The sequence below is a fragment of the Streptomyces sp. NRRL S-31 genome (assembly GCF_000718775.1).
GTDB lineage: Bacteria > Actinomycetota > Actinomycetes > Streptomycetales > Streptomycetaceae > Streptomyces.
Map to the genome: position 1 here is coordinate 1 of NZ_JOCB01000029.1, position 57,671 is coordinate 57,671.

Below are 57,671 nucleotides of genomic sequence, written 5' to 3' on the forward strand. Positions count from 1 at the left end.
CCAGGGCGGCGCGCATCCAGGTCACGGACACCCTGCACACCGCCCTGCACCTCGCCTGAGGGCACGGCCGGCCGCACCCTGCACCGCCGGACCGGGTGGGCTGTCGAGCGAGGTCCCCGCCGTCACCCTAAGGTTGATCAAGTAGCCGATTTCACAAGGGCCTTCACACCCGGGACCGGGACCCCGACGAGGTCGCGACCGGCCGGGACGGGAGAACGGAGCACGGTATGAACGACACCGACGACGAGCTGTGGGGGCGTTTCGCCACAGAGGTGGCACGAAGTGTTCCCGCGTACGGGCGCTTCCTCGCCGATCGGGGTATCGACGCGTCGTCGTTGGACCCTTCCGCCCTTCCGTCGCTGCCGGCCATGGACAAGCCCGGATACATTTCCGCGTATCCGCTGCCCGAACGGTGCCGGGACGGTGATCCGCACACCATACAGATGATCTCCACGTCGTCCGGCTCCTCCGGCGTTCCCACCGTCTGGCCCCGGCGTGTCGACGACGGCGAACGTGCGGCCGCCCCCTTCCGTCGTGTCTTCACCGACGCCTTCGGTGCCGACCGCAAGCACACTCTGGCGGTCGTCTGCTTCCCCCTGGGATCGTGGGTCGGTGGCCTCTACACGCTCGACTGCCTCCAGCACTTGGCCCGCACCGGTCTGAAGCTGACGCTGGCGGCGCCCGGGAACAACATCGCCGCCATCCTCCAGACCGTGCGAGCCCTCGCCCCACTCGCCGACCAGACGGTCCTGCTGGGATACCCGCCGTTCCTCAAGGACGTCATCGACGCCGGACGGACCGACGGCGTGCCGTGGGAGCGATACGGGATGCACCTCGTGTTCGCCGGAGAGGTCTTCAGCGAGACCTGGCGCGACGAGGTGTGCCGACGCGCGGGAATCACCAGTCCGGAAACGGCCACCGCGGGCCTGTACGGCACGGCCGACGCCGGGGTCCTCGCGCACGAGACCCCGGCGAGTATCCGGCTGCGCCGCTCCGTGGCCTCCACACCCGGGGCCGCCGAGGCCGTGTTCGGCTCCCGGCGACTTCCGTCCCTCATGCGGTACGACTCGGGTATCCGGCGCTTCGACACCGCCGACGGCGAGCTCTTCCTCACGACGGACGGGGTCGTGCCCCTGGTGCGCTACACGCTCGGCGACACCGGAGGGGCCGCCGCGTACTCCGCGTTGCTGCGCCGGTGCGCGGAGGCGGGCGTGCCCGCGACCGCACCGGAGCCGGACATGTCCGAGCGCTACGTCTGGCTGTTCGGCCGACCGCTGTTCGCCCTGTCCATGTACGGGGCCAACATCTACCCGGAGACCATCGCCGCGGGACTGGAGCGCGACGACGCCTACGCCGACCTCACCGGAAAGTTCGTGATGGAGATCGTGGAGGGGGAACAGCCGCGGCTGCGCGTCATCGCGGAGGTCCTCCCCGGCCGCCCGGTCAGCGACGTCCGTACGGACACCACGTCACTGTCGCTCCTCACCGCCCTGCGCGAGCAGAACGGCGAGTACGCCAACTATGTGCCCGAACACCTGCAACCACCGCTGTTCGAACTGCGGCCCCACGCGGACACCGCGTACTTCCCCACCGGGGTGAAGCACCGTTACACACGGGTGTGAGCCGGCGGCACACCCGAGGCCAGAACACGTGGTCGGCGCCGCCGAGTGTCCGCGATCGATCGCGGCGGTGGCGGCCGCCGGGTGTGCGGTGGGACCGGAGTCCGTCCCACCGCACACCCGCGCCTGCGGCGACGACGGCTACGGCGTCGTGCTCTTGTTGAAGCCCTTGTCCAGGTAGGGGTACTGGTCCACGACGAAACCGTCGTGGACCAGGCGAGCGATGCCGCCCTGGTCCCGCCAGACCTCCTTGGCGGAGCCGAAGGAGAAGCTGCCGGACTCCGGGTGGTTCTCGTTGGTGTAGACGCGGTAGCGCTGGCCGGGCTGGATGACCGTCCCCGGCGGGAAGGTGTAGGCGTGCCCGGTGGGCTTGGCCTCGACCTTCCAGTCCGTCAGGTCCTGCGGCCCACCGCCCTTGTTGAAGATCTCGACGTACTCGTCGGGCTGACCCGTGCCGTTGCCCACGTAGCGCAGGTCGGAGATGATCACGTCCGGTTCCTCGAGCGTGAACATGCAGACGACCTCGGCGAAGTTGATCCCGCCCTCGGGGCTGCGGAACTGCCGGACGATCTGGCCGCCGCGCTTGAACCCGCTCAGCACCGCCTTGTACTGCTTGCCGTCGATCGTGACCGACTGGGGGTGGATGAACTCCTGGAGGTCGACCAGGTCGTCGTCCGCGGGACTGCTGCCGGTGGTGTTGGGCGTCTCGTTGTGGTGGAAGGAGAAGTCCAGGCCCGTCCTGCTGCCGTCCTCGAACATGACGTCGATGGTGAGCTTGACGTCGAACTGGCTCGGCTGGACGTTGGTGGGGAGATTGCGGTGGACGAAGGTACCGACGACGAACTCGGTGCCGTCGAGCTGGACGTCCGCGGCCGCGCCACGGAACTGGTACCCGCTCTGCGAACCGCTGCTGCCCCACCGGACATCCGCGGTGCCGAGCCCGTCGACCGGTGAGATGGCCGGGGTGGTGGAGGGGAAGACGCCGGAGGTGACGACGGTGGTCATGGTGTCTGGCTCCTGCTCTCTCTAGGGTCTTTCGTTTGGATCAGGCCGGATCAGGGAGCGGGGTCCGGTGCCGTGCATCGCAAGGCGGAGGAGGGCGCCATGGCGGAGCCATGGCAACCGACGACAACGCGGCGAGGCGCGGTGCCGGGCCCCGCGAGCCCGGCCTGATCCAAACGAGAGGCCCTAGTCCTCGTCCTCGATGACCTCGGCCTTGAGCTTGGCCGGGGGCGCGGTGCCGATCTGGGCGAGACCGTCGGTACGGCGGCCGGGCGAGGCACCGTCGACGGCTTCGAGACCGCAGGTGTAGACGATGCAGTCCTTGTCCTGGTCGGTGGTGTTCAGGTGCACGTGGAAGCGGAACGTCAGCGTGCGCCCGTCGTCGCTGACCTTGGCCTGGACGGGGGGCAGACCGCCGCCCGTGGTCTGGTCCATGCGCTTGTACTGGGCGCCGACCACACCGTTCCAGCGGAACCCGGTGGGGGCGGTGAACACGTGGTCCCGCTCGCCGGCGTCCACGGTCTCGTTCCAGTTCGGCGTGCGCACACAGACGTTGATGGTGGTGCCGAGCCCGCCGGGGGCGTCCTCGACACCGCCCTCCTGCCACACCACGAGGGCGAGTTTCTCGGCTTCGGCCCGGGCCTGTTCGTAGCCCCAGTCGTAGCCGTTCGCGTAGTGGTCCTTCTCGCCCCGTGCGCCGTCGCGCGGGGGGTCGGCGTACGGACGGCCGGCGAGCGCGTCGGCACGCCCCTGCTCCTCTCCCCGTTTGTAGGCTTCCTTCTTGGGCGTCACTTCAGTGGCCATCTCCGCGTCCTCCTGGAGCTGTGGTCGAAGGGTTGCGTGTCGCGTGGAACAGGGGCGCCCTCGAAATGCGCCGGGCCGTCGTCCGCGTCCATGGTTAGCCCGGGATCACGAGCACTATGCCGCCTTTCCCCCTTTTGCGATGCCGGATCGATTCTGCGTCGCTTGTTCGAGTGGAGCTGAGGCGCACGGGGGGCGCGTGGGAGTGCGGCGCATCGGGCTCACACCCGCTCAACTCACCGGCGCTCGTGGGGGTCCGTCTCCGGCGGCTCCTCCCTCGTGCGGGTGGCGCGTCCGGTGTGCTGCACCCGTGGGCCGTGACCGGACCGGTATGCAGGGGGCGACGGTTCGGAAAGGAGACTGGCATGCGGGTGACGACGCCGTGGAAGGTGCGTGACGCCGTGCGGGCGCCACTGCGACACCCCCGGGCGGTGACGGCATGACGGCGCACACCACGGCCCCGGCGGGGCAGCCGGTCGCCTTGGACGGACCCGAGCCGCTGGTCACCATGGCGGGGGACGGCACCGCCGGCTTCCGCGGGGACGGGCTGCCGGCGGCGACGGCGCGGCTCGCCTTCCCGGCGGACGTGGCCGTGGGACCGGCCGGTGTCCTCATCGCCGACCACGCCAACCACCGGGTCCGCCGCATCGACCCCACGGGCGTCATCACCACCGTCGCGGGGGACGGACTGCGCGGCTTCGGCGGCGACGGAGCGGAGGCGGTACGGGCCCGGCTGGGCTTCCCGTCGGCCCTCGCGGTCGGCGCGGACGGCGGTGTGTTCGTCGCCGACGAGCTGAACCACCGGGTCCGCCGCATCGACCCCACGGGCGTCATCACCACCGTCGCGGGGGACGGCACGCGCGGCGACGACGGTGATACCGGTGACGGCGGACCGGCCGCCCGCGCACGGCTGGACGCTCCCTGCGCGCTGGCCATGGACGGCTCCGGACGCCTGTACGTCGGCGAGGCGGGCACCCGCCGGGTGCGCGGGATCGGCACGGACGGTGTCATCAGCACGGTCGTCGCCGCGTCCGGACGGCCTGCGGGCGCGGGCGCGGCCGACGCCGGTGACGCGTTCCTGCCCGCCGGCTTGGCGGTCGACGGGGCGGGCCGGCTCCACATCGCCGACCCGGTGGGCCGTCGGGTGCTGCTGCTGGACGAGGACGGCACGCTCCGGGTGCTGGCCGGTCCGCCGGGCGGCGGCGACGGCGCCGTGGCGGTCGACTGGAGCGCACCGTGCGCGGTGGCGGTCGACGCCCAGGGAGCGGTCTATGTCGCCGACATGAACGGACACCGCGTGTGGCGGCTGACCGGGCGAACGGCGGACGTCGTGGCCGGGGCGGAACCCACGGCCGACGAGGCGGTGCGGCCCACCGCCGGCTCCGCCCTCGCGTACCCGCGCGGTCTGGCCGTGGACCCGGCCGGCCGGCTGCTCGTGGCGGACAACTTCCACCACCGCGTCGCGGCCCTCCCCCTCACCGTCGCGCCCCCCGTCGAAGCCGACGAGGAGGACACGGGCGGAACCCCTCGACCCGACACCGGAGCCGACAGCGCGCCGGACACAGGCGAAACCCCGCAGCCCGACACCGGAGCCGACAGCGCGCCGGACACGGGCGGAACCCCTCGACCCGACACCGGCACTGACGGCACGCAGGGTGCGCCGGAGGCCGTCGTGGCGCGGCTGCTGGTGCGGCAGGAGGTCGGGGTGGAGATTCCGCGCGGCGGCGGCGAGTTGCTCCACGTACGGGTCTCGTCCACCGACGCCTGGGCGCCCGGACGCGTGGAGCACCGCTTCACCGCGCCGACCGGTCTCGTCTTCGACGGCCGGGCGACGTGCGCGTACTACCGCGTGGACGGTTCCGTGGTCGCCGCACCGGAGCCGGCGGCGGCGGTGCGGGAGGGCGGCAGGCTGCTGTCCGTCACCGATGAACCCCGGTTGAACACGCCCGGGAACCCGGCGGCGGCCCTCGTCTACACCCTCGGCGTCCGGGCCCGGGCGGACGCCGAGCCGGGCCGGTACTCCGACGGCCGGGCGGTGATCGCGGGCCAGCCGGAGGTCCGGCTGAAGGCGAGCGTCCTGGGGGACGACGAGGACTGAGCCCGCGCTGCCCGCCCCTCCGCGCCGCCCTGCCGCGCCGCCCGGCCGCGCCGCCCGGCCGCCTTGTCCGCCATAAGGGGCTGTTCGCGATTCCAAACCTCGAATGCGGAGGTGAACGTTTCTTTGCTCCCAGCTCACCCGGGCGGTGTGTGCGGATTGCTACGTCGTGCGAACAATGAGTTAGCTTTCGAAACGTGACTACGGCCACCCTGCCCAGACTCGGGCCGCCGGGGCCCTTCCCGCACGCCCCGCTCACCCACCCGCTCGACCGCAAGTGGCTGCACTACGCGTTCCTGTCGCGGTGCGGCCGGCAAGCGCTGATCGCCAACCTGTCCGTGCTGGGTTCCTCCGCGGGAGAGGTCTTCGCGGACCCGGGCGCTCCGGTCACCGGGCGGCGCAGCGGCACCGGCACGGCGGCCGAGGGGCAGCACATGGCGATCCTCCTCGTCTACGACGAGGAACTGGGTTGGAGCGCGACGCAGTTCAACGCCGACCAGCCGGAAGTGCCGTGGTCGGCGTTCCGGTTGCCGCATCCGCACGGCGCGGCCGGCGCGTTCCGGGTGGCCGCCCGTTCGGCGGCGCCGGCGGTCGACGTGCGGCTCACCCGCACCAGCAGGCCGTGCACCTCGCAGTGCGCCCCCTTCGGCGACGACGAGCACCTGCGATGGCAGTCGGAACCGGGCGTCCTGGGCACGGGCACCCTGCGGCACGCCGACGGCACGGTCACGACGACGGACCTGCTGGGCTACCACGAACGGGTGCGCGGCCGGTGGTCCTGGCCCACGCTCGGCGGCTGGGTGTTCGGTTTCGTCAACGACCCTTCCGGCCCGGCCGACGCCGCCCCGCCCTCGGCGGTCGTCTTCACCCTCCTCCAGCCCACTCGTCCGGCGGACGCGGCCAACGGTTCGGTCATGCTGTGGCGCGACGGACGCATGGTGCGGCACTTCCCGCGCCGCAACCTGCGGGTCGCGGTCAGCGGCAGCCTGGACCGTGACCGGGTGGTGATGGTCCCGCCGCTGGCGGACGTGCTGGGCACCCCGCCGACGGCCGCGGTGCCCGGCCGGCTGCTGATCACGGCCCGCCTCGGCGACGACCGTCTCGTCCTCGACTTCCGCTCCCGCACGTCGGGCCGGATCGCCAACCCCTCCGAGACGAGCCTGCATCCGTTCAGCGTGCACGAGACCCTCGGCCCGTGTACGGTCCACGGCCGGGTCGGCGGGCGTGACATCGGCTTCCGCACCCAGGGCATCGTGGAGTTCGCGGGTGGCGCCCATGACTGAGACCGCGCCCGCGCTCACGGGTGCCCGGCTGCTGGACGAGACCGTCACCGCGCTGTCCGACCGGGCGCCGGCCATCCTCGCCGCCGCCGCCGACCAACTGCGCGACATCCGGCTCGGCCTGCACTTCAACGACGGCAGCCACGCCACCCTCACCGCGCTGCACAGCCGTATCGTCGTGGAGCGGGACCGCTGCCCGGAGCCGGACGTCGAGGTCGTCTTCGACGACCGGGCCATGAACCTGCTGTTCGACCTCCAGCGCCCGCCCGTCGGCCAGGTCCTGCCCGAGAGCCTCGACGTCCGCGGCTCCCGGGACGACGCCCTCGCCGTGTGGCGCGCCTTCACCCTGCTGTCCCAGCGCGCGGCCGGCCTGCGCAGCATGCAGGAACTCTGGGGCAGCTACCGCGAGCAGGTGCCGCAGCTGTGGGGGAGCGCGGCGCCCGCCGCCCGGGAACCGGCCGGCGAACCGGTCGACTGGACGGCGCTGGACTTCCTGGCCCGGCTCTCGCCCGAGGACGCGCCCGCGCCGCCCGCGCTGATCGGCGACACCACCGTCCGGCCCGCACGCATGCTGTGGGACGGCCGTGTCTCCACCAGCTGGTCGCTGGAGGACCCCGTCCGCGACGCGGACCTGATGGAGACCATGCGCCGGTGCCGGGCCCGCACCAACGAGGAGATCGAACGGCTGCTGCCGGACCGCGAGCCGCGCGCCGAGCTGTACGACCTGATGCGCTCCTACCCGGCCCGGCAGGGCAAGGGGCTGCGGCCCACCCTGACCATCGCGGCCTGCGCCGCCTTCGGCGGGCGCCCCGACGACGCCGTACGCGCCGCCGCCGCGCTGGAGCTGTTCCACAACGGCTTCCTCGTCCACGACGACATCGCCGACGAGTCCACCCACCGGCGCGGGCTGCCCACCATGCACGAGGAGCACGGGCTGGGCCTGGCCGTCAACGTCGGCGACGGACTGAACCTGCTCGCAGTGGACGCCGTCCTGTCCAACCTGGAGACGCTCGGCCTGGTCCGCACCCTCGGCCTCATCCACGAGGCGGTGCACATGTGCCGGGAGTCGATCGAGGGCCAGGCCATGGAGCTGGGCTGGATCCGCCACGAGACCGTGCCCGAGACCGACGACGCCTACTTCACGATGAGCACCAAGAAGACCGGCTGGTACACGTGCATGAGCCCGTGCCGCATCGGAGCCGTCTGCGCCGGCGTCACCGACCCCGCCGTACTGCGCCGGTTCGACGAGGCGTTCCGCCTGATCGGCATCGCCTTCCAGATCCAGGACGACATCCTGAACCTGGTCGGCGAGGAGGCCCTCTACGGCAAGGAGCCCCTCGGGGACCTGCTCGAGGGCAAGCGCACGGTGATGCTGATCCACCTCTTCCGCACCGCCCGCCCCTACGAGAGGCCGCGCCTCTTCGACGTCCTGCGGCAGCGCCGCACCGACAAGACCCAGCAGCACGCCGAGGAGCTCCTCGCCGCGATGCGGCGGCACGGCTCCATCGAGTACGCCACCGAACTCGCCGACCGGCTCGCCGCCGAAGGCATCGCCCGCTTCGAGGAAGACCTGCGGATCATCCCCGAGAACGAGGGCAAAGCCGTCCTGCGGCAGATCGCCCACTACGTCACCTCAAGGCCACTGTGACCACCACGACCATGCCCCCGCCCGCCGGGCCCGCCGCCGACGGCCCGTTGACCCCCACCGACCACCGGTCGTTCGCCTTCCTCGGCCAGGTCAACGGCCATCTGCGCCAGTACCTGTGCACCCTGGCCCGGCACGGCGTGGCCGTGCGCCGCGGGGAGCCCGAACGCGCCCGGGCCCTGCTCGACGCGGTCCGCCCCTGGCCCCTTTACAAGGGCGGTCAGTTCCTCTTCGACCTGATGGAGTGGGAGGACCTGATGACCGACGGCGCTCCCCCGCCCCCGCTGCCCACCGAGCGGATCGTCTCCGCGAGCCTGCTGCCCGTACGGTGGCTCGCCGACGCCACCGCCCCCGCGCCCGGCGCGGCCAAGCTGATCCCCGGCCAGCACACCGCCGCCGCGTTCGACCTCCCGCTGCGGCTGCTGGCCGGCACGGCCCGCGCCGCCTTCCAGGGCGCCGCCCAGGACCTGACGGACCTGCTCGGCAAGCCGGCCGACCACGACGGCACCGACAGCACCGGTGACGCCGACGACGCCGGCTACGACGCCACCGATCACGCCGGTGCCGGACACGACAGCACCGGATACGACGGCGCCGCGCACGCCCCCGACGACGAACCCGCCGACACCGAACCGCCGCCCCTGGAAGCCGGGTTCTACCTCTACGAGGACATCGCCCTCGGCGCCCTTGTCGTCCTCGGCCCCCTCCTGGCCGACCACGCGCCCCCCGACCCCACACCCCCCGCCTAGGGACGCCGGCCCCGGCCGCTCCCGAGCAAGGCCCCCGAGCCCGCCGCACGGCGGATCCGCCCATGCGGACACCCCCCACCCTGAAGGGACATCATGGCCACGCAGACCGAGGCTCCCGTCGAATCGGGAGCGGAGAACAAGCTGTACATCCTCCAGCAGGGCATCGTCGAGGACGCGCCCGGCGGTGTACCGGCCCACCTCAGCTTCGGCATCCTCAGCACCGTCCCGGACCCGGTCAACCCCGGTGACCTCACCTTCACCCTCAAGGCGCCCACGGGCTTCGCGTTCACCGGGTGGCTCTCCTGGGCCTACCACGACGTCAACACCCTCCAGGCCAAGGGCAATCTGAAGACCACCCAGGGCAAGCTGTCCGACCAGGGCCGCAAGCTGACCTTCACCCACAACCCGTACCTGTCCACCAACCAGGAGGCCCTGGGCTACGCGGCCCAGGTCACCGCCGTCGACGGCGCGACACCGGGCCGTTACACCGACGGTGAGCTGCGTGTGGGCGCCGCCAACCCCGTCAAGCTCAAGGGCCGCGTCCTCGACCCCAACGAGGACTGACCCCTCATCACCGCACCCGCCCGCCGGTGGCTTCCACCGCTTCGGCCCGAAGCCACCGGCGGGACACGCAGAGAGAGGCGAGAGCATGTACGAAGAGGGAAATCGTCCGGCGGGCCGCGGCACAGGCACGGACACGGACACACCAGCGCCGCGCAGGCGTCGCGGGGCGCGCGGGGTGTGCGGGCTGGGGGTGCTCGTCGCGGCGATGCTGCTGGGCACCTCGCTGCCGGGGAACGCCGCCGCGACGCCGGGACAGCCCGGTACGGCGGCACGGGCCACGGCGGCACTCGAGCCGGAGTGCATCCAGCCGGGGAACGCGCGGCTCGACCCGCGGTTCTACTGGCGCAACGTGTTCGGCGCCCGGCTGGGCGAGGGCGTGATCCACGAGTCGTCGACGCCGAACCCGTTCGGCGGACGGATCGCGCCGGGATCGACGTTCACCTTCCGCTGGCGCCCGGACACCACCCGCAACCCCCTGGGGGCGCAGTACCACGTCCACCGGGTCAATCTGGCGTCGATCATGGCGGTGGCCGACGTCGAATGGGTCACCGGTCCGGGCAGTCTCTCCGGGACGACCCTGAGCGCCCAGGAGACACCGCCGGCGAAGCTCGGGGAGACCCAGGTGAGGTTCCGGATCAGGCCGGGCACGGAAGGCCGGACGGCCACCCTGTCGTCGGCGGACCACAGCCTCACTACGAGGTGGCTGTTCACCAACATCAACAACATCTGGGAGAACACCGGGAGCATCTCCTTCACCGTCGCCAGCCGCGCCAGTCTCGGCTGCGACTCGATCCTCGGCTAGCTCCTCGGCCGGCGGGACGATCACGGGAGGATGACGGGATGGTGAGGTGACGTACCGGATGCCGGCCGGCGCGCGGTCGGCCGGCGTCCCGGCCCGTCCCGCCGCCCTGTGCGCCCGGGCCGTCTCCGGTCAGCCGGCGCGCCGCCCCTTCTCCAGCGCGTCGGCCAGATGGGACATGACCGTCCAGACGACGGCGTGCCGCAAGGGGGTGAGGTTCCCCGGTTCGATGCTCAGCGTGTCCTCCCCCAGCCGGAAGGACGGGCCGAGGATCTGCGTCTTCAGCTTCGCACCGCGCAGCCGGCGGCCCAGTCCGGGGGCCGAGACGCTGATCAGGTCGTCGAGGACGCGGATGCGGGTCACGTCCTCCCAGGGGACGTCCTCGGCCGCGTCGTCGACGTGCAGCCCGACGCCGTCGAGCAGCAGGGAGCCGTATCTGACCTCCGCTTCGGGGAGGGCGAGCCGGAGCAGGTCGTGGCGGGCACGGGCGTCGGCGATCCGGACCATGATCCCCGCCAGGGCCTCGGTCAGCGTCGGGCCCCCGCGGCGCAGCAGGGTCAGGTATCCGGCACCGGCGCCCCCTCCGCCGGGGGTGTCGGAGAGGAACGAGGAGCCGGTGAGCCGACGGGCGCCGTCCCTGCCGTCGGGCCACAGCACGGCACGGAGCCGGCTGGGCAGCGCCGCGCCGTCGACGGCTGTCCCCTCCCGCGTGAGCGTGCCCTCGCGGAAGTCCGCCCAGGCGTGCGCCCACCGCACCCGCCGCCGGCCTCGGTGGACGAGCCCGCCCTCGCGCAGCTCCAGCCAGGTCGTACAGGATCTGAACAGGCCCCACACCCCCGGTACGAAGACCAGCAGGCACACCGTGAGGAAGGCACCCCGCCAGAACGACGGGACGGCCGTCGGCGGTCCGCCGGTCAGCCACACCACGACCGGCGGTACGACGACCACTGCCGCCTTGCCCACGGTGGGGCGCTCCCGGTACGTCACCCGCACCGGGCCCAGCGAGGCCGGATCGGCCCGGACGCCTCCGGCGCTGCGCCCTCGGGGGAGACCCGCGCCGCCCGGCATCCCGGTTCGCCTCTCGTCAGCCATGCCCGTTCCCCCCGAGTCGGTCAAGTCAGTTGTGGCGTGGGGCAGTTCGCAAGTCGGCCAGAAGCGATCATAAGTCCGGCCGACGGCACGGCAGGAGGGGTTTTCCGCCAGCCCGCCGATCCCTTCGGGCGGGGCGGGGACCGCGGTCACGCCCCGGTTCCGGCGCCCGGTCAGAGTGCCGCGCCGGACGCCGGGATGCCCACGGTCCGCGTACGCCGTGCCGCCGCGTCCCGCCGCTCGCCGTCGTCGCGGGCCGGGTCTCCCTCCTGGCACCGCGGGCCCAGCAGGCCGGACAGCTCCGACCGGCGGCGGACCGACAGTTTGCGGTACACGCGGGTCAGATGCTGCTCCACCGTGCTCACCGTGATGTACAGCTGGGTGGCGATCTGCCGGTTCGACCGGCCCGCCGCGGCCAGCGAGGCCACCCGCCACTCGGCCTCCGTCAGACCGCCGTCGGCGGCCGTCGGCGGCGGCGGACCGGTCCTCGCCGGACGGCCGTCCTCCGCCCGGAACGGCTCGGCCGGGGCCGGGGGCTCGTCGAGCGGGGTCGCGAGCTGGCGCAGGCGGTGGGGCGCGCCGCACTCGGCGGCCAGGCTCAGCGCCTCGTTCCAGCGGACCCGTGCGGTACGCGTGTGGCCGTCCGCCAGGTCCACCTGGCTCAGCTGGGCGAGCACCCCGGCGAGCGAGAGCCGGCTGCCCGCCGTGCGCAGGGTCCGCTCCGCCTCCTGGAGGTGGGTCCGGCGCCGCTCGGGCTCGTCGACGACGGCGAGGACCTGGAGGGCGCGACCGTGGGCGTCGGTCTCCCGGTCGCCCTGCGTGAGTTCCGCGACGGCCATCCGCCGGGCCCGGTCCGGCTCGCCGAGGGCCAGGTGCGCCTCAGCGGCGTAGGCACGCCAGCCGAGCGGCCCGAGCGCGTTCGCGTGCTGGGTCCCGCCCCGGGGGGCACAGGCGGTGAAGTCGTTGAGCGCCGCGTGCGGACGGCCCGTGTCCAGCAGGTGGCAGCCGCGGGCGACCCGGTACAGCGGGCCGAAGGACGAGTCCCACAGTTCGTCGGGGACCGGGCGTTCCAGGTAGCGGGCCGCCTGGTCCGGATCGCCCATGAGGCTGTGCGCGGCGATCAGGACCGACAGCGGCAGGCCGACGGCGACGCCCCAGCTGTGGTCGGGCAGCAGCGTCAGGGCGTCCGCGGCGTGGGCCGCGGCGGTGCGCAGGTCCCCCAGCTGCCACCGGATGTGGGCGCTCAGACCGGTCAGGAACGCCCGTCGGGCCGGGAGTTCGTGCGCGGGCAAGAGGTCCCGCTGCTCCTCGCACAGCCGGTCGGCGAGCGTCATCTCTCCCTCCCGCATCAGTTCCAGTACGGCCGTGAGGTCCGGCTCCCGGAACCGGCGGGCCTCCGGCACCGCCGGGGCGGGCCGGCGCTCCACGGCATCGTTGTCATCGGCGTCGGGCGCGGTCACGGGCGGCGGGATCCGTCGGGGGCCGCCGGGACGGGCGGACCCGGCGCGGGGCGGGGGCGTCACCGGCGTGCCGTACCGGGCGATGGCGGTGACGTCCCGGGTGCCGCGGAAGTAGCCGCGCACCGCGGGATCGTCGAGCGACTCCGGCCACAGGCAGCCGATCAGGGCGTGGAAGCCCCGGGGTTCGTCGTGCGCGTGCGAGGGCTCACAGGACTCGACCAGCCGGGTCATCACTTCCCGTGCCTGATCGCGGAAACCGAACCAGAGGAACCAGAGGACGAGGACGCGCAGCGCCCCGCAGTCGGCCTGCCCGGCGCGCGCCGCCGCCAGCAACCGGCCCGCCTCCGGCTCCGCCGCCAGCGGGTTGACGCAGCTCAGCGTGGCGATCAGGGCGGCGAGCACCTTGCTGCGCTGCGCCGCGCCGAGGTCGGCCCGGTCGGCCAGGCGCAGACAGGCGAGCGCCCGGTCGGTCTCTCCGTCCTTGAGCAGCTGCTGCCAGGCGTGTCTCAGCACCCGCGCCTGGGACGGGTCGGGCGGCTCGTCCGCGGCGACCAGGTGCCGGGCCACGGCGAGTGCCGGCGCACCGTCCGCGAACAGCAGCGCGGCGGCCCGCCGGTGCAGGCCCGGCCCCTCGGCGCCGAGCATGCCCAGGACGGCGGCGGGTATCGCCGGGTGCCGGAAGCCGCCGTCCTCCAGCAGGCCGGCGCACTCCAGTTCGGATATGTGCTGCTCGGTCTCCTCGGTGCTGCGTTCCAGCAGTTGGGCGGCGCGTACGGGGCTGGCGTCCTCCCCCAGCACGGCGAGGGCCTGGACGGTCCTGGCGAGGCAGGGGTGGCGGACGAGAGCGGCGAGGTAGGCGGTGCGGAAGGCGTCCCCGACCGGGACGGACGTCGGGGGCGGGACGGGCGCCGGAGTCGGGGCGGACGTCGGGGCAGGGGCCGGCGTCGGGGTCGGGGTCGGGGTGCGTGTCGTGGACGAGGCGGACTTCTCGCACGAGGGGGGTGTCGTGGACGGGACGGCGCCGGCCAGGAGGAGGTCGCGGACGAGCGCGGTGGCCAGGGCGGGATTGCCGCCGCTGATCCGGTGGACCGGTGCGGCCAGCCCGGTGGCCGCCTCGGCACCGACCCCGCGCTCCAGCAGACTCTCGACCTCCTCCTGGCACAGGCCGGTGGCCTCGATCAGACGGGCGCCGGGGAGTCCGATGAACTCCAGATGGTCACGGGAGCCGTCGCAGAAGGTGCGCGGATAGACCACCGCCAGGGTGATGTCGTGGGACTGGGCGCGGCGGGCGAGGTAGAGCAGACAGGACTGCGATGCCGGGTCCAGATACTGGGCGTCGTCGACGAGGATGACGACGCCGGTGCGCCCGCCCGCCGCGACCAGCGCGGAGACGAGGTCCCGCAGGAGGGCGGCGGGAACGGGGTCGGACGGGGTGCCGGACGTCGCGCGCTCGACGAGCCGGCCCACGGCCGAGCGCAGTCGATCGGGAATCCCGGGAACGTGGATGAACTGTTCGAGGACGGAAAAGGAAATCTCGCGTTCATCGCGGAATCCGGTGGCGTGCAGGCATAAAGATCCGGAAGTGATGGCACGTCTCTTCATCTCTTCCAAAAGAAACGTTTTTCCAGTCCCCGGCCCTCCTTGCAGGACGAGGACGCCACTGCGCCGTTCGGCCTGTCGGAGGGTGCCGCCGAACGGCGCGGAACATAAATCGCAGGCTGCCATCGGCATCGCATCGTCCTGTTCCCCTGCACGGAGCCGCCCGGTTCACGCTTTCCGGGACGACGACTGACCCCCCGTCCGTTGGTGATCAAGTGTAGGTCAGGTGAGGTGAGTTACCGGATCGCGATCCGAGTTTTGTCATTTCTTGACTTGTGCGGAGTAAAGGGGAATCCGGACCGCACGGCCCCGTGCGGCAGAGAACGTACGAGGTCGGCGCGCGGGCCGCTCACGGCAAGCGCTCCTCCTGCCGGCCGTCGGCCGGGGCGCCGGTGTCCACCCGTTGCGGCCGGCCGGTCTCGGCGGACGCGTAGACCGCCGCCACCACGGCCACCGCCTGCCGTCCGGCCGCCCCGTCCACCAGCGGCGGCCGCCCCTCGCGCACCGCGTCGCAGAAGTCCAGGAGCTGGTCGCGGTGCGGCTGGTACAGCAGGCCCGCGGCGTCCCGGGTGCGGTCCCGCGCCAGCTCCGCCGCGTGCTCGGCGGACTGGTCGGCGGCGCCGTACGCCCCGTACGCGGGCGCGTCCTCACCGTCCTGGGCGAGGTGCAGATAGGCGAGTTCGTCGTCGTCGATGACGACCGAGCCGCGGTCGCCGTTCACCGCCGTCCGGGCGGTGCGGCCCGGATAGGCGGCGGTGGTGGCCAGCAGGGTGCCCAGCGCGCCGTTCGCGAAGTGCAGACTGGCCGTCGCCACGTCCTCCACCTCGATGCCGGGGTGGGCCAGCCGCGCGGTGTGGGCGGCCACCTCCACCACCGGTCCGGCCAGCCACTGCACCAGGTCCACCGCGTGGATCGCCTGGTTCATCAGCGCCCCGCCGCCATCCAGGGCCGGTGTGCCGCGCCAGCCGCCGGAGGCGTAGTACGACGGACCGCGCCACCAGGCCAGCTCGGTCATGACGGAGGTGACCCGGCCCAGCCGCCCCGACTCGATCGCCGTACGGGCCAGCCGGGCGGCGGGGTCGAAGCGGTGCTGGGACATCACGCCGAGTGTCCGCCCGGTCTCCCTGGCCACGGCGATCAGACGGTCGGCGGCCCGCGGCGACACGTCGACGGGCTTCTCCACCAGCACGTGCTTGCCGGCGCGCAGCGCCGCCTCGGCCAGTCCGGCGTGGGTGCCGCTCGGGGTGCACACCAGCACGGCGTCCACGTCCCGCCGGGCCAGCAGCCCCGCCACGTCGGTCGCCGGGCGGCCCACCGCGGCCGCCAGCGTCCCGGCCCGCACCGGGTCCCGGCCGGCCACCGCGGCCAATCGCGCCCGGCCGGCCAGTTCGTCGTCCTCGCGGGTCAGCAGCCGGGCCAGGAAGCCGCCGATCGACCCGCAGCCGATCAGTCCGAACGTCAGCAACGCAACCTCTTCCGGTCAGGGGTTCCCGTCAGGGTTCCAGTCGGGGCTCAGTCAGGGGCCGTGGAGGCCGGGTGGCCGGGTGGCCGGGTGGCCGGGGCGGGAGCGCGGTGGGACCGCGCTCCCGCTCGCCGGAGGGCTCAGGTGCGGACGGAGGGCGGCCGGGGAGCCGGGTGGGCGGCCTCGGCCAGCAGGCCGATGCGCGCCACACCGCGCAGGTCGAGGCCGGGCGGCCCGGCCGGTGACAGCAGCGCGGCGACCGACCAGCGCAGGGCGTTGTCCAGGGGTGAGTCGTGGATCAGCCACTCGCGCCGCAGCCCCGGCCCCTCCACGGCGAGCCGGTGGGTGTTGCGCGGCAGCCGGGTGCCCCGGGGCAGGGTCACCGGGTCCAGGTCCAGTCCGAAGCGCACCGGCCCGGCGAGCACTTCCACCCGGCGCTGTCTGCTCTCCCCGGCCGTGTCGGGCAGGTCGAACCAGGCGGGCTCGGCCACCTGCCCGGACGGGTCGGGGCCGACGATGGTGGAGTACAGCTCGACGTCCACGGCGTCGGCCACGGCCTGCTCGTGGGCGGCGGTGCTGGTCAGCTCGGGGTCGGTCGCCACCCGCAGGGCGCACGCCTCGGGGCTGGTGCCCATGTAGGTGTCGTACGTCGCCGCGGGCAGAGCGCCGCGCACCAGGGCCAGCATGTGCAGCCACTCGTAGCCGAAGACGCCGTAGTCGTGGTCGACGAAGCGACCCGCCGCGATGTCGGCCCGCCGGTCCTTGCCGAACCCGACGCGGACCGCCCGCAGCGCGTGCCGGGGCGCCAGTTCCCGCCGCAGCGTGCGCAGCATGGCCATCGCCTGGGAGTGCCGGTACTGGTCCATGACCACCAGCCGGGCATCGGGGTGGCGGTCCAGCAGGGAGGTCAGCTCGGGGATCTCCCATGTGCGGCACAGCGGCTTCTCCACCAGCAGCCGGGCCGCGGGATCGACGGCGAGCACGTCCGCCACCGCCGCCACGTGGGTGGCGGTCGGCGAGCACACCGACCAGACGTCGACGGGCCGGTGGGCGGCCGCCTGCTCGACCCGGTCGAAGACCGGTACCGCGCCGGTCGGGGCGCCCGGGGCGGGGTCGACCACGCTGACGTCGAACCCGAGGTCGCTCAGCAGCCGTTGGTGCAGCCGGCCGGCGGCCCCGTATCCGATGACGCAGACGTGCGTCCCGGACGTACGGGGCCTCATCGGGCCACCGGAGCGGCGGCGCCGACCGGGGCGGCGGGGCGGCGGGCGCCGGAGGCGAGGTACTCCTCGTAGTAGGCGGAGAACAGCTCCGCCTCGTCGATTGCCCGGTCCACGGGTTCCAGGTGGAGGCCGGGGCCGAGCCGGCCGGCCTCGCGGCAGAGCGTCTTGGCGGCGATCAGCGTGCCGGCCCGGTAGGCGTCGTAGCCGCGGTTGGCGATCCCCTCGTACTCGAAGAGGTTGAGCGAGCGGCCGTCGCCCAGCAGGGTGGCCGTGGTGCCCGAGGGCAGGGTGTGACGGACGCCGACCTGGGGGATCACCGTGGACCGCAGCCCGTCGAAGCCCTCGCTGAGCAGGCTGAAGTCCTTGGTGGCGAAGCCCGCGAGGTACACGCCGTCGGGCAGCAGCGGCAGCACGTCGGGGGTGAGGGCGAGTTCACCGGTGTTGCCGATGATCAGGAAGGGGGCGTGGGCGCCGAGCGCCTCGCCCGCGCTGGTGTACGTCTCGTACCCGTGCTCGGCGGCGGTGATCAGCGCCAGGATGTCCGTGTCCACCACGGCGACCCGGCAGCCCAGGGCGCGCAGCGCGTGCGCCACCCGGCCGCCCAGCGTGCCGTAGCCCAGCAGCAGCACGTGGCGGCCGATGAACTTCTCGCCGGGCAGTACGGCACGCAGCCGGCGTACGCAGGAGTCGGCTATCTCGTTGTAGCCGAGCATGCTCTTCAGCCGGGAGCGCGCCATGTTCAGCACCGGGACGGTCAGTCCGCCGGGGGCGTTCGCGATGCGCTTCAGCCCGCTGACGGTCAGCTCGAGGGCGCCGTCGATGTGTTCGTCGAGGACGCCGTCGGCCCCGTACCCCTGCGCGAGGAGGCCGCCGTCGTCGATGACCAGCACCTTGCGGCCCGCCGCGTGGGCCTGGCGGACGAAGTCGTCCACCCGCTCGTTGACGGCGAGGGCGTACGCGCGCGCCGCGGTGTCGGCCGAGCCGTTGATCACCGAGTTGTCCAGGGTGTCGCTCCGGTAGCCGCGGTGCAGGAACCAGGCGTGGACCCGGTCGCGGTGCAGGGTCCGGTCGCCCTTGTTGAGTGCGAAGATCCACTCGGGGTCCATCCCGGCCCGTTCCATGCCGAGCAGGAAACCGACGCTGTTCTCCACGTAGTGGTCGCGGAAGACCAGCGCCCAGTCCCGGAAGGCCGGCTCCTCGGTGGCGTAGCGCGCGACCAGGGGCATGCCGCCGACGATGGAGTCGATCTCCGCCTCGGTGTAGCACCGGCCGCGCAGGGTCAGCGCCTCGACGAGGCGGTCGAAGACGGCCTCGGCCCTGCCGGTGAGCGGTCCCGCGGCGGTGAGCAGCACCTGCGTACGGCCGGCCGGCGGGTCGACGGGGTCGAGGGTGTCCGGGCCCGCGTCCGCGACCGGCCGGCTGCGCAGCTGCACCGGGGTGCCGTCCAGCTCGAACACCCGGTTGCCGGGTCCCTGTTCCGTGAGTTCCGGAAGTGGCACGCCCTCTCCGCGCAGCACCGAGCGAACGGTGGCGTCCACGTCCTGGAGTGTCATACGGCCGTCGAGGATCTCGTACCGGCCTGCGCCGGGGTATGCCGCGGTGCTCTCGTCGACGACACCCAGGGATTCGCTGTCCGCAAAAGCCATCGTCTCAACCTCTTCTCGTCGTGGATCGGGTCATCGGCCAGTGGTGACCGGGACGCCGGGGAGGGGCAGCCGGTGCCTCCTCGCGCGCGGCGGGGAACTGTGCGAGAACGGGATGCATGGATGTACGGGGGTGGTGGTGCGAGGGCCCGCGGGGACGAGGACGGAGGTGGGGGAAGGCGGCTCGCCCGTGGCTGGGCCGCACCAGGGCCCTCTCGCAACACCGCGAGCCTATGAAGATCGTCCTCCGCAGCCCCAGCCCCTACAGCCCCTATGACCCCCTGTGCGTACGGCGGTTGGGGGCGTGGCTGGTGGGTATGTGCGGGGGCCGGAAGGTACGGGCGGTGGTTCGGTGGGCGTGGGCGGGGGCCCAGGGGGTACCGACGGCGTACGACGGCCCGGCATGAGGCAGTCCGGCGCGCGGGGGCGGCGGCCCAGCGGGTACCCGTGTACGAGCGGAAGTTCGGCGGGCGGCGGCCCGACGCGGAGGCGACGAGCGACGGCACGGACAGCGGACCGCGGCCCGGCGCGGGAACGACGAGGCGGGGGGCAGCCCGGCAAGCGGGGGCAGCGGGCAACGGCCGAGCGGGCACGGACGGCGGGCGGCAAGCACAAGTGGCGTAGGGCAGCCCGGCGGGCACGGGCGGCATGTGGCGGGCGGACGGCGGGCGGCGCCCGGCGGGTGCGGGCGAAGTCGGACGGCCCAGCAGGCGCAGGCGGCGGGCGCGAACGGCGGGTGCAGGCAGCCGGCGTGAGGAGACGCCCGGCGCGTGGAGGCGCCGGGCGGACGGCGGCACGATCTCCGCCCGGTTCGCCCCTTTGTCTTCCGGTCCGTTCCACCGCTCGAGGGCGCAACAGGGGTTCGTAGGGGCCGTAGGGGCTGGGGCTGCGGAGGACGATCTTCATAGGCTCGCGGTGTCGGGGACGGCCCGGGCGTGGTCCGGCCTCCCGCATCGCGGTCCCGCCCCCACTGTGACGGGGTGTCACCGCGGATCGACGGCCCGGTCCACGACGAGAAGAGGTTGAGACGATGGCGTGGAGCCCGACCCGACCCGCGCGGCCCCCTCGGCGGCGCTGAACACCCCGGCCGACGGGCGTGCCGAACACCGGTGCCGGTGCCGGGACGACCACGCCGGCCGGCTCACGGGGCCGCACCCGGCAACGGCCGGATCCGCACCGACCACCCACCGCTCCGTCCCCGCCGCCACACCGTGACCGCCGGTCACCCGGCGCCCGCGGACCGCGCCCGGGACCGGCCGGCCGTACCTCCGCGTGCCTCGGAGCGCGGCGGGCCTCCCCCGCACCCCTACGCGCACGCCCTCTTTCCCCACCCCCCTGGCGCGACCGCGGCGGGGCCGGGGGCGACCGGGTCCCCGCACCCGCGCCCCCGGGTCCCGCCCTTCGCGCGCCCCTGACCCCGCCCGGGAGTCCTCATATGACCCAGGTCTGCTTCGCCGTTCCCGACGACGAGTTCGAGCGTGACTTCCTCCAGCTGCCCCTCGACGTGGCCAACGCCTGCGCCGCCCTGCGCGCCGAGGGCATCGGCGTGTCCGTCTGGGACAACCGCCTCACCGACACCCCGCCCGAGACCGGCCCGGACCCCGACATCGTGGTCGTGGTCACCGCCATCGCCGACCGCGCCCAGTGCTACCCCCTGGTGCTGGACCCGGTCAGGGCGCTGGTGGACCGGGTCCGCCGGCAGTGGCCGCAGGCGACCGTGCTGGCCTGCGGGCCGCACGCCACCCACCTGCCCGAAGCCACCCGGAGTGAGCTGGGGGTCGACTTCGTGGCGCGCGGCGAGGTCGACTCCGCGGCCATCCAGGCGGTGCGCGACCTGGTCGCCGGCCGGCCCGGACTGCCGGTGCTGCCGCTGGTGGACAGCTATCCGCAGCTCAGCACCGAGCAGTGGCCGCTGCCCGCGTACGACCTGTTCGACCTCGGCTCCTACACCGCCGAGGTGTTCATGGACGGGCAGGTGCGCCGCGGCTCGTGCGGCATGGTGCTCGGGGTGCGCGGCTGCACCTACGGCTGCACCTTCTGCCATCTGCCGTTCGGCACCCGGATGCGCCCGCAGCCCGTCGAGCGCACCCTCGCGGAGATCGCGGCCATGCGGGAGCGCGACGTCGACTTCGTCTTCTTCCTGGACTACGTCTTCGGACTGCACCCCACCTTCTACCAGGACCTGTGCCGGGGTCTGATGGGACAGGGCGTCGGCTGGACGGGCCAGAGCCGCGCCGAGGTGGTGCTGCGCACGGACGTGGAGCAGTGGGCGGCGGCCGGCTGCAAGGGCATGTGGCTCGGCGCCGAGTCCCCGGGGATCGCCGACACACCGGTCGGCAAGCGGGTCAAGCCCGGGGTGACCGACGCGGCGGTGCGCAGGCTCCAGGACGCGGGGATCACGCCGTTCGCCTTCCTCCTCATCGGCCTGCCCGACGACCCCGCCTGCCAGAGCGGGGAGCTGCTGGAGTGGGCGGCGACCCTGCCCGGCTACTTCGGGCTCAACCAGCTCTTCCTGCGTCCCGGCACCAAGCTGTACGACCAGTTGGCGCCCCGCTACAACGACGGCAGGATGCCGCGCACCTGGGCCGAGGTGGAGGCCGTGACCCGGCGCTACCGGGAGAGCTACCCGGTGGACCTGGACGAACTCTGGGGCCGGCTGACGCGGCTGCCCAACTACCTCGGCAACGCCATGGCGGCGCTGTGACGGGTGGAACACACCGTGGTCCGCGCCGGTGTCCGTGCCGGCTTCCGCGCGGCAGCAGCGGTCATGCCGTCCTGCGCGTGATCCGCCGGACCGGCGGGTCCGGGCACCGCCCGGAGGCCGCACAGCGATGAGCACGGCACCATCGGCACCATCGGCACCGCCCCGGCCGGGCCGGCTGAGCACGGCGCTCGGACTGCCCCGGCTGAGCGGGCAGCGGCTCCTGCTGGCCGCCGTGGTGATCGACAGCGCGGGCAGCGGCCTCGCCGTGCCCTTCCTGCTGCTCTACCTGACCCGGCAGGACCACCTGACGGCGGCCACCGCCGGTACGGTGCTGACGGTGGCCGGGGCCGCCGCCCTGGCCGCGGGACCGCTGTCCGGGCCGCTGATCGACCGGTGGGGCCCGGGCCGGCTGGTCCAGGCGGCCCACGTACTGCGCGCGACGGCGTTCCTCGGCTACCTGACGGCCGGCTCGCCGCCGGCCGTACTGGCCCTGGCCACGCTCGCCGCGCTGGGGGACAACCTGTTCTGGCCCGCCAACCGGGCGTTCCTCGCCCGCCGTTGCCCGCCCGGTGAGCTGCTCCGCTGGTACGGCCTCGAACGCACCCTGCGCAACGTCGGGCTGGCGGCCGGCGGGCTCGCGGCGGGCTTCCTGGCGGGGTCCGGCCTGACCGGGCTGCGGCTGCTGATGGCGGGGAACGCGGTCAGCTACGCCCTCGCCACGGTCCTGATCGCCCTGCTGCCGACCGCCGCCGGGCGCCCCTCCCCCGACCCGGCGCCGGTGGCGCCCGGGGCCCGTCCGGCCGCGCCCCGGCCCGACGGCGCGTACGTCACCATGGTGGCGGCCAACACGCTGCTGGTGCTGGTCTGCGTGGCGCTCCCGGTGCTCGTGCCGCTCTACGTCGTCCAGCAGCTCCACCAGCCCTCCTGGGTGGTCGGCGCGGTGTTCGCGCTGAACACCATGCTGGTGACGGCGGGTCAGACGCTGGTGGTGCGGCACGTGGAACGGCGCGAGTACCTGCGCACCCTCCAGTGGGCGGCCGTGCTGTGGTCCGCGGCGGCCGTGCTGTTCGGCGCGGTGAGCGGGCTGCCGGGTACGGCGGTGCTGCCGCTGCTCGCGGCAGCGGTGCTGGTGTTCACGGCGGCGGAGCTGATGCACGCCCCGACCAGCGACGCGGTGGCCGTCCGCATGGCCCCCGCCGACCGGCCCGGCAGACACCTGGGCCTGCACCAGCTGTCCTGGGGGGTCGGCTCCGCGCTCGCCCCGTGGCTGCTGACCGGGGCGCTGACGCTGGGCCCCTGGTGGCCGTGGGCCCTGCTGGCCGTCGGCGGGCTGTCGGCCGCCGTCGCGCTGGCCGCCGTCCGCCGCGCCGTCGGCCGGGTGCTCCCGGACGGGGACGGCTCCGGCACCGGCCCCGGGAAGTGAGGGCACGTAAGGGAGGACGTACGGGATGACGAGCCGGAGAGACGAGAGGAAGACCGAGAAGATGGCCGATGCGACGGCCGGTGCGACGGCCGATGAGGTGACGTTCTGGGACTACTCCAGGTCCCAGGCGCTCAGCCGCTACAACGGTATGAGGCTCGGCGTGCGGGAGCTGGCGGAGCTGTGCGGCGTCCGCAGGGCCGCTGAGGCGGTCGACGTACAGCTCCCTTCGCCGGACGAGATGGCGGGCATCCATCCGCTGGCGCTCAAGCGGCCCCGCCGGTGGGAGGCGGCGATCGGCGCGGCGATCTACGCCGGCAGCGGTCAGGTCGCCGCGCGGCAGGAGATCATCAAGGCGAGGGAACTGCTGGACCGGCTGTCGAAGGCCGACCGGAGTGCCTTGACCGTGCCGCGCCTGCTGGCGCTGGTCCCCACCATGGTCGCCGGGTTCCGCTTCAGCCGGCGGAGCGAGACGTTCAACCCGGAGTCGAACCGCTACCTGGAGGGTGCGCGCTTCCTCTCGGTGCTGCTGACGGACCGGCCGGCCCTCGACGTGGAGATCGGTCTGTGCGCGCACCGGGCGGGGGTGAGCGACCCGGTCCTGCCCGAGCACGTCAGCCCGTCGGGGTCGAGCCGCATGGTGGCGTTCGTCGCGGCGCTGCTGGACAACTCGCTCGCGCGCAAGCGGACGGTCAACGTGTCCCAGCAGACGGCGACCGACCGGGCCGCCGCCACGGTGAACTCCATCGTCTTCACCCGGTACGCGGCCGAGGGCCGGGTGGAGCACCTGCTGCGCGTCGTCGACCAGCACGCGGACGACATACGTTCGCTGCTGGCGCGGCACGACGCCGTCTCTGCCACGGACTTCCGGTTCACCCCGCTCGACCCCTTCAGCGAGGCGGTCGAGCGGGACATGGACGAGGTGTTCGGCGCCGACTGGTCCGGTCCGCCGGCCGAGCCGCTGTGGCGCGGCGGGGGCACGCTGGACCGGGCCGTCGAGGCGGCCAAGGGGAAGATGGCACGGTTCATGCGGGACGAGCCGCTCGACATCGACCGTCTGCTCAGACTGCACAAGGACTCCGAACATCCCAGCGAGCGCGGTGTGTCGGCGCTGCGCTGGTTCGACCGGCACCAGCGGCAACCGCTTGAGGTCCGGGCCCGCTACGACGTCGCCTTCCACCACCGGCTGGCGCTGACCACCCTGCGCAAGGACGGCGTCGGCATCGGGATGGAGCGGGGGTGGGACGAGTACCAGTGGCTGGCGTGGAGCGCGGCGTACGGCTCGCCCCGGACGGCGATGCCCCTGCTCTACGCCCGGAGTTCGACCGAGCCCGCGAGCCACGTCTCCCTGCGCAGCTTCAACCTCCGGCAGTTCTGGTGAGACGGTGGGCGCACGGACCGTCCGTTCGGGCCGACTCGGCACGAACGGGTGCGGGCGGGCGACGAAAGCGGCCTGGAACAGGCGAGCGACAGAGTAGTGTCGCGCCGGATCACTTCACATGTATCCGTACTCGGACTTGGATTTCATGAACGATATCGCAGCGGAAACGCGCACCGGTTCCTTCGTCCCGGCCGGACAGCCCCGGAACCGAAGGGTGGGGCGGAGCCGCGCGGGTCTCCGGCGCAGCGTCGTACTGGCGTTGGCGGTTCCCGTCGTCTCGGCCGCGCTGGCCGCACCCTCGGCCTTCGCCGCCGGCACCGGCACCGGCACCGGCACCACGGCAGCGGCCGGCGTCGGCGCGTCCGGCCACACGTATCCGGCCGGCCCGGGCGACCAGCAGCTGGTCGCGAACCTGGACGCCCGGGTGCTCGACCAGCGGCTCGGTTCCGACGTGGGCGGCGTGGTCCTCGACGCCGACTCCGGCAGCACCGTCTGGGACCACAACGGCTCCACCGCGCTGATGCCGGCCTCCAACGTCAAGCTGGCCACGGCGACCGCCGCCCTGACCGTGCTGGGCCCCGAGCACCGGTTCACCACCGGGGTCGTCTACGGCGACGGCACCCTGACCCTCGTCGGAGGCGGCGACCGCACCCTCGGCAGCGACGGCCTGGCCGAGCTGGCGAAGACGGCGGTCGCCGGGCTGAAGGAGGCGGGCCTGAGCACGGTGAAGGTCGCCGTGGACGACAGCCTCTTCCCCGAACCGACCCTGGCCGACGGCTGGAACGAGGGCTACTACCCGGACAGCGTCGCCCCGGTCCGGGCCCTCGTCGTCGACGGCCGTGGTGTCCAGGACACCTCCATCGACGCCGGGCAGACCTTCGCCGGGCTGCTCGCCGAGAACGGCATCACCGTCGACGGCGACGTCACGCGCGGCGCGGCACGGCGCACCGATACGCCGCTCGCGCACCACAGCTCGGCACCGCTGGCGGACATCGTCAGGAAGATGCTCAAGACCAGCGACAACAACATCGCCGAGACCCTGCTGCGGACCACGGCCCTGGGAGCGGGACGGCCCGCCACCTTCGAGGGCGGCACCGAGGTCGTACGCCAGGTGCTCAGCCGGCGCTACGGCGTCTCCCTCCAGAACTTCGTGATCCACGACGGCAGCGGGCTGTCCCGCACCGACCGCATCCCGGCGGCCACCCTCGCGCAGATCCTCGAACTGCTCACCGAGCCCCGCCACGCGCGGCTCCTGGGCTCCATCCTGGACGGCCTGCCGGTCGCCGGTGAGGCGGGCAGCACCCTGGGCCCGGAGTGGGGCCGGTTCGACGACCCGAACTCCCGGTGCGCGGTGGGCAAGGTGCGGGCGAAGACCGGCACCCTCACCGGTGCCATCGCCCTGAGCGGTCTGACCCGGAGCGAGGACGGCGAGTGGCGGGTGTTCTCCTTCATCGAGAACGGCTCGACGGCCGCCCCCGGCGACATCAAGGACGCGATGGACGGCCTGGCCGCGACCGTGAACGGCTGCTGGGCATAGGGGCGTAGGGCGACCGCCCGGGGCGCCGTCCGCTCGTGAGGCCGGACGGCGCCCTCCACCCCGGGACCGGTTGAACCGCGCTCAACAGGTGTGACCGGCGTGGCAAGCTGCGTGTCACAACGGGTCCGTCCGCGGCCTTCACCGCGGTGCCGGGAGCAGCGCGCCGCGGACCGCCCGGTCCGCCTGCCCCGGCCCGCCCGGGAGGAGAACCCCCATGTCCACACCCACCCGTACGACCCACGGCCCGATGCCGAGCCACCGGGCCGTCGAGAACCTGATCGCCCGGTACGCCGAGCTGGTGGACGACGGTGATTTCGCGGGACTCGGCGCCCTGCTCGCCGACGCCACGTTCACGGGCAGCGGCGGGCCGGTGCACGGGCGGGAGGCGATCGAGCGGATGTACCGGGACACCGTGATCCTCCACGACGACGGCACACCGCGCACCCAGCACGTCACCACCAACGTCGCCATCGAGGTCGACGAGGAGGCGGGCACGGCGGTCGCGCGTTCGTACGTCACCGTGTTGCAGGCACTGCCCGGTCTGCCGCTGCGGCCCATCGCCGCCGGCCGCTACCACGACCGCTTCGATCGCCGGGACGGGGAGTGGCGGTTCACGGCGCGGCGGGTCCGCATCAACCTGGTCGGCGATGTGAGCCGGCACCTGCGCCTGGCTCCCGAGCGGCGGTAGCGCTCCGCCCGCGCCGTACCGCCCCGCCCCATTGTGCTGCGCGTGTCGCCGCGCGGGTGATCCGCCGGGGTGGCGGCCGGAGGCGGCTCGCCGGCCCGCGCACCGCCGAACTCCCCTGCACATGCCGGGAGATGACGTGCGGACGACGGGCCCACCCGCACCCCCGGGAGACGCGGATCGTCCGATGGTCGGCTTAACTAACGTGTCGGCGACCCAAAGGATCACAAGCGTTAGTAAGGTACCTCCATGAGTTCTCCAGCCTCTTCCGGCGACCGCGACAAGGTCGTCTCCAAGCTGCCGGGCCGGCTCCGGCAGGACCTGAAAGTCAGAGCCGCCCAGCACGGCATCGAGATCCAGGCCGCCGTCGAACAGGGCATCAGGGACTGGTGTGCGCTCGCCTCGGCCACCGAACCCGTCGACACCGCGGGCGCCGACTCCTTCTCCACCTTCCTGCCGCCCGGGCAGTGGGAGACCTTCCGGAAGGTGGCGGCGGACCGCAGCGTCTCCCTCATCCAGGGGCTCGCCCAGTCCGTCACGCTGTGGCTCGACTCCAACCCGGCGCCGGACGTCGCGCGGCCCAGCGTCACCCGCCGCATCATCGTCTGCAACCAGAAGGGCGGCGTGGGCAAGACCGCCATCACGGCCGGTGTCGGCGAGGCGCTCGCCGAATCCTCCAACGCGCTGCACTCCGTACGCGTGTCGAAGGCGCTCGCCAAGGCCCTGCGGGCCAGCGAATCCGAGGACGCCGTGGACGAGCCCCTGGAGGTCGAGAGCCTGCCCGGCCTGGGCATGCGTGTCCTGCTCGTGGACTTCGACCCCCAGTGCCACCTCACCAACCAGCTCGGCGCCGCTCCCCTGCCGATGAACGGTGACAGCCTCACCAACCACATGGCGGGCGATCCCAAGGGCGACCTGCGCGACCTGGTCGTGCCCATCGCCGAGGAGACCTTCGGCGACCGACTGCACCTGCTGCCCGCCTGCAACGACGCCTTCCTCCTCGACGTGCGGCTGTCTGCCGTACGGGCCCGTGAGGCCGCGCTGGAACGGGCCCTGACCCCGCTCGAGCAGGACTACGACGTCATCATCGTCGACTGCCCGCCCAGCCTCGGCCTCAGCATGGACGCCGCCGCCTACTACGGCAGGCGCCGCGACGGCGAGAAGCCCGGTCAGTCCGGCGCGCTCATCGTCGTACAGGCCGAGGACAGTTCGGCCGACGCCTACGAACTGCTCACCACGCAGATCTACGACCTGCGCGACGACCTCCAGATCGACATCGACTACCTCGGTATCGTCGTCAACCTCTACGACTCGCGCCGCGGTTACATCGCCACCTCCTCGCTCCAGGGCTGGGTCGACATAAAGGATCCGCGGGTGGTGGGGCTCATCGGCGACCTGAAGGAACAGAAGGAAGCGGTCCGCATGAAACAGCCCCTGCTGGCCTATGCCCCCAAGTCGCAGCAGGCCATCGGGATGCGCGCACTGGCCCGGGAGATCTCATGAGCAAGGCCGACCAGCTGGGCGCCGGACGCTTCGGCGGCGCCCGGCCCGTCAGCGCGCGCCGGCAGGCCGTGGCCGCCGCGACCGGTGTGCCGACCGACGGCGTGGCTCCGCCCGGCGAACTGCCCGTGGGCCGGATCAGCCCCAACCCCGACAACCCCCGCTCGCAGCTGGGCGACCTGACCGACCTCACCGGCAGCCTGAGCACCCACGGCCAGAAGCAGGCCATCACGGTCATGAACCGCGACGCCTATCTCGCGGCCAACCCGGACCGCGCGGGCGACCTGGAGCCGAACACCACCCACGTCGTGATCGACGGCAGCAGCCGACTGGCCGCCGCCCGCGAAGCCGGCCTGGCCACCATCAAGGTCATGGTGAGCGACGACCAGGGCAGCACCTCGGAGGAGCTCCTGGAGTCCGCGCTGGTCGCCAACATCCACCGGCAGGACCTGGAGGAACTCGACGAGGCCCGGGCCCTCCAGCGGCTGCTCGCCATCCACGGCAGCCAGACCGCCCTGGCCAAGCGGCTGCACCGCTCCCAGGGCTGGGTGTCGCAACGGCTGGCGCTGCTCACGCTCACGCCCGAACTCCAGGCGCTGATCGGCCGGGAGCCCATCGACCTGCTGCGCGCCGTCGGCAACAAGCCGGCCGACCAGCAGATGGCGGCGCTCGAGGCGCTCAAGGCCGAACGCGCCCGCCGGGACGCGGAGAAGGCGGCCCGCAAGGCCGCTCGCCAGCCGGAACCGACGGCGGCCGACCTCGGCACGGACCTCGGAACCGGCACCGGTCCGGTGGAGGACGACGACGCGGGCGGCACCGGTGCCGTACCGGCCACCGCGGCCGGGCCGGCACCGGTGCGTGACGAACCGCCGGCCGTACCGGCCCAGGCGCCGCCCGTCCAGGCGGACACCGACATCCCGGTCCAGGCACCACCACCGGCCCGGACGGACACCGCCGACCCGGAGCCGGACCTGATGCCGGTGCCGGAGCCGGAGCCTGAGGTGGAGGTGGAGGTGGAGGTGGAGGCGGTCAGCGGGGCCGCGTCCACGGCGTCACCCGCCGTACCACCGGCCGCGTCACCCGCCGTGCCGTCCCCGGCGCCGTCGGAACCGGTCCAGCCGATCGCCCCGCCGCGGACGGCCGCCGTGCCCTCCGACCCCGCCCCGGCGACGGCCGCGAACGGAAAACCCGCCCGGACCCTGCCCTACGACGAGCCCGGATCCCTCGCGATCCTGCTGGACCGGAAGATCGAGAGCGACGACACGTTCTTCGACCTCGTCGACTTCCTGAGCGTCAGGGCACTCCAGCGCGACCCCGCCCGGCTGGGCGCGCTCGCGCGGCGCCTCGTCGACCAGACCACCGCTCAGGTCGACTGACCCGTGCGCCACGGTCCGCCCCGCTCCCCCACCCTCCGGAGCGGGGCCCTGCCGTACGCACGTATGACGTGTGGCGAGGGGTGCTCCTGAAGCAGCAGGGTGCGGGTGACACCCGCGGTCGGATCGGGGTCCGCCGCGGCGCCGCCGGTCCGCAGCGGCGGGCGTCGGTCGATCACCGTGCTTCCCGTGAGGAGTCACACCCGTCGACACGCGTACGAGGACGAACGTCGGCCACCGTGCATATGTCATCGCACACACGTGCGGCTGTCCGGAAAGGCGGCTGCCGGAAAGGCGGCTGCCGCCGGGACGCCGGACCCAAGGGGGGAAGGTTCTTTCCCCGGCAGGAACCTGTCTCTCCCGCCCCGGCGTCATCCGGGGGACGGTGGATGTGTTCCCGGCAGGACGCGGCCCACGGGGGCCCGCCGCCCCGGGTGCGCCACCACCGCTTCGACCGTCTCCGCAGGAGTGCCCTCATGGGCCGGACCAACGTCACCTTCCACAGCGCCGGTATCGAGATCGCCGCCCACCTCCACACCCCCGACACCCCGGCGTCCGGCCCGCGTCCGGCGCTGGTCGTCGGTCACCCTGGGACGGGGGTGAAGGAGCAGACGTCCGGCACGTACGCGCGGCGGATGGCCGAGCGCGGCTTCGTCGCCCTCGCCTTCGACGCCGCCCACCAGGGCGCCTCGGGCGGTCTGCCGCGCGGTCTGGAGGACCCCGCGCAGCGCGTGGAGGACTTCAAGGCCGCCGTGTCCTACCTGACCACCCGCCCGGAGGTCGACGCGGAGCGGATCGGTCTGCTCGGCATCTGCGCCTCGGGCGGCTACTCGCTGGCCGCCGCCGGCGGCGACCACCGGGTCAGGGCCGTGGCCACCGTGAGCACCGCCGACCCCTCCCGCCAGTTCCGCCTGGGCGCCGACGGCACCCAGGACCCCGCCGTCTTCCAGTCCCTGCTGGACTCCGCCGCCCGGGCCCGGACCGCCGCCGCCCGCGGCGAGGACCCCGGCGCGATGGAGGTCTTCCCGCCCACCGCCGAGCAGGCGGCCGCGCTCGGCGGCGAACACGGCGCCGAGGGCTTCGAGTACTACCGCACCCCGCGCGGCGGGCACGAGCGGTCCGCGCGGTTCCTGGCCTGGGAGAGCGTCGACAGGCTCGCGGGCTACGACGCCTTCTTCGCCGTCCCGCTGATCGGCCCCCGCCCGCTGCTCCAGATCATCGGCGAGCGCGCCGTTACCGCCTGGATGGCCGTGGAGGCGCACCAGCGCGCCACCGGCCCCAGTGAAGTACACCGGATCGCGGGCGCCAGCCACGTCGACCTCTACGACAAGGAGGAGTACGTCGGCCCCGCCATCGACCGGCTCGCCGACTTCTTCACCACCCACCTCACCACCCGCCTCACTGCCCCGGGCCGGCCGGCGACGGCCGGGTGACCCGCCTTCCGAACAGGGCCGTCTCATCGGACGGCCTGCCGCCCCGGGCCCTCCCCGCCCCTTGCTTTAATGACCGTTCCCGAACTGGGGGTGGGAATGGACAAGGCGGAGTTCGGCCGGCTGCTGCGCGCGGCACGGCAGCGTTCGCTGCTGACGCTGGAGAGCCTGGCCGAGGCGTCCGGGGTGAGTGTGCGGGCCATCAGCAACATGGAACGCGGACAGAGCCTGCCGCGGCAGGCGACGCTGAGCGAGCTGATGGACGCCCTGGAGCTGGACGAGCAGGAGCGGCGCCGGTTCGTCGAGGCGTCGATGCGCCGTACGGAGCGCGCCCCCCGGCAACTGCCGCCGGACCTCGCCACGTTCCGCGGCCGGACGGAGGCGCTCGCGGCCGTCCACCGGATCACCTCACACGTCGCCGGGCACGGCGCACACGTCGTCATCTCCGCGATCGGCGGCATGGCGGGGGTCGGCAAGACGGCGCTCGCCGTGCACTGGGCCCACCAGGAGGCGGACCGGTTCCCCGACGGCCAGCTGTACGTGAACCTGCGCGGCTTCGAGGACTCGGGGCGTCCCCTGAGTCCCGGGGACGCCCTCGCCGGGTTCCTCGAGGCGCTCGGGGTGCCCAGTTCCTCGGTGCCGCGCGGGCTGGAGGAGCGGTCGGCGCTGTTCCGGGAGCGGACGGCGTCCCGGCGGCTGATCGTCGTACTCGACAACGCGCGCGACGAGGAGCAGGTCAGGCCGCTGCTGCCGGCGTCGACGGGGTGTCTGACCATCATCACCTCGCGCAGTCAGCTGTCCGGTCTGGCCGTGACCGAGGGCGCCACCCTGGTCGGCCTGGACGTGTGGACGCGCGAGGAGGCGCTGGCGGCGCTCGCGGCCCGGATCGGCGAGGAGCGGTGCCGGGCGGAGCCCCGGGCGGCGGCGGAACTGGTGGAGCTGTGCGGGTTCCTGCCGCTGGCGGTGGCGATCGTGGGCGCCCAGGTGAGCGCCTCACCGCAGCTTCCGCTGGGGCCGGTGGTGCGCGAACTGCGCGACTCCCGGCCGCGACTGGACGCCCTGTCCAGCGGTGACCGGCGGGTCGACGTCCGTGCCGTGTTCTCGTGGTCGTACCGGGCCCTGACCCCCGGGACCGCACGGTTCTTCCGGTTCCTGGCCCTGCACCCGGGGCCGTCGGTGTCGGCGGAGGCCGCCGCCTCGCTCGCGGGCATCGGCATGGCGGAGGCCCGGCGGCACTTGCGCGAGCTGATCTCGGCGAACCTGCTGTCGCGGGACGCGGAGGGGCGGTACGTCCTGCACGACCTGGTGCGTGCCTACGGCGCCGAACTGGTCGAGGAGGAGCGGGACGACCGGCTCGGCGCCCAGACCCGGCTGCTGGACTACCTGCGCCACAACGCCCGCCTGGCCAACCGGCTCCTGGGCCGTGCCGAGTCCGAGCCACCCGAGCCGCCCGCCGACGGGGTGGTGCGCATCACCTTCGACACCCGCGAGGGGGCGCTGGACTGGTTCCGCCAGGAGGAGTCGACCGTCGCGGCGGCGCTGCGCTCCCTGGACGACCCGCGGCTGCTGTGGTTCCGCGTGAACACCCAGGACTGGGTCAGCTACTACTCGGTCACGGGCCGCTGGACGGAGGAGATCGAGACCAAGCGCATCGGCCTGGAGGCGGCCCTGCTGCTGGACGAACCGACCGCCGTCGCGCGCAACTCCGCTTCCCTCGCCCGGGCGCTGGCGGAGACGGGCCGGACCGAGGAGGCCGACCAACAGGTCGAGTTGCTGCTCGGACTGCTGCACCGGCTGGGTCCGGTCGAGCGCGCGGCCACCGAGCGGAGCATCGGCTGGGTACGCGGCCGTCAGAAGCGGCACGCCGAGGCCCTGCACCATGCCCGCAGGGCGCTGGAGATCTACCGCGCCGAAGGGGACGACGGGGCCGCGGCCCGTGAGATGAACGCGGTCGGCTGGTACCTCGCGCTGCTCGGCCGGTACGAGGAGACGATCGCCCTGTGCGAGGAGGCGGTTCCCCTGCTGCGGCGGCACCGCAACGTCCGAATCGAGGCCGCCGCCCGGGACACCATGGGCTACGCCCGGCAGCGCCTCGGCGACCTCGACGCCGCGATGGCGGACTACCGGGAGTCGCTGCGGCTGTACGGGGAGGGCTTCGACGGCTACAACCAGGCCGAGGTGCTCGACCACCTCGCGACGGCGCAGCAGGAGCGGGGTGACCGTGCGGGCGCCCGGGAGAGCTGGCTGCGGGCGGCCGACCTGCTGAGCGCGATCAACAGTCCGCGAGCGGCACGCATGCGGGCCAACGCCCAGGCCCTGGACACTCCCCCGAACCCGGCGTAGCGGCCCCGCCGGACCCCCGCCCGCTCCCGCCCACCTCCGCCCGTGGCCCGCACACGTGCCGGGAAGCGCGCTCAGCCGCTTACGCGGGTGTCCGCCCGTCCGGCGGTCCGCCGCCCGTGTCGGCCGCCGCGTAGGGGTCGCGGATGCTGACGTCCGCACCGAACTCCAGACGGCCGAAGACCCAGTCGATCGGGTGGCACTCCCGTGCGTCGGGCAGTCGCACGACGAGGGGGACGGTCTCGGGGTGGGCGGCCGGGGCGTAGCCCCAGGCTCCGCCGATGTGCCGCGTGAGGATCTCGCCGACGTAGCAGCCGAAGGCGACGAGGGATTCCGCCATGTCCTCGCCGGTCACACCTTCGGCGCGGAAGCCGTCGACGATGTCCTCCACCAGCTCGATGCTCTCGGGACTGTAGTCCAGCTCCGCATCACTGATGTCGGCCGCGGTCGCGACGATGGCGGCGGCATGCCGAGGAGCGCTACCGGGCTCCAGCGGGGGGTTCAGGTGCACCTGCATGTCGGTCCTCGGGCTGTGGCCGTCAATGGCGTCGGGGCTTACCGCACATCACCCGGCCGGACATGTCCCCGCCCGGATCGAACCGAGCCCCGCGGACACGCGGTGCGCTGGCGGTCAACCGGCCGTGCGCTGACTGGACACCTGACCGGCAGAGTCCGGCATAGCGTGACGCGGTGCAGCCGCGGCGGAGCCACCGCCTGCCGGTCTCCGCCCCCGCCTGGAACAGGACCCCCCACATGAAGCTCGCGGCCGACTCGGCATGGGCTCCTCTCGCGGCGCGTGTCTTCCGCGCGCTGTGGATCGCGCAGCTGGTGTCCAACACCGGTAGCTGGATGCAGACGGTCGGCGCCCAGTGGCTCCTCGTCGGGCACGGAGACGCCCTGGTGACGCTCGTGCAGACGGCCTCCAGCCTCCCGGTCGTCCTGCTCGCCCTGCCTTCCGGTGTGCTGGCCGACCGCTACGACCGCCGCGGGGTGCTCCTGACCGCCCAGTTCGCCATGCTCGGCGTCTCCGCCGTGCTGACGGTGCTCGCGTTCCAGGGCTCGCTCGGCCCGGGGGTCCTCCTCGGCCTCACCTTCCTGCTGGGCTGCGGCACCGCGCTGATGGGCCCGGCCTGGCAGGCGATCCAGCCGGAACTGGTGGAGCGCGCGCAGTTGGGGCAGGCGGCGGCGCTGGGGGCCGTGAACGTGAACCTGGCCCGCGCCGTGGGGCCGGCCCTCGGCGGCGCGGTGGTCGCCGCGGCGGGCGCGGGCTGGGTCTTCGCCTTCAACGCCCTGTCCTACCTGGGCATCGCGGCGGTGCTGCTGCTGTGGCACCGGCCGGCGACGCCCCAGCCCACTGTGCAGAGCGAAGGACTCCTGGCAGCCGTGCAGGCAGGCCGCCGTTACGTCTGGCACGCCCCCGGTGTCCGCCGGGTAATGCTGCGCACGATCCTGTTCATCCCCGGCGGAGCCGCCCTGTGGTCGCTGCTCCCCCTCGTCGCGAGCCGTTCCCTGGGCCTCGGGTCGGGCGGGTACGGGCTGCTGCTCGGCGTGGTCGGCGTCGGCGCGGTGGGCGGCGCCTTCGCCCTGCCCGTGATCCGGCGCCGGCTGGGTGCCAACGGCACCCTCGCCGCCGGGGCGGCGGTCTTCGCCGCGACGCTGGTGGTGCTGGCCACGGCCCGGCTGCCCTGGATCGCGGCGGTCTCGTTGCTGCCCGCGGGTCTGGCCTGGATCGGCGTGCTGTCCGCCCTCAACGCCGCTGTCCAGCAGCGGATGCCCGGCTGGGTCCGGGGCCGCGGACTCGCCATCTACCTGGTGGTGTTCCAGGGCGGCCAGGCGCTGACCGCACCGCTGTGGGGGCTGCTGGCCGGGAAGCTGGGGCTGACCACCGCCCTTCTGATCGGCGCCGCGCTGCTGGTGGGCGGCGCGCTGAGTGTGCGCCGCTGGCCGATGTACGAGCCCGACTGGCTCGACCCGAGCCCCTCCGACCACTGGCCCGTCCCGCCCCTGGTGTTCGAACCCGGGCCGGCCGACGGCCCGGTGCTGGTCTCCGTGACGTACCGGATCGCCCCGGAGAACCGGGCCGCCTTCACCGACTGCATGCGGCAAATGGCCCGTTCCCGGCGCCGCACCGGAGCCCTGACCTGGGGTCTCTACCAGGACGGCGGTGATCCGGAGCGGTTCGTCGAGAACTACCTGGTCGCTTCCTGGGCGGAGCACATGGCCCAGCACCACAGCCGGCTCACGGCCAACGACCGCCGCTTCGAGGAGCAGACGCGCCGGCTCGTCATGGAGGGCACCGCACCGGAGGTGACCCATGCCTTCGACGCGACCGCCGGACCCGTGGTCGCCGTCGGGCAGCAGGAAGCGCACCGGACTCAGACGTAGGGGACAGGGGCGGCGGAACCGCACCCCTCAAGTTCCCCGGACGACCTCGACGGCAGTATGTCGATACGGCCCTCGATACACACTCACGAAGGAAAGAAACAATGTTCCAGCGCATTCTCGTCGCTGTCGATTCCAGCCCCGCCCGCCACTCCGTCGTACGCCTGGCCGGTGACATGGCCCGGCTGGCCGGTGCCAAGGTCAACGTCCTGCACATGGCCACTGCCACGGCGTCGCTCGCCGCGGTGGTCTCCCTGGAGGACGACACGGAGGCCAAGGCCGTCCTCGACGAGGCCGTCACCTCGCTGCGTGAGGCGGGCGTCGAGGCCGAGGGCACCGTCGCCAACGGCCTGACGACCCAGATCGCCACCACCATCTCCGCCGCCGCCGAGGGGTGGCAGGCCGACCTGCTGATCCTCAGCCCGCACCACCGCGGCTCGCTCGAGGCCCTCTTCAACCCCCGGGTCAGCGACGCCGTCGTGCACAGCAGCCGTATCGCCGTCCTCCTGGCGCCCGCGGACGACTCCGACGACCAGAGCTGAGCGTCGGTCGCGAAACAGGGGTGCGGCCCGCGTCTGCGGGCCGCACCCCTGTTCCTTCCCTCCCCCGAAGGGCGATCAGCGCACGCCGGCCCACGTGTCCCGGGCCCAGTCCTCGAACCGGGTCCAGCGAACCTCCGGGTGACCACCGTGGAGCGCGGGGATGTCGACGCGGTAGCCGGGTCCGTTGAGGAACGCCCACATCGCGTGCATGTCGGGATTGCCCACCGCCGCCAAGGGGTACGGCACGTGGCGGACCTCAAGTCCCAGCACCCTGCTCAGCGACGCGGCCATCTGCACGGGAGTGGGCGCGTCGCTGGCCAGCTCGATGCGCTGCCCGATGTAGGAAGCGGGGTTGAGCATCACTTCCGCCGCGAACGCGCCGAGATCGGCGCGGGCCAGCTGCTGCAACGGCCGGTCGGAGGGCAACGGCAGGTCGAGGAAGCCCTCGGCGATGCGCTCCAGGCCGCCCAGCGCGTTGTCGAAGAAGTAGGTCGGCCCCAGGACCGTGTACGGCACGTCACCGGAGGCCAGCTCGGCCTCGATACGCGCCTTGCTCTCGAAGTGCGGCACTCCGCTGTCCTGGTCGGCGCCGGCCACCGAGCTGAACACGAGGTGCGGGACGCGCTCCCGCGTCGCGGCGGACAGGATCGCCCGGCCCTGCGCCACCTCCGCCTCGATCCCCGCCTCGAAGGGCGTGGTGAACGCGAAGACGCTGCTCACCCCGCGCATGGCGGCGGCGAGCGAGTCGGGATCGCTCAGCGACCCCGGCACCACCTCGACGCCCTGTGCGGCCAGTTCGCGCGCTGCTCGCCGGCCCGGGTCACGGACCATCGCCCGGATGGGGACCTGGCGGTCCAGCAGGGCGTCCGTCACGGCCCCGCCCTGTCCGCCGGTTGCCGCGAGTACCAGAACCGGTGCATCGACCATCGAAAACTCCTCTTCGCCCGTCGCGTTCACAACCCACTGGTGACGGCAATGATCCGCCACGGAGGTCACACCCGCGCCACGGTTCACCCGAAGAGGCGGAGCAGGGCGCTGCGAGTCGCATGGTGTGCGCGCACTGTCATGCCGCTTCCCCCTCCGCGGTGCCGGGGACGACGGCCAGGATGGTCGCCGGGACGGTCGGTGCCGGGACGACGGGACGCAGCGGAAGCAACCGACGCCGTTGTCCCCGGCCGCGTAGGCGCTGCCGCCCAGTGCCTGGAAGCAGCCGTTCCAGCCGCTCGCGGGCAGCCAGGTCCGCACCCTGGCGTGGTCGTCGCCGCCCGGGTGGGTGAGGGCAATGGTCATCTCGCAGCAGGCGGGGACACCGGTGACCGTGCCGCCCAGGAGCCCGCTCCCGTGGACCGTGCCGCCCTCCTCGCGGACCGACGCCGCGGACTCCACCGGAAGTAGGTGAGCACACGGCCACGACGGCACAGGCGCACGCGCGGATCAGACGTACGACGGGCGTACGGGACGTGTGAACGACGAGCCCACCTATGCGGAACCGGCGACCCGCACGAGGACGCCACCGGTTCAACCGGTGACGGTGATGGCAGGGCCCTCGGAGGCTGTCAACCGATCCGGCCCCGCCCGGACTGCCGCCGCCGTTTGCTATGCTGCGCGTGACCCGAATCGTGTGATCGAGGAGTCGCAGACATGGTGGGTGACGACGACATCTCCGGGTGAGACCCGGACCTGACGGCCACCGGCCGGTGCACAGGAGCACCGCCGACGTGGTCCGTTTCGTCGTACCCCCTTTCCCCACGTCTGCCCTGGGCAGAGGTCCAAGCCCTGCCCTCAGTAACCTCGAGGTCACCTCCATGTCCGACGCCGCCGTCGTCTGCTCGCATCTCTCCTTCGCCTGGCCGGACGACACCCCGGTCTTCCACGACCTGTCCTTCACCGTGACCACCGGCCGGACGGGCCTGGTCGCGCCCAACGGTTCCGGCAAGAGCACGCTGCTCAAGCTCATCGCCGGTGAACTACGGCCCGCCACCGGCTCGTTGTCGGTCAGCGGAACACTGGGCCACCTCCCGCAGACCCTCCCCCTGACCGGGGACCTCACCGTCGCCGAAGTGCTCGGCGTCGCCGAGGTGATCCGCGCCCTGGACGCCGTCGAGTCCGGGGACGTGAGCGAGGAGCACTTCACCACCATCGGCGACGACTGGGACATCGAGGAGCGCACCCGCGCCCAGCTCGACCGCCTCGGCCTGACCGACCTCACCCTGGACCGCGCCCTGAGCACGCTCAGCGGCGGCCAGGTCGTCTCCCTCGGTCTCGCCGCCCAACTGCTCAGGCGCCCCGATGTGCTGCTGCTCGACGAACCCACCAACAACCTCGACCTGGCGGCCCGGCACCGGCTCTACGACGTACTCCAGGACTTCACCGGCTGTCTGCTGCTGGTCAGCCACGACCGCGCGCTGCTCGACCGGATGGAACGCATCGCCGAACTCGGCAGCGACGAACTGCGCCTCTTCGGAGGCAACTTCACCGAGTACGAGGAAGCCGTACGGGCCGAGCAGGAGGTCGCCGAGAAGAACGTCCGCAACGCCGAGCAGGAACTCAAGCGCGAGAAGCGGGAGATGCAGCAGGCCCGCGAACGCGCCGAGCGCCGCGCGAGCAACGCCGCCCGCAACCTCAAGAACGCCGGGCTGCCCCGTATCTTCGCCGGCAACATGAAGCGCGGAGCACAGGAGGCCGCGGGCAGATCCGGCCAGCTGCACGCCTCCCGGGTCAGCGAGGCCAAGGCACGCCTCGACGAGGCCGGACGCGCGCTGCGCGACGAGCAGCGCCTCACCCTGGAACTGCCCGACACCCAGGTGCCCGCCGGACGCAACCTCTTCCTCGGCGAGGGGATGCAGGTGCACCACGCCGGCCGGGCCGTGTTCGCCGACGGCGGCGTCGATCTCGGCGTCCGCGGCCCCGAACGCATCGCGCTGACCGGGCCCAACGGTGCCGGCAAGACCACCCTGCTGCGGCTGATCACCGGTGACGTCACCCCGGACAGCGGGGAGATCAAGCGCAACGACGGCCGGATCGCCTATCTCTCGCAGCGCCTGGACCTGCTGGACCCGGACCGCACCGTGGCGGAGAACTTCGCCGCGTTCGCCCCCGAGCGGCCCGAGGCGGAGCGGATGAACCTGCTCGCCCGCTTCCTCTTCCGGGGCGCCCGGGCACATCTGCCGGTCCGGGTGCTCTCGGGCGGCGAACGGCTGCGGGCCACCCTGGCCTGCGTACTGTGCGCCGAACCGGCTCCCCACCTGCTCCTGCTCGACGAGCCCACCAACAACCTCGACCTGATGAGCGCGGGTCAGCTGGAGAGTGCGCTCAACTCCTACCAGGGCGCCTTCATGGTGGTCAGCCACGACGAGCGGTTCCTCGCCGAGATCGGGGTGAACCGATGGCTGCGGCTGGCCGACGGAGCGCTGACGGAGACGGGGGCTCCCGCGGTGTGAGCCGCCGGCGTGTGACGTGGCCCGCGTCCGAGGCCCTGTGCCCGGCGGGCCGACCACCGATCACCCCGGACGGACACCCGTGCCCCAGACCGTGCCCCAGCCCGCCCTGCTCGCCCACGACATCGTCCGCGTCCTCGGCGGCCGCCGCGTCCTCGACGGCGTCAACCTGACCGCCTCCCCCGGCCACCGCATCGGCCTGATCGGGGAGAACGGCGTCGGCAAGTCCACCCTGCTGCGGGTGCTCGCCGGCGTGGACGAACCCGACGCGGGAAGCGTCACCCGCCCCGCCGACCTCGGTTTCCTGCACCAGGAGATGCCCTTCGACACCGACTCGACCGTCACCGCGGTGCTCGACGAGGCGCTGCGCGAGGCCCGCGAGGACCTCGCGGAACTCCAGCGGCTCGGCACCGAACTCGCCCGTGTCCCCGAGGACGACCCCGGACACCCCGGACTCCTCGACGCCTACGGCCGCCACCTCGAGCGGGCCCAGGACCGGGAGTCCTGGGACGCCGACCGCCGCGCCGCCCTCGTCCTGGACGGGCTGGGCCTCGGCGCCCTCGGCCATGGGCGCGCGCTCGGCTCGCTGTCCGGCGGGCAGCGCGGTCGGCTCGCCCTGGCGGCGCTGCTCGTCAGGCGGCCCTCCGCGCTGCTGCTCGACGAGCCGACCAACCACCTGGACGACGACGCCGCCGCCTTCCTCGAGGAGCAGCTCCGCGATCTGCCCGGAACCGTGGTGCTGGCCAGCCACGACCGGGCGTTCCTCGACGCCGTCTGCACCGACCTGGTCGACCTGGACCCGGCGGTGGACGGCCCGGTCCGCTACGGCGGCGGCTACAGCGCCTACCTGGGCGAGAAGCGCGCGGAGCGGGCACGCTGGGAGCGGCGGTACGCCGAGGAACAGCTGGAACTGGCCGAGCTGCGGCACACGGCGGGCGTGACCGCGCACCTGGTCGCGCCGGACCGGGGGCGGCGCGACAACGAGAAGATGGGCTACGGCCATCGGGCGGGCCGGGTGCAGAACCAGATCTCCCGCCGGGTGCGCAACGCCACCCGGCGGCTGGAGGAGCTGGAGCGCACCCGGGTCGCCGAACCGCCGCGCCCACTGCGGTTCGCGGCCGGGGAACTGGCCGCCCGGACGGAGGAGGGCCCGCGTGGGGAGCCGGTCCCGCGTGGGGAGCCGGTCCCGCGCGGGGAGGTGGGCCCGCAGCCGCTGGTGTCCCTGCGGGACGTGCGGGTGCCCGGCCGGCTCGCGCTGGACGCCCTGGAGGTGTCGGCGACCGACCGGCTGCTGGTGACCGGGGGCAACGGGGCGGGCAAGTCGACACTGCTCGCCGTACTCGCCGGACGGCTGCCGGCCGAGGGCGAGGTACACCGGCGACGCCCGCTGACGGTGGGGTTGCTCGCCCAGGACACCGTCTTCGACCGGCCCGAGCGCACGGTTCGCGACACCTACGCGCTGGCTCTGGGCCCGGCGCGGGCCGAGCGGGTGCCGCTGGGCTCGCTCGGTCTGCTGCACGAGGCGGACCTGGACATGGCCGTCGGCCGGCTGTCCGTCGGGCAGCGCAGGCGGCTCGCGCTGGCCCTGCTGGTGGCCCGTCCGCCCCAGTTGCTGCTGCTCGACGAGCCCACCAACCACCTGTCCCCACGGCTGTGCGACGAACTGGAGGAGGCGCTGGGCACCGGGCCGGGCGCGATCGTGCTCGCCAGCCACGACCGCTGGCTGCGGCGACGGTGGCGGGGCCGGGAGGTCCGGCTGGAGGCGGACACCGGACAGCGGGGAGACACGGCGGTGGCCCGTTCCCGCGCCTGAACGGGGCGGGCACCCCCTGGAACGGTGACGCTCCTTGCCTCCACGACAGTCACCTGTCAAAATGGTGATGTGAACCTCGACCATGTCTTCGTATGCGGACACCCCGCCCTCGACTTCGCGGCCACCCTCCGTGCGCGGCGCTCGGCCCGGTTCGAGATGTTCGCGACGCCGGAGCGGCTGAACGCCTGGTACCTGGAGTCCGGACTCGTGGACATGATCACACCCGGAGGCGAGGAGGACGTCCGGGAGGCGATCACCCTGCGCGAGGCCGTCTACCGCCTCGTGACCAACCGCCGTCTCGGCGAGGACTTCGACCGCGAGGCGCTGGCCGTGGTCAACGGCGCCGCGCGCAAGACCCCGGTGACGCCGCAGCTCACCACGGCCGGACGGCACAACGAGGCGACCCCGGGACAGGCTCTGGCGACCGTCGCGCGCCAGGCCGTCGAACTGCTCAGCGGCCCGGACGTCCCCCTGCTGAAGGAGTGCGGCAACCCGGAGTGCACGCGGGTCTACATCGACCGCTCGCGGGGCATGCGGCGCCAGTGGTGCGGCATGGAGTCCTGCGGCAACAAGATCAAGGCCGCCGCCTACCGCGCACGGAAGAAGACCGCGTCCGCCGCACACGCGCGATGACCTCCTGACACCGTCCAGGCGGCGCACGCATCGGCGTGCGCCGCCCGCGCACGTCACGGCGACTCGTCGCCACTCGTCACCGCTTCGCCAGGTGACGAGGCGGCCGGACACGTGTGACGGGTATGTCCCGCTCGTATGTCCCCTACATATGCAGTGGTGTGTGGGCGCGGCGGTGTCCGGTTGCCCGGCCGTCTCCCGCGAGAGGGCGTACGAAGAGGCATCGCGCGGCGCTCACCGGGCATCCGCTCTACCGGAAATCATGGCAAAAAGCCGCACTCCCCTGTACGCGGGCACATCCACGCCTATCGTGAGGAGTGCACGTGCCGACGAACCGTCCGGCGTCCACACTCGTCTGCGCGGGCCCTACGGCGTGGGTACCATGCGCAGCATCATTCATATCGAGGGAGTGAACGGTTGTGACCAGCCAGTCAACCGCCACGCTCCGGTCGCGGTACGTGGAACAAGCCGCATCGGACCTGGAGGAGAATCGCCGGCGACAGCAGGAGCTGGAGGACAAGCTCAGGGTGTTGAAGCAGGAGGAAGCCCTTCTGGCAGACATCCTGAACCTCGCCGAGCGGTACGAGGGCTTCGCGGACGCGTCACGTCTGCCCGAGCAGATGCAGGACGAGCCCGCCGTCACGAAGGCGAAGCCCGCCTCCGCGACCACCTCGCGGCGTGCGGCGTCGGGCAGGACCGCGCCGAAACCAAGGGCGGCGAAGGCCGGTGCGAAGGCGAAGTCGCGCCAGCCGCTGCTGGGTGACCTGTTGGCGGACCTGCTCGCGAACCACCACGAGCCGCGCCTGGCGAAGGAGCTGCGGGAGGAACTCCTGGAGAAGCACTCGGACCGCAACCCCACACCGCAGGTCGTACGGAACACCCTCGAAGCCCTGGTGGCCAAGGGGCGCATCCGGCGCCACAAGCAGCAGCGTTCCGTCATGTACACCCTTGTGGGGGCGGGTTCGGACACGGCGGACGAGGCCGGCTGACACCTGTCCGCTCGTCCCGCCGGCGTGGTTCAACCTTCGCCGGACACCGTACGTGCCCCGTACGGCGGGTTCTTCGCGCGGGGCTGGTGGGACAGCTGGGACGGGTGGGACACCTGCCCACCGTTCGACGCGACCGCCGTCGCGGAGACGCCGTCGCAGAGCCGGTGCCGTTGGTCAACGCGGCGCCGCACTCCCCGCCGTTCGCTCACATGTATGGCGACCGCCCATACGGTGACCGACATGTCTGGCCGTCACAGCAAGCTCATGGCCGCCGGACCGTATCCCCATCGAGCCGCCCCCGATCGGACGGTGTTCGGCCGTCCGAGCAAACGTGTGTGAGCGTGGAATCCGGTGGCTGGACCTATGTGGATTCCCGACGTGGCAGTCGCAGCAGCGCACGAACCCCTCCCAGGGGGCTGGTGTGGAGGGTGAGTGTCCCGCCGTGGGCGTGCGCGATGTCCTTGGCGATCGCGAGGCCGAGGCCGGTGCCGCCGTCCTGCCGGGCGCGGGCGTCGTCCAGTCGAGTGAAGCGCTCGAAGACGCGTTCGCGATCGGATGCGGGGATGCCGGGACCGTCGTCGTCCACGGAGAGTTCGACGATGTCGTCACGGGCCGCGACAGCGATCACGACGGTCGTGCGCGTGTGTCTGCGGGCGTTGTCGCTGAGGTTGGTGAGCAGCCGGGAGAGCTGCACGCGGCTGCCCTGCACGACGGCGGCGGGCCGGGCCTTCCCCTCGGGCTGGTCGGCGCACACCACCACGGTGCCGGGATGCCGCCGCGCCTCCTCGGCCACCAGGGCCATGAGGTCCACCGGGGAACGGGGAGGCGCCTCCCGCGCGTCGAGCCGGGCGAGCAGCAGCAGGTCGGAGGCGACGGCCTGGAGACGTTCGGTGTCCTGGAGGGCCTTGTACACGACGGTCGGCCAGTCCGTGCGGGAGGGGCGGGCGAGGGCGAGTTCCAGCTGGGTCCGTACGGCGGCGATGGGGCTGCGCAGCTCGTGTGAGGCGTCCGCGACGAACTGCCGGTGCCTGTTCAAGGCCCGGTACAGCCGGTCCAGCGTGGCGTTCATCGTCCGGGCCAGCCGGAAGATCTCGTCACGCGCCTGGGGTACCGGGACCCTGCGGTGCAGATCGCGCTCGGTGATCTCGGTGAACTCCTCGCGTATGGCGGCCACCGGGCGCAGAGCGCGGCCGACCAGCAGCCAGGTGAGGGCGGCCACGAACAGCACGAGCCCGGCGGCCGCGGGGACGACCTGGCGCAGCAGCAGCCGGCTGACGTTGTCGAGGGCGGTGGTCAAGGGGGTGACGTCCACGCTGTACGGCGCCTCGCCTATCGCGGTGCGGGAGGAGGCGTCGCCGTCGTTCCTCCTGATGCCTGGCGTCGTGGGTATAGAATCGACCACTCGCCCCGAGGAATCCTTGACGGTCACTCCCTCCGGCGCGGCGACCACCACCCCGTTCGCCGTCTTCTCTGACCTCGTCAGTTGGTTCTCGATGCTCACGGCGGCTTGCTCGGCGTCCGCCTCCGCGCTGGCGCGCAGGTTGTGTTGCAGGGCCAGTACCAGGGCCGACATGCACAGGGCGATCGCGAAGGCGACGGTCCCGGCGGCGGCCCATGTGGCCTTGGCGCGGACACTCATCCCGGACAGCGGGCTCATGCCGGGGGTCACCCTCCATCGCGGGCCAGCAGGTATCCCGCGCCCCGTATCGTGCGGATCGCCTGCCGGCCGTACGGCACGTCGATCTTCCGGCGCAGCGTCCTGATGTAGACCTCGACGAGATTCAGGTCCCCGTCGTAGGCGGTGTCCCACACGGTGCGCACGATCTCGGTCTTGGAGACCACCTGCCCGGCGCGGCGGGCCAGGCACTCCAGCACGGCGAACTCCTTGGCCGTCAAGGTGACGTTCTCATCGGCCCGGCTACAGGCCAGAGCCCCCGGTTCCAGCCGCAGATCGCCCAGTTCGAGCACCTCAGGCCGGTCCAGGCCGCCGCGCCGCACCAGGGCACGGACCCGCGCGATGAGGACGACGTAGGAGAACGGCTTGGTCAGGTAGTCGTCCGCGCCGACGTCGAGACCGTCGGCCTCGTCGTACTCGCCGTCCTTGGCCGTCAGCATCAGGATCGGCGTCCAGACGCCCGCCTCCCGCAGCCGCGAGCAGACTTGGTATCCGGACAGCCCGGGCAGCATCACGTCCAGCAGGATCGCCGCGTACTCGGTGCACCGGGCCAGTGCCAGTCCGCTCGGCCCGTCACCCGCCGTCTCGATGGTGAACCCCTCCTGCTCCAGGCCCTCCTTGAGGAGTTCACGGAGCCGGACATCGTCTTCCACCACCAGAATGCGCACGGGAGCAGCATGACACGCGCAAGCTGAACGTCCGCTGAAGCACGGGAGCGGGCGGGCCCGGCAACCGGTCCCCCGGTGGCTCGCCGACCGTCGACACACTGCCTGCCGTCCACGCCTTCCGGACGGTCATCCCGTGCTCTTCAGCGGGGGTTCAGCCGCTTCAGCGTGGACTCAGCATCGGTACGCCACGGTGGTCACGCCGACGGACCAAGTGGCCGTCGGTGCCAACCCCTTCGCATGAGGAGAGACTTGTGATGCGCTCCATATCCGCATCGACCGCCACGAAGCGCCGAGGCGCCGCGCTCGCCGCGGCGGTCGGCATCCTGACCCTGGGCACTGCGGCCTCCGCCTCGGCTGTCGGCCTTTCGCCCAACGCCCCGGCAAGGACCGCCACCAAGGTTTCCGTGTGCGCGGGCTGGGACACCGGGAGTGCCACGCCCGTCGGGGACGGGGCGCCCACCGACCCCTCCGAGCCCACTGACCCCTCCGTGCCCACCGACCCCTCCGTGCCCTCGGACCCCACCGACCCCTCGGTGCCCACCGACCCCTCCGTGCCCTCCAAGCCCGCCAAGGGCGTCACGGCCATCAAGGTAGGCAAGCTCGCCAGGCCGGCCGGGGCTGAGGCCGTCGGCAGCGAGCCGGTCGGAACATCGGAATGCTCCGTCTCGACCATCCCGACCGACGAGGGCTCGACGAACAGCCACACGCCTTTCGTTCCCGTGACCCCGGCCAAGAAGTAGCACGCGGCCGCGCTGCCCCCTTCACAGACCGCCGGCCCGAGGAAGGGCCGGCGGTCCCAGGCATGGGACGTCTCGGAGGAGGACCGCTGACCCGACTTCGTCCGGATATCCGGTACGACCTCGGGTACCCGCCGCGCAGTACGGCCCATGGCCGAGTCCGGTACGCGGCGACAGCAACGGGAGAACCAGATGAAGGCCCGCCAATCAGCAGCCCCGCCTGCTCCCCCGCCGACTTCCCCACCGGCGCCGGCCGGTCTACAGCCTGGCCAGGGCCCGTCCAGCCACGTCCAGGTCCCGTCCGGACTAGCCCTGTCCGGGCAATTCCTCTCCGGCCGCTACCGGTTGAGCGGGAAGATCGGATCGGGAGGCATGGCCGACGTCTACGAAGGCACCGACACGCGCCTGCGGCGGCCCGTCGCCGTCAAGGTCTTCCGGCCGGGCTCCGACCCGCGGACCGAGGAACGTCTCGCCGCGGAAGCCGTCCTCCTCGCCCGTCTGGAACACCCCGGGCTCGTCACCGTCTATGACGCCGGCCGCCACGACGACCGCACCTACCTGGTCATGCAACTGGTCAACGGCCCCACGCTGCGCGGCCTCCTGGCGGACGGAGCACTGCCCCAGCGGCGCGTCACCGGCCTGGGCAGCGCCCTCGCGGGAGCGCTCGCCCACGTCCACCGGGCCGGCATAGTGCACCGCGACGTCAAACCCTCGAACGTCCTGCTCGGGACGGCCGACGATCCCCACCTGGCCGATTTCGGCATCGCGCGTCTGACGGACGCCACCCGCCACACCGCATCCGACGTACTGACGGGCACCGCCGCCTATCTGGCGCCCGAACAGGTGGCGGGAAGGCATGTCGGACCGGCCGTGGACGTCTATGCGCTCGGCCTGGTCCTGCTGGAGTGCCTGAAGGGGGAACTGGAGTACCAGGGGACCCCGTTGGAGGCCGCGATCGCCCGCCTCCACCGGCCGCCCACGATCCCCGCCCGGCTCGACCCGGACCTGGCGGCCCTGCTGCGAGCCATGACCGCCCAGGACCCCGGAGCGCGCCCGGACGCCGAGCAGTGCGCGCAGGTCCTCTCCTCCCTGCACGCCTCCCGGAACGCCGGTCTGAGCGCGGATCACGAGCCGCAGCCACTGCCCCTGTCTCTGCCGCTCTCGGTACCTTCCACGGTCGACCGTCCGGCGGCGCCCCGCCCCACTCCCCCGGAAACGGAAGCGCTCCTACGGACGGAGCCGGCGGCCACCGCCCGGTCCGGCCCCCCGAGCAGTGCCCGGCCCAACCGCCGCCTGGTCGTGGGCACCGCTCTGGCAGCACTCTCCGTGGCTCTCGGAGCCACCTTCACCGTCGCCTCGGGTACCAGTGAAAGCACTGACGACCACGCCGACGCGCCCTCGACCACCGCGCCCTCCGGGCATCCGACCACCGGCACCACGGCTCCAGAGAACAAGCGCGCCACAGCCCCGCCCACCGTGGGGTCCCACCGTGCCCAGCCCCCGTCCAGGACATCCGACACGTCCGGTTCCGTGGTCCCAGCCCATGCCGAACCCGTCTCCCTGAGTCCGGACCCGTCCGGCCGGGCGATCCCGACGCACCGGGCACCGGTCCGGCAGGACGGGGCCGAACCCCGTACACCCACCCCGCACCACCACCGGGGCACGGACGACCACCCGCGCCACACCTCTCACGCTGCCCCGAACCCGCCCGGGAAGGCCAACAAGCCCGCACATCACCCGAAGCGGAAGAACCACGGCTGAGGCGACCCGGCCCGCCCACCGCCGTGATACGGCCCTCCAGCGAGGACTTGTTGCTGCTCACGTTCCAGGAGACACTTCTACAGCACTGTAGATATCCAAGCGGAGGGCAGACCTGATGTTCGGCTTGAGTGAGCTGGCCGTGATCCTCCTGGTCGTCGTCGTGGTCCTCGGGTTCAAGAAGCTGCCCGAGCTGACCCGGTCGGCGGGCAAGGCGTCCCGGATCTTCAAGAGCGAGGCCAAGGCTCTCAAGGACCAGGACTCATCGCCGCCGGTATCCGACACCGGCGGCCGGGTGATCCGCGGTTCGGTGGTCGGCCGGGACGAAGCCGCACCGCGCACATGAGCCCTGCGGGGACTGCGAGTTGCTCATTGGTCATCGCGTCCGTGCGATGACTCCGGTGACCGGCCCGCCCCCGAGGCGCGCCGGTCACAGATGAGCCTCGATCACAGATGAGCCGCGATGGCGGGCAGCAGGTCCTCGAAGGTACGGCCGTCGGCCGGTTCACCGATCGCCTTCAACTGCCAGCCACCGTTGCTGCGATGGAGCGCCGCCATGATCTGCGCCGTGTACGCGCCACCACCGCTGAGGGTGTAACGGGCCAGCTCCTGGCCGGAGTTCTCGTCGACCAGACGGCAGAAGGCGTTCTGTACCTCGGCGAAGCTCTGCCCGGTGAAGGAGTTGACGACGAAGACGACGCTGTCGACGTGGCCGGGAATCCGGCCGAGGTCGACCAGGATCACCTCGTCGTCACTCCCGGCGCCCGCGCCCCCGGTCAGGTTGTCACCGAGGTGACGCACTGATCCGTCCTGACTGAGCAGGTGTTGGAAGAAGACCACGTCGGCCAGTTGCCCGCCGGCGAACAGAAGGGCTGAGGCATCCAGGTCGATCTCCCGGGTGCCGGCCAGCTTGGCCAGGAATCCCTTGCGCTGCGCGGCCTGCCAGCCCAGCCCCATACGGACTGCGGTCAGCGCGGTGCCGTCGGACTTGTTCAGGCTGATCTGCTGGCCCTTGGTCAGGTTGACCGACATGGGTCCTCTCCCTTTCGGTGGCTCGGTCGCGTCTTTCGCGGACTTCTCGGACTTCTCAGGCTTCGCGGATCAGACGTTGACGCCGAAGTCGGCAGCGATGCCCGCCAGTCCGGAGGCGTAGCCCTGCCCGACCGCGCGGAACTTCCACTCGGTGCCGTTCCGGTACAGCTCGCCGAAGACCATGGCGGTCTCCGTCGAGGCGTCCTCCGACAGGTCGTAACGGGCGAGTTCGGCGCCACCGGCCTGGTTGACGACGCGGATGAAGGCGTTGCGCACCTGCCCGAAGCTCTGGCCGCGGGCCTCACCGTCATGGATCGACACGGGGAAGACGATCTTGTCGACCTCGGCGGGCACTGCCGCGAGGTTCACCTTGACGGTCTCGTCGTCGCCCTCGCCCTCACCCGTGAGGTTGTCACCGGTGTGCTCGACCGATCCGTCCGGGCTGGTGAGGTTGTTGTAGAAGACGAAGTGCTGGTCGGACACGACCTTGCCCGAGGCGTTCAGCAACAGGGCCGAAGCATCGAGGTCGAAGTCGGCACCGGTGGTGGTCCGCACGTCCCAGCCCAGCCCGACCACGACAGCACTCAGGCCCGGGGCCTCCTTGCTCAGCGACACATTGCCACCCTTGGACAGGGAAACACCCATCGTTCATACCTCCGCACTCGATCGCTTCGGGTCCATGCCTGAACCCCAGAATAAATCTACAGCACTGTAGAAATAAGTGTCGGGCGGCGCGAGGACGGAAGAGGCGGGGAGAACGGAGGACGGTGCGCCGGAGATCTGAAGGGGGTGTGCTCCCCAAACAAGAAAGGGACATATCGGTCCCGCGAGAGCCGCCCTCAGCGCGCAAGCCTCTCCCCCGCTCCGGAGCCGGTTACGGGAGAATCGTTCTGAGCGAAGAATCGAACTGTTCGAATACCGGGGCGATAGCAGGCGCTTTGGGCATCTTGTCCGCAATGCCTGATGCCTGGTCCATCGAAGTGCGACGCCGGCACCTTGGCGGGGCCTCGCTATCGGAAGAGCAGTCAAGGGCGTCCTGCGGATCGCGCCTCATTGACGTGACGTACATCTAGCGCGATCCGCGGAGCGTAGATCTCAGCGTGGATCTCTCAGCATCGATCTCAGCGTGGATCTCAGGTGGCTCGCCGGAACGGAACCACGACCCGCTCCCCCATCTGCCCCGGGGTCAGTCGGTAGTACTTGATGTGACCGATCTTCTCCGTCTGCTCGAGCCATCCCAGCTCGATGACTTGCTTGCGCGTTCTGGAGAAGACGGGCGGCGCCATGCCGACCAGCTTGGCCAGCTGGGCGGCCGTCTCCAGAACAGCGCCGGATCGATCAGTGGGGTGGAGAGCGTAGAGCATGACGACGAGGCGCTGATTGGCGGTCATCCCGGCCGTGGCCTCCAGCAATCTGAGGTTTTGCTGCCTGTCGTCGCTGGTCACTTTGCCTCCCACCGTGCTGGCGTGTTCTCGTCGAAGCCCGGGATGTCTGGTGGATTACATGATTTCACCGCTTCACGCTGCTCCAAGCCCGTGCCGTGGAAAGCGATGTAAGGGCTGATGCGGTAGAGGTTGTAATTCCCGATACGTCCACGGACAACCAAGATGCGGTGTTTGGTCAACTTTCTGTTGATCTTGCCGACGGCGTCGGTCGACATGCCCACCCTCTTGGCGATGTCGGCTCCCGTCGCCCTCAGCGGTTCCATCCCCTCCGGGGAGACTCCGATCCACCACAGCACCAGGAACTTCTGGCTGGGCGTGAAGGCCTTCGACTCCGTGATGGCCTCGACCCTGGCTTTGTCCACCTGGGTGTGCCTGCCGGAGAAGGCGTATGGCGCATAGACGACTGGCTCGCCCGTGTCGGCGTCGACCAGTCTGCGTGCTGCTCCCAACAGGCCCTCCGTGCATGGGTCATTGCCGCGCTGTTCTCTGAGGGCGGCCTTTGAGCCGCCTTCATGAACCTAACGTACATGAGCAAGAAGTCAATCAACTCCGCCTGTCGGCCGTGTCGCGTACGCGCGGAGGCACACCTCGATCCCCTTGACGCCGGCCCACCTCCACATAAGAGATGTACGTGACGTCAATCTACCGCTGCTGTAGAACAGCGGTACTCAGTTCCTCTGGACGTGGTGGCAGTCCCTGAGAACTGCTTGGCAGTCCCTGTAACAGCGGTGCCAGTCCTGAAGAACTGACTGCCACGATCGACGGAACTGGGTACCCGGTTCCTCAGATCTGCCTCTGCTGTCACAGGAACTGCCTGGCAGTTCGCACAGACTGGGTCGTTACCCCTGTTTGTGCAGGTCAGAGGCCCTTTCCAAGGAGACGCTCTCTCCCCTTACAGCTGGGCGCCGTACGGGGTTCCGTACCCCCCTCAGGCCCGTGATCGGTGCGGTGACACCCATCGCGAACTGCCCCCTCCCCCGCTGCTCCTGCACCACGGAAAGTCAGCCACTACGTACCCGCACAGGCACTGTCAGGCGCGCGTATGCCTCCATCAGCCCCCACCCGGCGCAACCACGTAATGAGGTTGAGCAAGCGACCACAACCGAGCAGCGGTTGACTACCGGGTCCCAACGGAGGGGCGCGCGCCCGAGCAGCAGAGCCCCTGCGGGTAGAGGTGCAGGAACGCTGACCTATTACGGCGTAATGGTTGGGTCGAGCCCGTGGTGGCGGCGACCTCTTCGACTCCGCCGCCAAGCTGTTCGCCCGGAGCTATTACGCCGTAATGGATCGGCCGGCAGGTGCCCAGTCGGACACGGGGTCCCGGGGCGTATGAGGTATCTGCGGTCGCGTCAGAAGCGCCGAAGCTACACGTCAGCCGAAGAGGAGGTCGACGTCCTTCTCGATGCAGAGCTGCAAGACGACCACCAACTGGCGGACATCGTCTATATGCCAAACGATCAGTTAGGGCGTGACCTGCGCTCGTCGGCTCCGAGACCTCGGAGTGTCCAGAGTCCGTACAGAGCCAGCAGCGGTTTGACGATCAGCCACTCGCCGGGACGGTAATCATCCGCACGCACGAGCCTCTCGGCAAGATCAGGGCGCTGCCGTCGCAAGTACGCCCGAGCCTTGAGGGCATGCGCCGGCTGAGAGGCGATCTTGATGCGGTCGACGTCTTCGAGCAGTGGGATCACGTTCGTGATGTTCTCCCATGTGGTCCGGCTTTGGTCTTCTAGGACGACTGTGCCGTCGAACGCGAGCACCGATGTCGCGTAGTCGGCCATCAACTGCGCCTCCGCGCTACCCTCGCCAGGCGCACCGCCGCTGAAGATCACGCGAGTGTCATGCGCTCTCTCCGCGCGGATGGAGCGGAGCCCCGCACGGACTCGCCAGCGGTTGATGAGGTTCGCGGTCGCTTGAGGGTTCCGGTACCCCAGCACGACGACCGCCTCGGTGGACCCCCCGCTGTTTCCCGCGAGAGCGTGGGACCACCGCCAGTTCAAACACTCACCCCAGACCAGGGCCGCCGCCCCAGCCAACACAAGACCTGTGATTCGTCGCATGCGGCGACTTTAGGCGTGACGTCCCGTCAGGGGCCGCTGACGCCGACCGGCAGGCTGGAAGCTATTACGGCGTAATAGGTCGGCGGGGCTACAGCGAGTTCGGCTCGAGGCGGGCACCTTGGTCTCCTTGCAGTTCCACCGCGGCGGCCAGAGCCAGATGCGCCTCCTCAGTCAGTGCGGGTGAACGGCCAGTGCGCTTCTCCAGTGCGGACAGGGCCCGCAGGAGAGCGTCGAGATAGCGATTGAGGCTCACCATCTGAAGCGGGGTCTCACAATGGGGGAGTACCGCCTCGATCTCCTCCAGCCAGTAGTCGGCGTCGTCATCGAGTTCGAAGGACTCCCGCTGCGCAAGCAACCGGCTGGCAACAGGCATCGTGAGTTCATGTCGTCGCTGGGCCTCCTCCTGGGCGCGGCGCTCAGCGGCCTGCTCCAGCGCGAGCCGGCGCTCGGCCTCAAGAACTGCCTCAGGAGTCCGACGTACCGGATGGGCTTCCGGAGTTCCGTCAGTGAGCTGAACAGCCTTCAACCGCTTCGCCTTGTTGTAAGCGGCGCTGGGTGCGCCGACAGCCAACGCCGGGGCCAGCTCGATCCACTGAACTCCGGCGCGGCGGGCATCGTCCACCGCTCGTCCTTGGTGGAGTTCGGTCTGCTCACGCAGGTACTCCCACAGCTGAACGCGCTTCAGCGTCGCGGTGCGCTGCACTTCGAGCGGTTGCTTCCGTAGGGCCTGGACGTGTTTCTCCAGGTAGAGCAGAGCACCGAACAGTTCTTCATCGGCAGGCATCCGCTCCACGTCCGGATCTTCAGCGTCCTCGTGCAGCTTGCGCAACTCACCGACGATGGCCGGAGCATCCAGGGGACCGATCCGCAGAGGGGCTTTGACCAGCGGTTTTGTTGAGCGGCCTGGGCTCCGCCCGCGTCTTGTCATGCCGCCATCCTGCCGCACCTGACCTTGTTTCACAGACTGTGAAACAACTCAGTCCTTGTTGAGAGGCGGTTGGTGGAGGAGGGACTGCGGTGGCCGACAAAGCTATTACGGCGTAATAGCCTGCGCGGGGGCATCTCGCATGGAACCCATGAGTCCGGTGGAAGGCTCACTACGACATCCTGTCCGCGGCCCGGCCTGGCTCGGCGTCGGCTCCACGACTCCCCGATGCCGGTACCAGTTCAGCCCCTGTCTTCCTTCAGTCCCTTTCCTGTGCAGGGACCAGAAGAAGGGGCCGGCGAGTACGGGCGGGCCTTGGCCCTCGCGGGAGTAAGGGACCGAAGCCCTTCGGTCCCTGATCCGGTGGCAGCCTGATGCAGGCAGGGCAAGGGCTTGGGCCGGAGGGACTGAGGGTCCGACAGGGCCCGACCACAGGGGCCGAGGGACTGCCGTTCTTTCGGTCCCTGAGCTTCCGTCCCTGGTGTTTTCGCAGGTCAGAGGTGTAAGACAGGGTCTGATAGGGACTGTAGGGACTGAAAAGCGCAATTATGACGTAGAGAAGAGATGTATTCGTACGCGCGTGCGCATACAACACAACTATCAACTACAGCTCATAATTGCGAGGTTAAGTCCCTACAGTCCCTGCCCTGGTTGGCCTCAAGTCTCTGACCTGCACTGATGCCCTCTCAGGTACCAGGGACCGTCCGATTTTCCAGCCCCTGGGCCTTGGTCCCTGGACCCTTTGGTCCCTCCGTCCGCCTCGGACCGAGGGTTGTCGGCTCTTCCAGGCGCTTCCCGTTCGGTCCCTCGCCCCGAGAGGCGGAGGTCACTGTGCCGTTCAGTCCCTTCAGCCCCTAGGGTGGGAGGAGAGCGCCCTCCTCAGGGACCCAAGGGACCCACGAAACTGATAGAACGGCACGCGGGTCGGACAGACACTCCCTTTCCAGCAGGCGGGCCTTACACTCTTTTCGCATCAGAGTCCCTTCGGTCCCTGGCGGCCAACCCACGCCAGGTGTGTGAAGTGATCGGGCAGACAGAAGTGACGAGGACGATTCCCGTGCCGCGCCAGGAAGAGAGCAGCCGCAGTGCAGCCGGAGCCGCGCCCGGAGCGCCGCGAGCTGTCGCGTTGTGGTGTGCGGCCCAGGGCTGGCCGGTCCACCCCCTGACGCCGGGGCGTAAGACCCCCGTCGGAAACTGTTCCGCCTGCTCGGGACGGAGGCATGAACCCGCCTCGTGCCCCTGTCTGCCCGCAGGACGCCCGTGCCACGGGTTCCATGCCGCCACCACGGACCCGGACCTGGTGGAGCGCTGGTGGGCCCACACGCCCACGGCGGGAGTCGGAGTGGCCTGCGGTCCAGCGGCCCTCGTGGTGATCGACATCGACGCCCACCAGGCGCCGGTCCCGGCCCGGGGGAGGCTCCTGCCCGGCATCGTCATTCCCGACCAGGTCGGGCTGGCCGGCCTGGCTTCAGGTTTCGACACCCTGGCGCTACTGGCGGCCTACCGTGGCGAGCCCTCGCCCGAGCAGGACGAGAACACCTTGCGGGTGCGGACTCCTTCGGGTGGTCTGCATGTCTGGTACCGGAACCCCGACACATCGACGGTCTACAGGTGTTCGACCGGCTCTGCCAGGCACACGGCGCTCGCCTGGCAGGTCGACGTACGTGCCGACGGTGGCTATATCGTGGCTCCGGGGACCCGTACGCCGCAGGGTGTCTACCGGGCGGAGGGGACGGCCCGCCGTCCGGCCGTTCTGCCGGAGTGGCTGCGGCGCGAACTCCGGCGCACGGGACATGTGGTGGAGCCCCAGCGTCCTGCCGTACCAGCCGTTGCCGTTCCGGTGGTGCGGGGGCAGCGGCGGGCGGCGGCCTCCGCCGAGCAGCTTCTCGATCCCCTGATAGCCCTGGTCGCCGAGTGTGCCGCCGCCCCGGAGGGGACCGGGTTCACCGAGAAGCTCAACCGAGCCGCCTACACGGCCGGTGGACTCGTCGGGGCGGGCCATCTCGACCACGCCGCCATTCGTGACCGACTTGTCCGTGTCGCCTCCTACGCCCGACCGTGGCAGCAGACCCGGAATGAAAAGATCGTGGACGACGCCCTTGCCGTAGGGTCCGTTCGCCCTCTCCACCTCAAAGGACGTCCATGAGCAGCAGCGCCGAAGGCTCACCGCGTTTCGATCCGCAGGCCGCCGCTCAGCAGATGCTCGACCTGGAGACGATGGGCCTGGTGCCCGGCCCCGCCCGGCTGCCCGCACAGGGCCCGCTGAACGCCTCCGCGCCGGCTTCGGCCCAGGGAGCCGCCTCGTCCGTCCCGTCGCTGCCCCCGTCCCTCTCGGACCGGGGAAACGCCCGGCTGTTCGTGCAGATGCACCGCGACCAGTTCCGGCACGTGGAGGGCCTGGGCTGGTTCGCCTGGGACGGCTACCGGTGGAAGCGCGGGGGAGGGGAGAAGGCAGCCCTGTGGGCCGCGGGGGAGATGGCGGAGGACATGCCCTTCAGCGACCCGCGGGGGATCTTCAGCGATCGCGAACTCGCGCACCACAAGCGGCGCACGCTGTCCACCACCGGTCTGAAGGCTCTCCTCACCCAGGCGAAGGCATCCCCGGACATGTCGGTGGACCCCGACATGCTCGACGGGGACGCGTATGCGCTGTGCACCCCGATCGGAGTGGTCGACCTGTACAGCGGGCACGTGCGCAAGCCCGACCCCACACGTGACTTCCACTCCCGTGCCACCAGCGTCGCCCCCCAGAGCATGGAGACCCCGCGCTGGCACCGGTTCCTCGCCGACACCTTCGGTGACGACGACGAGGGCCGGGAGATGATTGACTTCCTGCACCTGCTGCTCGGCTACTCGATCACCGGTGACGTCGGAGCGCAGGTACTGCCGTTCCTGCACGGTGAGGGCAAGAACGGCAAGTCCGTGCTGCTGGACATCATGATCCAGATCCTCGGCGACTACGCGGACGCGGCCCCGCCGGGCTTCCTGATGGATCGTGGTGCCTTCTCCGAGCACTCCACCGAGCTGACCGAACTGCATGGGCGCCGTCTGGTGGTGTGCAGCGAGCTGAAGCCGAACGACAAGTTCGACGAGGCACGGGTGCGGCTGCTGACGGGCGGCGACAAGATCAAGGCCCGCCGTATGCGGCAGGACTACTTCTCGTTCACCCCCACCCACCACCTGTGGCTGCTGGGCAACCACCGTCCTGAGGTCTCCACGGGCGGCTTCGCGTTCTGGCGGCGCATCCGCCTGCTGCCGTTCACCCGCACGGTCCCGGCCCACCGCAGGATCGACAACCTGGCCTTCGAACTCGTCCGCGACGAGGGACCGGGCATCCTCCAGTGGCTCATCGAGGGGGCCCAGCGCTATCTGCGCACCCGCGACCCGCTGGAGGGTCCGGACAGGGTGCGTATCGCCACGACGGCCTACGCCACCACCGAGGACCACATCGGCCGTTTCCTCGCCGAATGCTGCACACGCGGCGGGGAAGCCGGGAAGGATCTGCGAGTGGAGCAGGGGCTGCTTTACACGGAGTACAGCTCGTGGTGCAACGCGGGGGAGGGCATCCGCCCCGCGACGCCGCGGGCCTTCGCCAACCGCGTCCGCCAGGAAGTCGGCGTCGCCTCGCCCAACGACATGATTAAGTCAAATGGCCGGAAATATTATCCTGGGATCGCCCTATTGGAGCACTCGTGACGGCTTCGGTACGTCTGCTCTCCCGCACGTGGCCTACACCGTCTCCATGGTGCGCTCTACGATGGTGAGCGGGCCCCCGTACGCGTGGCCCCGCGCAGCGGCCCGCCCCCTGGCGACGAGCGGGCCGGAGCGAGACGGACAGATGCCCGGCCATGCCCCATGGCCGGGGAGCACGCCGACGAAGGAGAGGCTGCAGCCATGAGTTCGCTGTTGACCGAGAGCGACCTCATCCACGAGGCCGAGGTGGTGTGGCTGGAGAACCTCGAACGGCTCGACTACGTCCGTCAGGCGCTGGACAAGACCAGGCGGCGCAACACCAAGCCCCCGTACGCCCGCGACGGGCGCATGGTCGGGTACGCGCTGCTGGACGAGGACGCCTCTCCGGACCCCGACAGCGGGCTGTACAAGCGCCGGGTCTTCTTCCTGCTGCCCCACGACAGGGACAGCCTGCCCGACGGTCTCTACCGTGAAGGGGCCCCCGG

General features: G+C 71.9%; 45 protein-coding genes (1 of these 45 running past the window's edge). 28 read left to right on the forward strand and 17 right to left on the reverse strand.

What is annotated here, in order from left to right; genetic code table 11:
* Nucleotides 1–227: 227 nt before the first annotated feature.
* The gene (locus tag IF37_RS0113875) at nt 228–1,622 is read left to right on the forward strand and encodes a phenylacetate--CoA ligase family protein (RefSeq protein ID WP_030741470.1); all 1,395 of its coding nucleotides are present in this window, start codon (nt 228–230) and stop codon (nt 1,620–1,622) included.
* 138 nt (nt 1,623–1,760) lie between these two features.
* On the opposite strand, the gene IF37_RS0113880 is transcribed toward IF37_RS0113875, so the two are convergent.
* The gene (locus IF37_RS0113880) at nt 1,761–2,624 is read right to left on the reverse strand and encodes a lamin tail domain-containing protein (protein ID WP_030741473.1); all 864 of its coding nucleotides are present in this window, start codon (nt 2,622–2,624) and stop codon (nt 1,761–1,763) included.
* A 183-nt stretch (nt 2,625–2,807) separates the two neighbouring features.
* Nucleotides 2,808–3,425, reverse strand: a complete 618-nt coding sequence (locus tag IF37_RS0113885) for a hypothetical protein (protein WP_030741476.1) — start codon at nt 3,423–3,425, stop codon at nt 2,808–2,810.
* Between the two features lie 436 nt (nt 3,426–3,861).
* On the opposite strand from IF37_RS0113885, the gene IF37_RS0113890 reads away from it, so the two are divergent.
* The 6 genes from IF37_RS0113890 (at nt 3,862) to IF37_RS0113915 (ending at nt 10,557) form a co-directional block, all read left to right on the forward strand.
* Nucleotides 3,862–5,520 carry a serine/threonine protein kinase gene (locus IF37_RS0113890; RefSeq protein ID WP_253915755.1) on the forward strand — a complete coding sequence of 553 codons (1,659 nt, stop codon included), beginning with the start codon at nt 3,862–3,864 and terminating at the stop codon, nt 5,518–5,520.
* Between the two features lie 194 nt (nt 5,521–5,714).
* Nucleotides 5,715–6,800 (forward strand): hypothetical protein, encoded by a 1,086-nt coding sequence (locus tag IF37_RS0113895; protein WP_030741482.1) that lies wholly within the window; start codon nt 5,715–5,717, stop codon nt 6,798–6,800.
* Nucleotides 6,793–8,445, forward strand: coding sequence for a polyprenyl synthetase family protein (locus IF37_RS0113900; protein WP_030741484.1), 1,653 nt, complete (start codon nt 6,793–6,795; stop codon nt 8,443–8,445). Before IF37_RS0113895 ends, IF37_RS0113900 begins: the two co-directional genes overlap by 8 nt.
* A complete protein-coding gene (locus tag IF37_RS0113905) occupies nt 8,442–9,191 on the forward strand; it encodes a hypothetical protein (protein ID WP_253915756.1) in 750 nt (249 codons plus the stop codon). Before IF37_RS0113900 ends, IF37_RS0113905 begins: the two co-directional genes overlap by 4 nt.
* Nucleotides 9,192–9,284: 93 nt before the next feature.
* Nucleotides 9,285–9,755 carry a hypothetical protein gene (locus tag IF37_RS0113910; RefSeq protein WP_030741490.1) on the forward strand — a complete coding sequence of 157 codons (471 nt, stop codon included), beginning with the start codon at nt 9,285–9,287 and terminating at the stop codon, nt 9,753–9,755.
* Between the two features lie 175 nt (nt 9,756–9,930).
* A complete protein-coding gene (locus IF37_RS0113915; protein WP_253915757.1) occupies nt 9,931–10,557 on the forward strand; it encodes a hypothetical protein in 627 nt (208 codons plus the stop codon).
* 129 nt (nt 10,558–10,686) lie between these two features.
* Here the strand turns inward: IF37_RS0113915 and IF37_RS0113920 are convergent, their stop codons facing one another.
* The 5 genes from IF37_RS0113920 to IF37_RS0113940 form a co-directional block, all read right to left on the reverse strand.
* A complete protein-coding gene (locus tag IF37_RS0113920; protein WP_158727338.1) occupies nt 10,687–11,646 on the reverse strand; it encodes a hypothetical protein in 960 nt (319 codons plus the stop codon).
* Between the two features lie 170 nt (nt 11,647–11,816).
* Nucleotides 11,817–14,834: a LuxR family transcriptional regulator gene (locus IF37_RS0113925; RefSeq protein ID WP_079165723.1), complete on the reverse strand. Its 3,018-nt coding sequence runs from the start codon at nt 14,832–14,834 to the stop codon at nt 11,817–11,819.
* Nucleotides 14,835–15,051: 217 nt separating this feature from the next.
* On the reverse strand, nt 15,052–16,167 hold the full coding sequence (locus IF37_RS0113930; RefSeq protein ID WP_030741502.1) for a Gfo/Idh/MocA family protein: 1,116 nt from the start codon (nt 16,165–16,167) through the stop codon (nt 15,052–15,054).
* Between the two features lie 137 nt (nt 16,168–16,304).
* Complete coding sequence (locus IF37_RS0113935; protein ID WP_030741505.1) at nt 16,305–17,387, reverse strand: Gfo/Idh/MocA family oxidoreductase; 1,083 nt, start codon at nt 17,385–17,387, stop codon at nt 16,305–16,307.
* Nucleotides 17,384–19,033: a hypothetical protein gene (locus tag IF37_RS0113940; RefSeq protein ID WP_030741508.1), complete on the reverse strand. Its 1,650-nt coding sequence runs from the start codon at nt 19,031–19,033 to the stop codon at nt 17,384–17,386. Before IF37_RS0113940 ends, IF37_RS0113935 begins: the two co-directional genes overlap by 4 nt.
* A 1,432-nt stretch (nt 19,034–20,465) precedes the next feature.
* On the opposite strand from IF37_RS0113940, the gene IF37_RS0113950 reads away from it, so the two are divergent.
* The 9 genes from IF37_RS0113950 (at nt 20,466) to IF37_RS0113995 (ending at nt 33,403) form a co-directional block, all read left to right on the forward strand.
* Nucleotides 20,466–21,734, forward strand: coding sequence for a radical SAM protein (locus IF37_RS0113950; RefSeq protein ID WP_030741514.1), 1,269 nt, complete (start codon nt 20,466–20,468; stop codon nt 21,732–21,734).
* Nucleotides 21,735–21,861: 127 nt separating this feature from the next.
* Entirely contained in the window at nt 21,862–23,157 is a 1,296-nt protein-coding gene (locus IF37_RS0113955) for an MFS transporter (protein ID WP_030741517.1), read from the forward strand.
* A 25-nt stretch (nt 23,158–23,182) separates the two neighbouring features.
* A complete protein-coding gene (locus IF37_RS0113960; protein WP_253915758.1) occupies nt 23,183–24,535 on the forward strand; it encodes a hypothetical protein in 1,353 nt (450 codons plus the stop codon).
* Nucleotides 24,536–24,680: 145 nt separating this feature from the next.
* On the forward strand, nt 24,681–26,072 hold the full coding sequence (gene dacB / locus IF37_RS0113965; RefSeq protein ID WP_030741523.1) for a D-alanyl-D-alanine carboxypeptidase/D-alanyl-D-alanine-endopeptidase: 1,392 nt from the start codon (nt 24,681–24,683) through the stop codon (nt 26,070–26,072).
* A 214-nt stretch (nt 26,073–26,286) separates the two neighbouring features.
* Nucleotides 26,287–26,760 (forward strand): nuclear transport factor 2 family protein, encoded by a 474-nt coding sequence (locus IF37_RS0113970; protein ID WP_030741525.1) that lies wholly within the window; start codon nt 26,287–26,289, stop codon nt 26,758–26,760.
* Between the two features lie 246 nt (nt 26,761–27,006).
* Nucleotides 27,007–28,260, forward strand: a complete 1,254-nt coding sequence (locus IF37_RS0113975) for a ParA family protein (protein ID WP_030741527.1) — start codon at nt 27,007–27,009, stop codon at nt 28,258–28,260.
* Complete coding sequence (locus IF37_RS0113980) at nt 28,257–29,633, forward strand: ParB/RepB/Spo0J family partition protein (RefSeq protein WP_030741529.1); 1,377 nt, start codon at nt 28,257–28,259, stop codon at nt 29,631–29,633. The genes IF37_RS0113975 and IF37_RS0113980 overlap by 4 nt, the downstream gene beginning before the upstream one ends.
* 473 nt (nt 29,634–30,106) lie before the next feature.
* Nucleotides 30,107–31,063, forward strand: a complete 957-nt coding sequence (locus tag IF37_RS0113990) for an alpha/beta hydrolase (protein ID WP_030741533.1) — start codon at nt 30,107–30,109, stop codon at nt 31,061–31,063.
* 69 nt (nt 31,064–31,132) lie between these two features.
* Nucleotides 31,133–33,403, forward strand: coding sequence for a helix-turn-helix domain-containing protein (locus IF37_RS0113995; RefSeq protein ID WP_253915759.1), 2,271 nt, complete (start codon nt 31,133–31,135; stop codon nt 33,401–33,403).
* A 79-nt stretch (nt 33,404–33,482) separates the two neighbouring features.
* Here the strand turns inward: IF37_RS0113995 and IF37_RS0114000 are convergent, their stop codons facing one another.
* A complete protein-coding gene (locus IF37_RS0114000; protein ID WP_030741539.1) occupies nt 33,483–33,917 on the reverse strand; it encodes a hypothetical protein in 435 nt (144 codons plus the stop codon).
* 236 nt (nt 33,918–34,153) lie between these two features.
* Here IF37_RS0114000 and IF37_RS0114005 point away from each other — a divergent pair, with 236 nt between their 5' ends.
* Together IF37_RS0114005 and IF37_RS0114010 are read left to right on the forward strand one after the other, a co-directional pair.
* On the forward strand, nt 34,154–35,785 hold the full coding sequence (locus IF37_RS0114005; RefSeq protein WP_037856485.1) for an MFS transporter: 1,632 nt from the start codon (nt 34,154–34,156) through the stop codon (nt 35,783–35,785).
* A gap of 101 nt (nt 35,786–35,886) precedes the next feature.
* Nucleotides 35,887–36,324, forward strand: a complete 438-nt coding sequence (locus tag IF37_RS0114010; RefSeq protein ID WP_030741545.1) for a universal stress protein — start codon at nt 35,887–35,889, stop codon at nt 36,322–36,324.
* Nucleotides 36,325–36,399: 75 nt separating this feature from the next.
* On the opposite strand, the gene IF37_RS0114015 is transcribed toward IF37_RS0114010, so the two are convergent.
* Nucleotides 36,400–37,251: an NmrA/HSCARG family protein gene (locus IF37_RS0114015; RefSeq protein ID WP_030741548.1), complete on the reverse strand. Its 852-nt coding sequence runs from the start codon at nt 37,249–37,251 to the stop codon at nt 36,400–36,402.
* Nucleotides 37,252–38,129: 878 nt separating this feature from the next.
* Here IF37_RS0114015 and abc-f point away from each other — a divergent pair.
* The 4 genes from abc-f to IF37_RS0114035 all read left to right on the forward strand — a co-directional run bounded on the left by abc-f (nt 38,130) and on the right by IF37_RS0114035 (nt 43,193).
* Nucleotides 38,130–39,764: a ribosomal protection-like ABC-F family protein gene (gene abc-f / locus IF37_RS0114020; protein WP_030741553.1), complete on the forward strand. Its 1,635-nt coding sequence runs from the start codon at nt 38,130–38,132 to the stop codon at nt 39,762–39,764.
* 91 nt (nt 39,765–39,855) lie between these two features.
* The gene (locus IF37_RS0114025; protein WP_030741556.1) at nt 39,856–41,574 is read left to right on the forward strand and encodes an ABC-F family ATP-binding cassette domain-containing protein; all 1,719 of its coding nucleotides are present in this window, start codon (nt 39,856–39,858) and stop codon (nt 41,572–41,574) included.
* Nucleotides 41,575–41,643: 69 nt separating this feature from the next.
* Nucleotides 41,644–42,207, forward strand: coding sequence for an ABATE domain-containing protein (locus IF37_RS0114030; protein ID WP_030741559.1), 564 nt, complete (start codon nt 41,644–41,646; stop codon nt 42,205–42,207).
* Between the two features lie 416 nt (nt 42,208–42,623).
* Nucleotides 42,624–43,193 (forward strand): hypothetical protein, encoded by a 570-nt coding sequence (locus IF37_RS0114035; protein WP_030741562.1) that lies wholly within the window; start codon nt 42,624–42,626, stop codon nt 43,191–43,193.
* Nucleotides 43,194–43,554: 361 nt separating this feature from the next.
* Here IF37_RS0114035 and IF37_RS0114040 read toward each other — a convergent pair whose 3' ends face one another.
* Nucleotides 43,555–44,850 carry a cell wall metabolism sensor histidine kinase WalK gene (locus IF37_RS0114040; protein ID WP_030741572.1) on the reverse strand — a complete coding sequence of 432 codons (1,296 nt, stop codon included), beginning with the start codon at nt 44,848–44,850 and terminating at the stop codon, nt 43,555–43,557.
* An 8-nt stretch (nt 44,851–44,858) separates the two neighbouring features.
* Entirely contained in the window at nt 44,859–45,536 is a 678-nt protein-coding gene (locus tag IF37_RS0114045; RefSeq protein WP_030741575.1) for a response regulator transcription factor, read from the reverse strand.
* Nucleotides 45,537–45,790: 254 nt separating this feature from the next.
* Here IF37_RS0114045 and IF37_RS45225 point away from each other — a divergent pair, with 254 nt between their 5' ends.
* From IF37_RS45225 to IF37_RS0114060, 3 genes are all read left to right on the forward strand, one after another.
* Nucleotides 45,791–46,276, forward strand: coding sequence for a hypothetical protein (locus IF37_RS45225; protein ID WP_216725839.1), 486 nt, complete (start codon nt 45,791–45,793; stop codon nt 46,274–46,276).
* Nucleotides 46,277–46,618: 342 nt separating this feature from the next.
* Nucleotides 46,619–48,034 carry a serine/threonine-protein kinase gene (locus IF37_RS44465; protein WP_301540329.1) on the forward strand — a complete coding sequence of 472 codons (1,416 nt, stop codon included), beginning with the start codon at nt 46,619–46,621 and terminating at the stop codon, nt 48,032–48,034.
* Nucleotides 48,035–48,149: 115 nt separating this feature from the next.
* On the forward strand, nt 48,150–48,377 hold the full coding sequence (locus IF37_RS0114060) for a twin-arginine translocase TatA/TatE family subunit (protein WP_030741583.1): 228 nt from the start codon (nt 48,150–48,152) through the stop codon (nt 48,375–48,377).
* A 101-nt stretch (nt 48,378–48,478) separates the two neighbouring features.
* Here the strand turns inward: IF37_RS0114060 and IF37_RS0114065 are convergent, their stop codons facing one another.
* From IF37_RS0114065 to IF37_RS45740, 6 genes are all read right to left on the reverse strand, one after another.
* On the reverse strand, nt 48,479–49,063 hold the full coding sequence (locus tag IF37_RS0114065) for a TerD family protein (RefSeq protein WP_030741586.1): 585 nt from the start codon (nt 49,061–49,063) through the stop codon (nt 48,479–48,481).
* A 69-nt stretch (nt 49,064–49,132) separates the two neighbouring features.
* Nucleotides 49,133–49,708: a TerD family protein gene (locus tag IF37_RS0114070; protein WP_030741588.1), complete on the reverse strand. Its 576-nt coding sequence runs from the start codon at nt 49,706–49,708 to the stop codon at nt 49,133–49,135.
* Nucleotides 49,709–50,196: 488 nt separating this feature from the next.
* The gene (locus IF37_RS0114075; RefSeq protein ID WP_030741591.1) at nt 50,197–50,508 is read right to left on the reverse strand and encodes a replication initiation protein, RepL2; all 312 of its coding nucleotides are present in this window, start codon (nt 50,506–50,508) and stop codon (nt 50,197–50,199) included.
* Complete coding sequence (locus IF37_RS41990) at nt 50,505–50,957, reverse strand: MarR family transcriptional regulator (protein WP_079165726.1); 453 nt, start codon at nt 50,955–50,957, stop codon at nt 50,505–50,507. The genes IF37_RS0114075 and IF37_RS41990 overlap by 4 nt, the downstream gene beginning before the upstream one ends.
* Nucleotides 50,958–51,965: 1,008 nt before the next feature.
* Nucleotides 51,966–52,568: a YdcF family protein gene (locus tag IF37_RS0114085; RefSeq protein WP_030741598.1), complete on the reverse strand. Its 603-nt coding sequence runs from the start codon at nt 52,566–52,568 to the stop codon at nt 51,966–51,968.
* Nucleotides 52,569–52,656: 88 nt separating this feature from the next.
* On the reverse strand, nt 52,657–53,397 hold the full coding sequence (locus tag IF37_RS45740) for a hypothetical protein (protein ID WP_253915760.1): 741 nt from the start codon (nt 53,395–53,397) through the stop codon (nt 52,657–52,659).
* A gap of 1,153 nt (nt 53,398–54,550) precedes the next feature.
* On the opposite strand from IF37_RS45740, the gene IF37_RS0114105 reads away from it, so the two are divergent.
* The 3 genes from IF37_RS0114105 to IF37_RS0114115 form a co-directional block, all read left to right on the forward strand.
* Complete coding sequence (locus tag IF37_RS0114105; protein WP_079165727.1) at nt 54,551–55,639, forward strand: bifunctional DNA primase/polymerase; 1,089 nt, start codon at nt 54,551–54,553, stop codon at nt 55,637–55,639.
* Nucleotides 55,636–57,189: a phage/plasmid primase, P4 family gene (locus tag IF37_RS0114110; RefSeq protein WP_030741607.1), complete on the forward strand. Its 1,554-nt coding sequence runs from the start codon at nt 55,636–55,638 to the stop codon at nt 57,187–57,189. The genes IF37_RS0114105 and IF37_RS0114110 overlap by 4 nt, the downstream gene beginning before the upstream one ends.
* A 198-nt stretch (nt 57,190–57,387) precedes the next feature.
* Nucleotides 57,388–57,671: the 5' portion of a DUF6009 family protein gene (locus IF37_RS0114115; protein ID WP_030741609.1), read on the forward strand. The gene runs 100 nt beyond the window's last position; only the first 284 of its 384 coding nucleotides appear in the window; it begins with the start codon at nt 57,388–57,390; its stop codon lies beyond the right edge, outside the window.

Coding starts and splice junctions, on each gene's coding strand:
- IF37_RS0113900 (WP_030741484.1), top strand. CDS start 6,793: ATGACTGAGACCGCGCCCGCGCTCACGGGTGCCCGGCTGCTGGACGAG.
- IF37_RS45225 (WP_216725839.1), top strand. CDS start 45,791: ATGCGCTCCATATCCGCATCGACCGCCACGAAGCGCCGAGGCGCCGCG.
- IF37_RS0113970 (WP_030741525.1), top strand. CDS start 26,287: ATGTCCACACCCACCCGTACGACCCACGGCCCGATGCCGAGCCACCGG.
- IF37_RS0113935 (WP_030741505.1), bottom strand. CDS start 17,387: ATGAGGCCCCGTACGTCCGGGACGCACGTCTGCGTCATCGGATACGGG.
- IF37_RS0113910 (WP_030741490.1), top strand. CDS start 9,285: ATGGCCACGCAGACCGAGGCTCCCGTCGAATCGGGAGCGGAGAACAAG.
- IF37_RS0113890 (WP_253915755.1), top strand. CDS start 3,862: ATGACGGCGCACACCACGGCCCCGGCGGGGCAGCCGGTCGCCTTGGAC.
- IF37_RS0114085 (WP_030741598.1), bottom strand. CDS start 52,568: ATGCGACGAATCACAGGTCTTGTGTTGGCTGGGGCGGCGGCCCTGGTC.
- IF37_RS0113980 (WP_030741529.1), top strand. CDS start 28,257: ATGAGCAAGGCCGACCAGCTGGGCGCCGGACGCTTCGGCGGCGCCCGG.
- IF37_RS0114005 (WP_037856485.1), top strand. CDS start 34,154: ATGAAGCTCGCGGCCGACTCGGCATGGGCTCCTCTCGCGGCGCGTGTC.
- IF37_RS0113950 (WP_030741514.1), top strand. CDS start 20,466: ATGACCCAGGTCTGCTTCGCCGTTCCCGACGACGAGTTCGAGCGTGAC.
- IF37_RS0113885 (WP_030741476.1), bottom strand. CDS start 3,425: ATGGCCACTGAAGTGACGCCCAAGAAGGAAGCCTACAAACGGGGAGAG.
- abc-f (WP_030741553.1), top strand. CDS start 38,130: ATGTCCGACGCCGCCGTCGTCTGCTCGCATCTCTCCTTCGCCTGGCCG.
- IF37_RS0114015 (WP_030741548.1), bottom strand. CDS start 37,251: ATGGTCGATGCACCGGTTCTGGTACTCGCGGCAACCGGCGGACAGGGC.
- IF37_RS0113990 (WP_030741533.1), top strand. CDS start 30,107: ATGGGCCGGACCAACGTCACCTTCCACAGCGCCGGTATCGAGATCGCC.
- IF37_RS0113960 (WP_253915758.1), top strand. CDS start 23,183: ATGACGAGCCGGAGAGACGAGAGGAAGACCGAGAAGATGGCCGATGCG.
- IF37_RS0113940 (WP_030741508.1), bottom strand. CDS start 19,033: ATGGCTTTTGCGGACAGCGAATCCCTGGGTGTCGTCGACGAGAGCACC.
- IF37_RS0114000 (WP_030741539.1), bottom strand. CDS start 33,917: ATGCAGGTGCACCTGAACCCCCCGCTGGAGCCCGGTAGCGCTCCTCGG.
- IF37_RS0113955 (WP_030741517.1), top strand. CDS start 21,862: ATGAGCACGGCACCATCGGCACCATCGGCACCGCCCCGGCCGGGCCGG.
- IF37_RS0114070 (WP_030741588.1), bottom strand. CDS start 49,708: ATGGGTGTTTCCCTGTCCAAGGGTGGCAATGTGTCGCTGAGCAAGGAG.
- IF37_RS0114010 (WP_030741545.1), top strand. CDS start 35,887: ATGTTCCAGCGCATTCTCGTCGCTGTCGATTCCAGCCCCGCCCGCCAC.
- IF37_RS0114040 (WP_030741572.1), bottom strand. CDS start 44,850: ATGAGCCCGCTGTCCGGGATGAGTGTCCGCGCCAAGGCCACATGGGCC.
- dacB (WP_030741523.1), top strand. CDS start 24,681: ATGAACGATATCGCAGCGGAAACGCGCACCGGTTCCTTCGTCCCGGCC.
- IF37_RS0114065 (WP_030741586.1), bottom strand. CDS start 49,063: ATGTCGGTCAACCTGACCAAGGGCCAGCAGATCAGCCTGAACAAGTCC.
- IF37_RS0113880 (WP_030741473.1), bottom strand. CDS start 2,624: ATGACCACCGTCGTCACCTCCGGCGTCTTCCCCTCCACCACCCCGGCC.
- IF37_RS0114110 (WP_030741607.1), top strand. CDS start 55,636: ATGAGCAGCAGCGCCGAAGGCTCACCGCGTTTCGATCCGCAGGCCGCC.
- IF37_RS0114060 (WP_030741583.1), top strand. CDS start 48,150: ATGTTCGGCTTGAGTGAGCTGGCCGTGATCCTCCTGGTCGTCGTCGTG.
- IF37_RS0113875 (WP_030741470.1), top strand. CDS start 228: ATGAACGACACCGACGACGAGCTGTGGGGGCGTTTCGCCACAGAGGTG.
- IF37_RS0113975 (WP_030741527.1), top strand. CDS start 27,007: ATGAGTTCTCCAGCCTCTTCCGGCGACCGCGACAAGGTCGTCTCCAAG.
- IF37_RS0113920 (WP_158727338.1), bottom strand. CDS start 11,646: ATGGCTGACGAGAGGCGAACCGGGATGCCGGGCGGCGCGGGTCTCCCC.
- IF37_RS0113995 (WP_253915759.1), top strand. CDS start 31,133: ATGACCGTTCCCGAACTGGGGGTGGGAATGGACAAGGCGGAGTTCGGC.
- IF37_RS0113925 (WP_079165723.1), bottom strand. CDS start 14,834: ATGCCGATGGCAGCCTGCGATTTATGTTCCGCGCCGTTCGGCGGCACC.